Here is a 56260-nt window from a genome sequence, read left to right as displayed (position 1 = left end):
CTGGCGCGACCGGCGCGCGGCGGCGGCATGAGCGGCACCCCGGTCGGCAACGACATCCGCCGGCTGCGCTTCGAGCGCGGCGAGATGACCCAGCAGGCACTGGCGGACGCCTGCGGCGTGACCCGGCAGACCATCATCGCGCTGGAGGCCGGCAAGTACGCGCCGTCGCTGGAGCTGGCGTTCCGGATCGCGCACGCGCTGGGCGTGCGCATCGAGGACGTGTTCCACTGGAGCAGGCCGCAATGAAGGTCCTGAAATGGTTGTCGGTTTCCGCCGTGGTGCTGGCGTGTGCGCTCGGCGCATGCATGTGGTGGGTGGTGGCGAGTTTCGATACGCGGACCCTGCCGGCGAACCATGGCGAGGTCGTGGCGGAGCTTTACGCCGGCGACGACGCGCGCGGCGCGGCCCGGCGCCCGCTGCTGGTCGGCCTGGGCGGCGCCGAAGGCGGCAATGCCTGGGCCGGCCCGGCATGGAAGCGGCAGCGCGACCGTTTCCTCGAACAGGGTTACGCGGTGCTGGCGCTGGGTTACTTCGGCCTGCCGGGCACGCCGGAAAAGCTGGACCGCATTTCGCTGGACGGCCTCCACGCTGCGATCGTCGAGGCCGCCCGCGATCCGCGTGTGGACGGCCGCTGCGTGGCGCTCATCGGTGGTTCGCGCGGCGCCGAGGCGGCGTTGCTGCTGGCCAGCCACTTCCCCGGCATCGACGCGGTGGCGGCGCTGGTGCCCGGCAGCGCGGTGTTCGCCAGCGGCACCAACGCGATGGTGACTCCGGCCTTCTCGCTGCACGAGGCGCCGCTGCCGTTCGTGCCGGTGCCGTGGAGCACGACCTGGGACCTGCTCACCGGCAACCTGCGCGGCGCGTTCGAAACGATGATGCGCGACGCCGGTGCGATGCAGCGCGCTGCGATCCCGGTGGAGCGCATGCGCGGGCCGGTGCTGTTTGTCTCGGCTACCCGCGACGAAGTATGGCCGTCGGCGGAGATGGCGCAGGCGATGCTGCAGCGCTTGCAAGCGCATGGTTTCCCTCACGTCGCCGAGCATGTCGCGGTGGACGGCGGCCACGCCGAGCCGCTGGACGAGTTCCCGCGGATCGAGGCCTTCCTCGCGCGCCACTTCGCGCGGGCCTGCCGATGAGCCGCTGGCTGCGCCGTGCCCCGTGGCTGGCGGCCGCGCTGGCGCTCGCCGCGGCTCTTGTCGGCGGCGCGGCCCGGGAGGGCTATTCGCAGCTGCAGCATCCGCTCGCGCTGCTGGGCGCGCGCGGTGCTCCCGGCGGCGACTGGTTCAACGCGCTGGGCTTCGTCCTGCCGGGGCTGCTGCTGGCGGCCGCCGGCAGCGCATGGCGCGCGCGCATGCAGGCGGCGGGCTGGCGGGTGCGGATCGGCGCGACTCTGGCGGTGTTCTCGGCGCTGGCATTCGCTGCGCAGGGCGTGTTTCCGCTCGATCCGGAGCACCTCGCCGCGGGCAGCAGCCGTTACCACGTCGCGGCGTGGACGCTGTGGTGGGTGGCGTTCGCGCCCGGGGCGGCGCTGCTGGCGGGCGGCACGCGCCCGCGCTGGCGGCACGCGGTCGCAGCGACCGCCGTACCGTGGTGCGCGCTGGTGCCGCCGGCGCTGGTGGGCGATGCGCTGGCGCTGCGGCTGGGGTTCGCGGTGTGGTTCGGCTGGTGGCTGTTCGCGTTGCGCTGGCCGCGCTGAGCCGCGGGGCGGCGGGCACGGGCCTCAGGCGTCGGCCGGTTCCGCCAGCAACGTCGCGATCTCCGCGCCCAGGCGCAGGTCGTCGAGCAAGCCGAAGTGCTGCCGCCGCAGGTTGCCGCGGCGGTCGATCAGGCACAGCGTCGGCGTGCCCTGCATCGCGTAGGCCTGCATCGTCAGCGGCAGCGGATGCGCGGCCGGGTCGTCGTCGCGGTAGGCGTCCACGCCGACCGGGTAGCCGATCCGGTTCTCGTGCAGGTACACCGCCAGCGAATCCGGCCCCATCGCGTGGTGGTGCTCGAACACGGTATGCAGGCCGACGATCGCCAGGTCGGTCTGCGCGAACGCCGCCGCCACCTTCTGGCTCTGCGGCAGCGCGTGCTGCACGCAGCCCGGGCACAGCATCTGGAAGGCGTGCAGCAGTACCGGGCGGCCGCGCAGCGATTCCAGGGTCAAGGCGTCGGCGTTGAACCAGTGCGACACCGACCAGGCGGGAGCGGGGCGTGCGTTCATCGGCTCATCCGTGTTTCAGCTTGAGTCCGAGGATCGTCGCCGCCAGCGCGAAGGTGACGATGTTGGACAGGATCATCGGCCAGGAGCCCAGCGCCACGCCGTAGCCGAACCAGCAGGCGATGCCGGCGGTGAACACCGCGTACATCGCCAGCGACAGGCCGCGGGTGTCGCGGCTGCGGATGGTCTTCAGCGCCTGCGGCACGAACGCGACCGTGGTCAGCACCGCGGCGAGATAGCCCAACCATTCCATGCCTGCACCCATCGGGAGTCGGCGCCGATGATAGCCGTCGCCGCCGGCCGCAGCCGCGCCGCGCCCCATGGCAGTGGCCCCGTCGGCGGTGCCGGCGGCCCGCCGCCCCCGGGGCTTGCGGCAGCGGCCGGAGGCGGCGGCTGCGCGGCGGGGGCGCGCGGGCCGTGCCGGAAGGCGGGCAGGCCCGTGGATATGAGGCCTGTGGACCTCTGAGGCGCTGCCGGCACGCAGGTGGGCAACGCAGCCCGCGCCGCGTTGGCGGCTTTTTGTGCACTGCGGTAGGCTTCCCGGTCTTTCCCCGTAGCCGCGCGCCGTGTCCACCGATCCCGCCAGTTCCGCCGCCAGCCCCGATCCCGCCGCGTACCGGCCCGCTGCCGTGGAGTCCGCCGCGCAGCAGTTCTGGACCCGGACCCGCGCCTTCGAGGTGACCGAGGATCCCGCGCGCCCGAAGTTCTACTGCCTGTCGATGCTGCCCTATCCCTCCGGCGCGCTGCACGTGGGCCACCTGCGCAACTACACCATCGGCGACGTCATCAGCCGCTACCGGCGCATGTGCGGCGACAACGTGCTGCAGCCGATGGGCTGGGACGCCTTCGGCCTGCCGGCCGAAAACGCCGCGATCAAGCGCAACACGTCGCCGGCGAAATGGACCTACGCCAACATCGAGCACATGCGCGCGCAGCTGAAGTCGCTGGGCTATGCGATCGACTGGACCCGCGAGTTCGCCACCTGCCGGCCGGAGTACTACGTCCACGAGCAGCGCATGTTCGTGCGGCTGTTGAAGCAGGGGCTCGCGTACCGGAAGAACTCGGTGGTCAACTGGGATCCGGTCGACCGCACCGTGCTCGCCAACGAGCAGGTGATCGACGGCCGCGGCTGGCGCTCCGGCGCGGTGGTGGAGAAGCGCGAAATCCCGCAGTGGTTCCTCAAGATCACCGACTACGCGCAGGAGCTGCTGGACGGCCTGGACACGCTGGAGGGCTGGCCGGAGTCGGTCAAGACCATGCAGCGCAACTGGATCGGGCGCAGCGAGGGCCTGGAGTTCGCCTTCGACCTGGACGGCGGCGACGCGCAGCTGCGGGTGTTCACCACGCGTCCGGACACGCTGGCGGGCGTGACCTTCCTCAGCATCGCCGCCGAGCATCCGCTGGCGCAGCAGGCGGCACAGTCGGATCCGGCGCTGGCGGACTTCATCGCCGGGCTCAAGCGCGGCGGCGTCTCCGAGGCCGAGCTGGAGACCCAGGAAAAGCGCGGCATGGATACCGGCCTGCGCGCGCTGCACCCGCTGACCGGCGAGAAGCTGCCCGTATACGTCGCCAACTTCGTGCTGATGGGCTACGGCACCGGCGCGGTGATGGCGGTGCCGGGGCACGACCAGCGCGACTGGGAATTCGCGCGGCAGTACCAGTTGCCGGTGAAGCTGGTGGTGGTGCCGGCGCCGGTGCGCGACGCGCTGCAGGAAATCGCCCGTGACCTGGCCGGCGGCCACAGCGACCCGATGCAGGCCGCGCTGGCCGGCGACCTGGGCGCGGTGGACGTGTACGCCACCGGCGCGGCGGTGCAGGTGGTGGAGGCGTTCCGGCAGCGGGTCGCCACCGAAGGCGCCTGGACCGAACGCGGCTGGCTGGTGAATTCCGGCGACCTCGACGGCATGGACTACCGGCAGGCGTTCGACGCGCTGGCCGCGCGCTTCCAGGCCGAGGGCCGCGGCGTGCGCCGGGTCAACTACCGCCTGCGCGACTGGGGCGTGAGCCGGCAACGCTACTGGGGCTGCCCGATCCCGGTGATCTACTGCGACGCCTGCGGCGCGGTGCCGGTGCCCGAGGAGCAACTGCCGGTGGTGCTGCCCGAGGATGTCGCCTTCAGCGGCGTGCTGTCGCCGATCAAGGCCGACCCGGAATGGCGCAAGACCACCTGTCCGCAGTGCTCTGGTCCGGCCGAGCGCGAGACCGACACCTTCGACACCTTCATGGAGTCGAGCTGGTACTACGCGCGCTACACCTCGCCCGGCGCGGCCGAACAGATCGACGCGCGCGCGAACTACTGGCTGCCGGTGGACCAGTACATCGGCGGCATCGAGCACGCGATCCTGCACCTGCTGTATTTCCGCTTCTACCACAAGCTGCTGCGCGACCAGGGCCTGGTGGCCAGCGACGAGCCGGCGACGCGGCTGCTGACCCAGGGCATGGTGATCGCCGACACTTATTACCGCGAGACCGGCGGCCACCGCGAATGGATCAACCCGGCCGATGTCGAGGTGCAGCGCGACGAGCGCGGCCACGTCGTCGGCGCGGTGCTGAAGGCCGACGGCCAGCCGGTGCGGATCGGCGGCACCGAGAAGATGTCCAAGTCCAAGAACAACGGCGTCGATCCGCAGGCGATGGTCGACAAGTACGGCGCCGACACCGTGCGCCTGTTCTCGATGTTCGCCGCGCCGCCGGAGCAGTCGCTGGAATGGAGCGAGGCCGGGGTCGAGGGCATGGCGCGGTTCCTGCGCCGGTTCTGGCGCGAGGTCGTCGCGCATGCCGCGCAGCCCGATCACCCGGCCATCGTTCCGGCCGCGGGCCGCACCGATTCCCTTCCCCCCGCGCAGCGGGGAGAAGGTGCCCGAAGGGCGGATGAGGGGCAGCCGGCGTCGTCGCAGGTCGACCTTGCCCGGTTGACCGCCGCGCAGAAGACCCTGCGCCGGCAGCTGCACGAGACCATCCTGAAGGTCGGCGACGACTACGGTCGCCGCCACAGCTTCAACACCGCGATCGCCGCGCTGATGGAGCTGCTCAACCACGTCGCGAAGTTCGACGACGCGAGCGACCAGGGCCGCGCCGTGCGCCACGAGGCGCTGGAAGCGATGGTGCTGCTGCTCAACCCGGTGACCCCGCACATCTGCCATGCGCTGTGGCAGACGCTCGGCCACCCGGAGACGCTGCTGGAGGACGTGCCGTTCCCGCGCGCCGACCCCACGGCGCTGGCGCGCGAGGCGCTGACCCTGGCGGTGCAGGTCAACGGCAAGCTGCGCGGCACCATCGAGGTCGCGCCGGACGCCCCGCGCGAGGCGATCGAGGCCGCGGCGCTGGCCGCGCCGGCGGTCGCCCGCTTCCTCGAGGGGCAGGCGGTGCGCAAGGTGATCGTGGTCCCGGGCAAGATCGTCAACATCGTCGCGGCCGGCTGAATGCCCGCGCCGCGCGACGTCCGCCGTCTTGCCGGCATGGCCGCCCTCGTCCAGACTGCACCGATGATCCGACCCGCCCTGAGCGCACTGCTGACCACGTTGCTGGCGCTGAGCCTGTCCGCCTGCGGCTTCCACCTGCGCGACGCGCTGTTGCTGCCGCCGGACCTGGGGCCGCTGCGGGTCGCCGCGCGCAACCCGGACAGCATGCTGGTGCTGGCGCTGGAACAGTCGCTGGCGCGCGCCGGGGCGACCCTGGCAACGGACGACGCGGCCGCCACCCTCAACGTGGTCGGCGAGCGCTGGGGCAATACTCCGATCAGCGTCGACCAGTTCGGCCGCTCGCAGGAGTTCACCCTGCGCTACGCGGTGATCTTCAACCTGCGCCGCGCCGACGGCAGCGACCTGGTGCCGCAGCAGGCGATCGAGCTGTCGCGCGACTACATTTCGGTGCCGACCAGCTCGGCCGGCACCGAGGGCGAGCGCGAGATCCTGGCGCGCGAGCTGCGGCGCGAGATGGTGGCCTCGATCCTGCGCCGGATCGATGCGGTCGCGCGCCTGGCACAGGCCCCGGTGGCGACCCCGGCGCAGACCCCGGTCGCGGCGCCCTGACGGCGCCCCGCGGCGCATGGACACCAGCCCGGAACAGTTCGCCGCGCGCGTGGCCCGCACGCCGTTGGCGCCCGCCTACCTGATCGCCGGCCAGGAACCGCTGCGCGTGCTCGAGGCCGCCGACGCGGTCCGCGCCGCGGCGCGCGCGCAGGGCATCGCCGAGCGCGAAGTGTTCATGGCCGAAGGCCAGCAGCGCGAGCCGGACTGGGACGCGCTGGTCGCCAGCTTCCGCGCGCCCAGCCTGTTCGCCAGCCACCGCCTGCTCGAGTTGCGCCTGCCCACCGGCAAGCCAGGCACCGAAGGCGCCAAGGCCATCGTCGAGTTCTGCAGCGACCCGCCGGCCGATGTCTGCCTGCTGGTCACCTGCCAGGAGTGGAGCAACAAGCACGGCGGCAAGTGGAGCGAGGCGCTCGGCCGCATCGGCGTCGCCGTGGTGGCGTGGCCGGTCAAGCCGCACGAGCTGCCGGACTGGATCGACCGCCGCTTGCGCGCGCGCGGGCTGCAGGCCGACCGCGCCGCCGTGCAGCGGCTGGCCGAACGGGTCGAGGGCAACCTGCTGGCAGCCGCGCAGGAGATCGACAAGCTGGCGCTGCTGGCCGACGGTCAGCCGCTGGACGTGGAGCGCATGGACGCACTGGTGGCCGACTCGGCGCGCTTCGACGTGTTCCGGCTGGTGGACGCCGCGTTGAACGGCAACGGCGCCCAGGTCGCGCGCGTGCTCCGCGGCCTGCGCGCCGAGGGCGAGGCGGTGCCGGCGCTGCTGGGCATGGTGGTGATGGAATTGCAGCGCGGCGCGGCGCTGGCGCGGGTGCGGGCGCGTGGCGGCAACCTCGGCGCCGAGTTCAAGGCGCAGCGGATCTGGGATTCCAAGCAGGCGACCTACCAGCGGGCGCTGGCACGCCATCCCGCGTCGCGCTGGGAGCGGTTCGTGGCCGAGGCCGGTCGCGTGGACCGGATCGCCAAGGGCCGGGGCCGGCCCGGGCTCGATCCCGGCGATGCCTGGCTGCAACTGGAGCGCCTGCTGCTGGCGGTCGCCGCGCCCGGGGCCGCGACGCTGCTGGCCGACTGAGCCGATGCCCGGCTTGCGCGTCCTCTACGGCGGCACTTTCGATCCGGTGCACAACGGCCACCTGGCGATCGCGCGCGCGGCACGCACCGCGCTGCAGGCCGAGATCCACCTGATGCCGGCCGCCGACCCGCCGCATCGTCCGCCGCCCGGCGCCGCCGCCGGCGACCGCGCGGCGATGCTGCAGCTGGCGCTGGCCGGCGAGCCCGGCCTGCGCCTGGATCTGCGCGAGCTGCAGCGCGGCGGCCGCTCCTACAGCGTCGACACCCTGCGCGGGCTGCGCGGGGAACTGGGCGCGCAGGCCCCGATCGCGCTGCTGCTGGGGGCCGACAGCTTCCTCGGCCTGCCAGCCTGGAAAGCCTGGCGCGAGCTGTTCGGACTTGCCCATTTCGTCGTCGCCAGCCGTGCCGGCGCCCCGCTGGACGCCGAGCTGCCGCCCGCGCTCGCTGCCATGCTGCAGGACCGCGTGGTCGCGGCTGCGGACGCGCTGCGCGCGCATCCGGCCGGCCGCGTGCTGTACCTGCGCCAGCCGCTGCACGCGCAATCGGCCAGCGACATCCGTGCGCGCATCGCCGGCGGACGGCCGTGGCGCCATCTGCTGCCGGCGGCGGTGGCCGACTACATCCGCGCCCGCGGCCTGTACGCGCCGGGCGCCGGCGTCAACGGGCCGTGACCGGGCCCCGGGTATAATCGCCGCCCGTTTCCCGACCGCAGACGCCCTTGACCAGCCAAGCCCAGGTCATCAAGACCCAGTTGCCGAACCCGCCGCCGCCGATCGATGCGCTGCTGCAGACCGTGCACGCCGCCGCCGCGGAGCTCAAGGCCAGGGACGTCGTGCAGATCGACGTGCGCGGCAAGAGCAGCGTCACCGACTACATGATCGTCGCCTCGGGCACCTCGACCCGGCACGTCAAGTCGATCGCCGAGGAAATCGTGCGTTTCGCCAAGCGCCTGGACGTGCAGCCGCTGGGCGTGGAAGGCGAGGGCGAAGCCGAGTGGGTGCTGGTGGACCTGGGCGACGTCGTGGTCCACGTGATGCTGCCGCGGGTGCGCGAGTTCTATGCGCTGGAGCGGCTGTGGACGGTCGGCGACCAACCGCCGGAAGGCATCGACGAATACGGCGACACCGGCGGGATCGCGGCCGCGGACCGCGCCTGAACGCCTGGCGGGCGCCCGGCCGATGAAGGCACGCCTGATCGCCGTCGGCGAACGCGCGCCCGCATGGGTGGCGGCCGGGTTCGCCGAATACCGCAAGCGCCTCTCGCATTGGCTGCCGCTGGAACTGGTGGAAATCGAACCGGGCCTGCGCGGCAAGGGCCGCGATGCGGCGCGCGCGACCGCCGACGAGGGCGCGCGGGTGCTGGCGGCGCTGCCCAAGTCCGCGCAGGTGGTGGCGCTGGACGGTCGCGGCAAAGCATGGACCTCCGAACAGCTGGCGCAGCGCCTGCAGCATTGGCGCGGCGGCGGCCGCGACCTGGTGCTGCTGATCGGCGGTCCGGAAGGCCACGCGCCGCAGGTGCTGGCGGCGGCGGACGAGACCTGGTCGCTGGGCCCGCTGACCCTGCCGCACATGCTGGTGCGGTTGCTGGTGGCCGAGCAGCTGTATCGCGCCGCGGCGCTGCTTGCCCATCACCCGTACCACCGCGGGGCCTGAGCGGGCACGCGAGGCACGGCGGGTTGCCCTTGGCGTCAAAGCCTTCCTCCGCCATGGCGCGGGCGCGCGGCCCGCACGTCCGTGTGCGGGTCGCGTGCCGGGCGCGTGCCTGAGCCGCTCAGCGGCGGTCGAGGCGGAAGTGGATCGGCACCAGACCGAGCGCCTGCACCGGATGGCCGTCGCGCAGCGCCGGGCGGAAACGCCAGCGCGCCAGCACCTGGTCGCGCGCCGCGGCATCCAGGCGGCGGTCGCCGCTGCTGCGGTGGATGTCGACCTGCAGCGGTCGGCCGTCGACGTCGACCAGCACCTGCAGCAGCACGGTGCCTTCCACCCCCATGCGTTGCGCCGCGCGCGGGTAGGCCGGTGCCGGTGCCTGCGCGTATTCCAGACGCAGGCCCGACGGCGCGGCGGGCGGCTCGAGCGTGGGCGCGCCGGCGGGTTCCGGCGCCGGCGCCGAATCCGGCGCCGGTGCGCTGCCGTGCTCGACCAGGACCGGGATTGCTGCGGTCGGCGGCTGGCGCGGTGCCAGCGTGGCCGGGGCCGGGACCGGCGACGGCGGTTGCGGCCGGGCAATCGGGACCGTCGGCGGCGGCACCGGGGGCTTGGGCGGCGGCAGGTACCAGGAGATGGTCGGCAGTTGCAGGCCCGGCACGGTCGGCGCCGGGGGCGTCCGCATCGGCACCAGCAGCAGCATCAGCAACAGCGCATTGGCGGCGATCGCGGCGGACTGGCCGGCGATGCGGCCGGCGTCCGGATGCAGACGCGACACGGGACGTGGCAGGACATGCGACATGGCTCACCTCCGGGCTGACGGGCGTGTGGCTGGGAACGCGTCGACGGCGGCGATGGGGTTGCGTGGCTCCCCCGCGCCGCCGCAAGCCGAATGTGCTCCGTACCAGTCCGTATGGAGTGTGAAGGCGCGCACGGAATCCCCGCGCGATGGCGCTGTGCGCGGCATGGGGCCGGACGGGATCCGCCCGGCTTGCTCCGATCCGGCGCCGCCGCGGGTGTGCCGACTTCCGTACCCGCGCGTCAGCGGCCCAGCTCGAACACCACGTCGAGGTGGGCCGTCAGCGTGGTTTCCCCGGGGGCGATGGCGGTGTCGGCCTCGGTCTTGGCGCGCGCCATGGCCAGCATCGGCAGCGGCGGCTGGAACCCGGCGCCTTCGCTGATGCTGACGATCCGCCGCACCCGCAGGCCCAGCGCCGCCGCGTACATCGCCGCGCGCGCCTGCGCCTTGTCCAGCGCGCTGCGGCGGGCCTCGTCGTAGGCCGCGTCGGGCTGGTCGATCTCGAAGCCGGGACCGTTGACCTGGTTGGCGCCGCTGGCGACCAGCGCGTCCAGCACCTGGCCGAGCCGGGCGAGATCGCGGACCTTGAGGTTGACGGTGTTGCTGGCCTGGTAGCCGGTGATCGCCGGCGCCTGGTTGTCGGCGTAGCGATACTGCGGGTTGAGGGCGACGCCGCTGGTCTGGATGTCGCGCTCGGCGATGCCGGCGGCGCGGATCGCCGCCAGCACCTTGTCCATCCGGGTGGCGTTGGCGCGCATCGCCGCATTGGCGTCCGCGGCCTGGGTGACGACACCGGCGGAAATGGTGGCCACGTCCGGCACGCGACGGGCCTGCGCCTGCGCCGAGACCGACAGCAAGGTGCCGTCGCCGGCGAGGGCGGCGGGCGTCTGCGCGGACGCGGCGGCGGCGACGCCAGCGGCCATCAGGGCCAGGACGGCGGCGAACCGCCAAGGCAGGCGGGCCCGGCGCGGAAGGGACGCGGACGGGTGCGGGCGGCGGTGGGGCAGGGCCATGCGGGTCTCCGGTGAATGCGGAAAAGAGTGGGTGCGCCGGAGTGAACGGGCGGTGAGCCGCGACGGGGTTGCGTGCCGCGGTCGGCGGCGGGGCGTCGCGGGTGCGGGTTATTCTTCCGCCGATGCTGTATCTCGCCTCGCAATCCCCCCGCCGCCGCGAGCTGCTGGCCCGTCTCGGGCTGGCGTTCGCGCCGCTGGACATCGACGTGCCGGAGCAGCGCCAGCCCGGCGAGCCGCCCGAGGACTACGTGCGCCGCGTGGCGCGCGAGAAGGCCGGAGCCGGGCTGCTGCAGGTGATGGCGGTGGCCGGGGCGCACGTGCTCGGCGCCGACACCGAGGTCGTGCTCGACGACGAGGTCTTCGGCAAGCCGCGCGACGCCGCGGACGCCGCCGCGATGCTGCGGCGCCTGTCCGGACGCACGCACCGGGTGATCTCGGCGGTGTCGCTGGTGTCGGCCGCGCGCGAGGCGCAGGCGGTGTCGATTTCGGAAGTGAGCTTCGCGGTGCTGGACGCCGCCGCGATCGCCGCCTACGTCGCCACCGGCGAATGGGACGGCAAGGCTGGCGCCTACGCGATCCAGGGCGCGGCGCAGGCGTTCGTCGCGCACCTGTCGGGCAGCCATTCCGGGGTGATGGGCCTGCCGCTGTACGAAACCGCACGCTTGCTGCGCGCTGCCGGGCTGCTGAAATGAACGTTGCGAGCGGCGTCGGCAGACGGCCCCGGTCCCATCCTGTCCGGCCTTCGCGCATGGCGCTCCGGCGTTCGTCGGGATGCGAGCAGATGGCTCGCAGACATCCCTCCTCCCCCGCAAGCGGGAGAAGGGGAGCTTGTGTCCTGCGGGAGTTGTTTCCGCGGCCATCCACCGGACTTGGGGCGCTGCCGTGACCGAGGAGATTCTCGTTAATGTCACCCCGCGCGAGACCCGGGTCGCCGTCGTCGAGAACGGCATGTTGCAGGAGCTGCACATCGAGCGCGGCTGGTCGCGCGGCGTGGTCGGCAACATCTACAAGGGCCGGGTGCAGCGGGTGATGCCCGGCATGCAGGCGGCGTTCGTCGAGATCGGGCTGGACCGCGCCGCCTTCCTGCACGCCAACGACATCCAGCGCGCGCAACCGGTGCGCGACGACGGCGCCGCCGAGGCGATCCCGGTGCCGGCGCCGGTGCCGCCGATCGCCGAACTGCTGCGCGAAGGCCAGGATCTCGTGGTGCAGGTGGTCAAGGACCCGATCGGCAGCAAGGGCGCGCGCCTGACCACCCAGATCAGCATTCCCTCGCGCTACCTGGTGCTGCTGCCGCAGTCGAAGGTCGTCGGCGTGTCGGCGCGGATCGAGGACGAGGCCGAGCGCGCGCGGCTCAAGGCGCTGGTGACCGAACTGGCCGCGCCGCACGGCGGCTTCGGCTACATCGTGCGCACCAACGCCGAAGGCCAGCCGGCCGAGGCGCTGGCCGAGGACATCGCCTACCTGATCCGCGTCTGGGAACTGGTCGAGCAGCAGGTGCGCGAGGCGGCCGTCGGCAGTTGCGTGTACGAGGACCTGAGCCTGCCGATGCGCGCGGTGCGCGACCTGATGCGGCGCGACGTGGAGAAGGTCAAGGTCGACTCGCGCGAGACCTGCGAGCGCCTGCGCGCATTCGCCGCGCAGTACATGCCGCCGCTGGTGCCGGCCGACGATACCGGGCTGCCCGCGCGGATCGAGCACTATTCCGGCGCACGCCCGATCTTCGACCTGTACGGGGTCGAGGACGAGATCCAGCGCGCGCTGGAGAAGGAAGTGCCGCTCAAGTCCGGCGGCTACCTGGTGATCGACCAGACCGAGGCGATGACCACGGTCGACGTCAACACCGGCTCGTTCCTGGGCCAGCGCAACCTGGAGGAAACCGTCTACCGCACCAACCTGGAAGCGGCGCAGGCGGTGGCGCGGCAGCTGCGGCTGCGCAACCTCGGCGGCATCATCATCATCGACTTCATCGACATGCACGACGCCGAGCACCGGCGCCAGGTGCTGCGCACGCTGGAGAAGTCGCTGGCGCGCGACCACGCCCGCACCACCGTGTACGACTTCTCGCCGCTGGGCCTTGTGGAGATGACCCGCAAGCGCACGGTCGAGTCGCTGGAGCGGCAGCTGTGTGAGCCGTGCCACGAGTGCGGCGGTCGCGGCATGCTCAAGACCAGCGAGACCGTGACCTACCAGATCTTCCGCGAGATCACCCGCGCGGTGCGCCAGTTCGAGGCCGCGCGGCTGCTGGTGATCGCCTCGCCCAAGGTGGTCGCGCGGATCACCGACGAGGAGTCGGCCGCGGTCGCGGAGCTGGAGGAATTCCTCGGCAAGTCGATCCGCTTCCAGGCCGACGCGCAGTACCTGCAGGAGCAGTTCGATGTCGTGCTGCTCTGAGCGCGGCGGACCGCGGCGGTGACCGCATCGTGGCACCGGCGGCTGCGGCTGGCGCGACGCGGGCTGTGGTATGCCGCGGCGATCGCGCTGGTGGCGATGGCGCTGATCGCCGGCGTGGCCAGCCAGCTGTTGCCGCTGGCCGAGCGCCACCCCGAGCGCATCGCCGCCTGGCTGAGCGAGCGCGCCGGGCGCCCGGTGGCCTTCGACAGGGTCGAGACGCAATGGACCCGGCGCGGGCCGCTGCTGCGGCTGGACGGTCTGCGCGTGGGCGCGGGCGCCACGGCGTTCAGCATCGGCGACGCCGAAATGCTGGTGTCGCAATATGCCGGGCTGCTGCCGGGGCGCTCGTTCACCGAGCTGCGGCTGCGCGGCCTGGACCTGACCCTGGAGCGCGGCGACGACGGCCGCTGGCAGGTGCGCGGCCTGCCGGGACAGCAGCAGGCCGGCGGCGATCCGTTCGCGGCGCTGGAAGGCCTGGGCGAATTGCAGGTGGTCGGCGGCAAGCTGGCGGTGATCGCGCCGGCGCTGGGGATCGATGCGCGGCTGCCGCGGGTCGACGTACGCCTGCGCGTGGACGGCGACCGGGTGCGCGCCGGCGCGCGCGCCTGGATGCAACCAGGCCGCTCGCCGCTGCAGGCGGTGTTCGATTTCGATCGCGTGCGCGGCGACGGTCGCGCCCATGCCGCGGCCCGGCAGGCCGAGCTGGCGGTATGGGCGCCGCTGCTGCATCTGGCTGGCGTCGCGGTCGAGGGCGGTCGCGGTCGCGGCGAAGTGTGGGCGCAGCTGCGCAACCACCGCGTCGCCGCGCTGACGGTGGATGCCGCGCTGGACGCGGTCGCGCTGCGCGGCGCACCGCTGGCCACCGGCGAGGTGCCGCGCGCCCGCTTCCAGCGCCTGCAGCTGCGTGCGCGCTGGCGTGCCCTTGCCGATGGCTGGCGCCTGGATGCGCCGCACCTGCGGATCGGCGCCGGCGCCGCGGCGCAGACGCTGGACGGGCTGCTGCTGGCCGGCGGCGAGCGCCGCGCGCTGCTGGCGCAACGCATCGATGTCGGCCCGTTGCTGGCGGTGGCGGCACTGAGCGACCGCATGGCGCCGGGGCTGCGGCAATGGATCGTCGCCGCCAAACCGCAAGCCCGGGCCAGCGAGCTGGTGTTCGCGGCCGCGCGCGACGGCCGCCTGCGCGCCAGCGGCCGCATCGACGGGCTGGGCTTCGCCCCGGTCGGCGATGCGCCCGGGCTCGCCGGCCTCGGCGGGACCCTGCAGGGCGACGACGACGGTTTCGCCTTCCAGCTCGATCCCGCGGCGCCGTTCCGCTTCGACTGGCCGCGCGGTTTCGGCACGGTCCATCCCGCGCGCCTCGCCGGCACCCTGGTCGGCTGGCGCGAGGGCGCCGGCTGGCGCCTGGCCACGCCGGGGCTGCGTGTGCGCGGCAGCGATTTCGGTGCCGACGTGCGCGGGGGCTTGTGGTTCCAGGGCGACGGCACGCGGCCGTGGATCGATCTGGCCGCGCAACTGCAGCCCACCGCCGTGACCGCGGCCAAGGGGTTCTGGATCCACCACCTGATGCCGCCGGCGGTGGTGCAGTGGCTGGACGCGGCGCTGGTCGGCGGGCGGCTCGAGGACGGGCGCGCGCTGGTGTCCGGCGACCTCGACGACTGGCCGTTCCGCGACCGTAACGGCCGCTTCGAGGCCCGCGCGCGGCTGCGCGAGGCCACGCTGAAATTCCAGCCCGACTGGCCGGCCGCCGAGCATGTCGATGCCGACCTGGCCTTCATCGCCGATGGCTTCAGTGTCGGCGGCCAGGGCGTGCTGGCCGGCGTGGGCATCCGCCGCTTCGATGCCGGCATCGAACGTTTCGGCGCGGCCGCGCTGACGGTGCGGGCGCAGGGCGGCGGCGATGCCGCGAAACTGCTCGGCCTGCTGCGCCGCAGCCCGCTGCAGCAGGATTACGGGTCCACGCTCGACAACCTCAGCGCCAGCGGCCTGGCCGCGGTCACCTTCGACCTGGACCTGCCGCTGCACGACGCCAGCCGCAAGATCCGGCTGGGCGGCACGGTCGCGCTGGCCGGGGCGAAGCTGGCGGAGAAGCGCTGGAAGCTGGCGTTCGAGGACGTCCGCGGCCGCGCCACCTACGGGCGCGGTGGGTTTGTCGCCGAGCGCCTGGCGGTGCGCCACGACGGCCAGCCCGGACGGCTGTCGCTGCGTGCCGGCGACGGCACCCGCGACCGCCGCCAGGCGTTCGAGGCCGAACTGGACGCCAGCCTGCCGGCGCAGCGACTGCTGCAGCGGGTGCCGGAACTGGTCTGGCTGCAACCGTACGTCGCTGGCCGCTCGGCCTGGACCGCCGCGGTTGCGATCCCGCGCGCGGCGTCGTCGACGGCACCGGCGCCGGCGCGGCTGCAGTTGCGCTCCAGCCTGATCGGCACGGCGTTGTCGCTGCCGGCGCCCTTGCGCAAGCCCGCGGGCGAAGCCCTGGCGGCCAGCATCGAGACCGCGTTGCCGGTGGGCAGCGGCGAGGTGCGGGTGACGCTGGGCAAGCGCATGGCGCTGCGCGCCCGCAGCGCCGCGCAGACCGGCGTGCGCGTGGCGCTCGGCGAGGACACGGTCGCCGAGGCGCCGCCCGCGTCCGGCCTGGTCGTCGGCGGGCGCGCGGGCGAGCTGGACGCGCTGGAGTGGATCGCGGTGGCCAAGGGCGGCGCCGCCGGTCGAGGCGACGGCCAGGGCCTGGCGTTGCGGCGCATCGATGTCCGCGCCGACCGCCTGGCGCTGCTGGGCGCGAGCTTCCCCGACACCCGCCTGCAATTGGCGCCGGCACCCGGGGGGTTGTCGGTGCAGGTGCAGGGCGCGGCGCTGGAGGGCAGCCTGCGGGTTCCCGACGCCAGCGACGCCACCGTGGCCGGGCGCTTCGCCCGCGTGCACTGGCGCGGCGCCTCGCTGCCGGGCGCGGCCGCCGCCGGTGGCGCCTTGCCCGCGTCCGCGCCGCCGGCCGGCACCGACGCGATCGATCCGGCGCGGGTGCCGCCGCTGGCGTTCGACATCGCCGACCTGCGCGTCGGCGAGGCCGCGCTGGGCAGCGCCACGCTGCGCACCCAGCCGCTGGCGCTGGGCATGCGCATCGCGCAGTTGCAGACGCGCGCGCGGCGGCAGCGGATCGACATCCAGGGCACCTGGCTCGGCCGCGGGGCGGCGGCGCGCACGCAACTGAACCTGGCCATCGACAGCGACGACTTCGGCGCCCTGCTCGGCGGCTTCGGCTACGGCGGCCAGCTCACCGGCGGCGACGGGCGGGCGTCGCTGGACGCGGCCTGGCCCGGCAGCCCGGCGGCGTTCGCCCTGGCCACGCTCGACGGCACGCTCACGCTGGATGCGCGCAACGGCCAACTGACCGAGGTCGAGCCCGGCGCCGGGCGCGTGCTCGGCCTGCTCAGCATCGCCCAGTTGCCGCGGCGGCTGACGCTGGATTTCCGCGATTTCTTCGCCCGCGGGTTCGCCTTCGACAAGCTCGCCGGCACCCTGCGCATCGACGCCGGCAAGGCGCACAGCGACGATCTGCTGATCGACGGGCCGGCCGCGCAGATCCGCATCCGCGGCAGTGCCGACCTGCGCGCGCAGACCTTCGACCAGACCATCGACGTGCTGCCGCGCGCCGGCAACCTGCTGACCGCGGTCGGCGCCATCGCCGGCGGACCGGTCGGCGCGGCGATCGGCGCCGCCGCCAACGCGGTGCTGCGCAAGCCGCTGGGACAGCTGGCGGCGAAGACCTACCGCGTCACCGGGCCGTGGAAGGAGCCCCGGGTCGAGGTCGTCGACGGCGCGCAGTCGCGGGTCACGGCGGTGCACGCGCCGCCGCCGGCGGGTTGATTCGCGCGCCGCCCGCCCGCAACTCCTGTTCATCCCTTCGGGTTCATCCCTCCGCTTCCGGACCGCCGCATGACGCTTCCCCTGCAGCTCGCCGAATCCCGCCTGTTGCTGCCTTCCGGACTCGACAGCGGCGGCCTGGAGCGCGCCTTCGGCACCCTGCTGGGCCCGGGCATCGATTTCGGCGACCTGTATTTCCAGCACGCGCGCCGCGAGAGCTGGACGGTGGAGGACGGCATCGTCAAGGACGGCGCGCATTCGATCGAGCAGGGCGTGGGCGTGCGCGCGATCTCCGGCGAGAAGACCGGTTTCGCGTATTCCGACGACATCAACGCGCAGGCGCTGCTGGAGGCCGCGCGATCCGCGCGCGCCATCGCCCGCGACGGCGCCGCGCACGGCGCGCGCGCGCTGGTGGCGGGCGAGGGCCGCGCGCTGTATCCGGCGCTCGATCCGATCGACGGCCTCGGCAACGAGGACAAGGTCGAGGCGCTGCGCGCGCTGGACCGCATGCTGCGCGCGGCCGACCCGCGCGTGCGCCAGGTGGTCGCCAGCCTGTCCGGCGGCGTCGACACGGTGCTGGTGGCGCGCAGCGACGGCGTGCTCGCCGCCGACGTGCGCCCGCTGGTGCGGATCAACGTGCAGGTGATCGTCGAACAGGGCGGGCGCCGCGAGAGCGGCTATGCCGGCGGCGGCGGCCGCTACGGCTATGCGCAACTGTTCGCCGACGGCAAGCCGGAGAAGTTCGCGCGCGAGGCCTTGCGGCAGGCCCTGGTGAACCTGGAAGCGGTCGATGCGCCGGCCGGGACGATGCCGGTGGTGCTGGGCCCGGGCTGGCCCGGGGTGCTGCTGCACGAGGCGGTCGGCCACGGCCTGGAAGGCGACTTCAACCGCAAGGGCACCTCGACCTATGCCGGGCGCCTGGGCCAGCGCGTGGCGTCGCCCGGCGTCACTATCGTCGACGACGGCACCCTGGCCGGCCGCCGCGGTTCGCTCAACGTCGACGACGAGGGCACGCCGAGCCGGTGCACCACGCTGATCGAGGACGGCGTGCTGGTCGGCTACATGCAGGACACGCTCAACGCGCGGCTGATGGGCATGGCGCCGACCGGCAACGGCCGCCGCGAATCCTTCGCCCACCTGCCGATGCCGCGCATGACCAACACCTACATGCGCGCCGGCACGCACGACCCGGAAGAGATGATCCGCTCGGTCAAGCGCGGCCTGTACGCGGTCAACTTCGGCGGCGGCCAGGTCGACATCACCAGCGGCAAGTACGTGTTCTCGGCGACCGAGGCCTACCTGATCGAGGACGGCAAGGTCACCGCGCCGGTGAAGGGCGCGACCCTGATCGGCAACGGCCCGGAAACCATGCAGCGGGTGAAGATGGTCGGCCACGACCTGGCGCTGGACGAGGGTGTGGGCGTATGCGGCAAGGACGGGCAGAGCGTGCCGGTCGGCGTCGGCCAGCCGTCGCTGCTGATCGAACAGATCACCGTCGGCGGCACCCGGGCGTGAAGCCGGTGGCCGTCATCCCGGGCGCCGCGCAGGATCGTCTGTCGACGGCAGGCGCGACAGGCGGGGCCTGCGCGGCGCCCGGCCCGACAGCAGGGTCAGTCGTCGTCGGATGCCGCGCCCGCATTGGCACCCGCATCCCTGCCGGATGCGGCGGCGTCTTGCGCCAGCAACTCGCGCAGTTCCCGGAACAGTTCGCGGAAGGCGTGCGGCGGCTTGTTGCGGTTGCGTTCCTCGGCCACGTTGCGCACGAGCTGCCGCAGGCGCTGGCGGTCGGCGCCGGGATGCGCGACGAGCAGTTCCGCCAGCGCCGCGTCGCCGTCGGCGAGCAGGCGCTCGCGCCAGGCTTCCGCCCGGTGCAGGGCGGCGGTGTCGCGCCGCGCGGTCTCGCCGCCGGCGTCCAGCGCGTCGCGGATCGCGTCCAGCGTGGCGGCGTCCTCGCGCCGCATCTGCTTGGCCAGGAACGCCAGCTGCCGCTTGCGCGCGACGTGCGCGGTGATGCGCTGGGCATCGCGGATGTGCGGCAGCAGCGCGTCGGGGATCGGCAGCCTGGCCAGTTGCGTCGCGCTCAGCGCCGCCAGCTTCTCGCCCAGCGCCAGCACGTCCAGCGCCGCGCGCCGTTGCTCGCTGCGGCTGGGGGCGAGGAATTGCCCGGTTTCGTCGTCGCGGCCTCGCGTCATCGTCGGCCCCCGGCCATGGCGTGCCGGGCTCTCGTACATGGGATTGCAGGAAGGATAAGCCATTGAACGCAGTCGCCCCCGTCGCCGCCGACGACAGCCCGTCGCGCCTGGATCATCTCGCCGAGATCGCCCGACAGTTGCTGCAGCGCTGCCGCGCGCGCGGCGCCAGCCAGGCCGAGGTCCAGTGCAGCGAGGAGCGCGGGCTGAGCGTGGACGTGCGCATGGGCGCGGTGGAGACGGTGGAATCCACCCGCGACCGCGGCATCGCCGTCACCGTCTATTTCGGCCGGCGCAAGGGCAGTGCCAGCACCGCCGACCTGCGCGTCGACAGCCTCGACGCCACCGTCGATCAGGCCTGTGCGATCGCGCGCCACACCCAGGACGATCCGGCCGCGGGCCTGGCCGACGCCGCGCTGATGGCGCAGCCGCCGGCCGGCGGCTTTCCGGAATTCGATGCCTGGCATCCGTGGGCGCTCGAGCCCGACCGCGCGATTGACCTGGCATTGACCTGCGAGGCGGCGGGCCGCGAGCACCCGCGGATCGCCAATTCCGACGGCGCCTCGGTCGGCAGCAGCGCCTCGCTGGGCGTGTACGCCAACTCGCACGGCTTCCTCGGGCGCGAGCGCAGCACCCAGCACACCATCGGCTGCGCGTTGATCGCCGGCCACGGCGAGGCGATGCAGCGCGACGGCTGGTACACGACGGCGCTGGCGGCCGACGACCTGGAGGCGGCGGTCGCGGTCGGACGCCGCGCCGCCGAGCGCACCGCCGCGCGCCTGCAGCCGCGCTCGCTCGCCACCGGGCAAATGCCGGTGCTGTTCGCGGCCGAGGTCGCGCGCTCGCTCATCGGGCACCTGGTCGGCGCGGTCTCGGGCGGGGCGCTGTACCGCAAGGCCAGCTTCCTGGTCGATGCCGCGGGCACGCGGCTGTTCCCGGACTGGTTCGCGATCGACGAACTGCCGTTCCTGATGCGCGGTTTCCGCTCCGCCGCGTTCGATGCCGAGGGCGTGGCCACGCGGCAGGCGCCGCTGGTGCGCGACGGCGTGCTGCAGCGCTACGTGCTGGGCAGCTACTCGGCGCGCAAGCTCGGCCTGGCGACGACCGCCAACGCCGGCGGCGTGCACAACCTGCAGGTGGCCGCCAACGCCGGCCCGTTGGCGGATCTGCTGCGCGGCATGGGCCGCGGCCTGCTGGTGACCGAACTGATGGGGCAGGGCGTGAATGCGGTCACCGGCGATTATTCGCGCGGTGCGGCCGGATTCATGGTCGAGGACGGGCAACTCGCGTATCCCGTCGACGGTATCACCGTGGCCGGCAACCTCAAGGCGATGTTCGGCGCGATCGAGGCGGTCGGCAGCGACGTCGACCCGCGCTCCCACATCCGCACCGGCTCGATCCTGGTCGGCGCGATGACGGTGGCCGGCGCGGACTGAGGGCCCGGCTCCGGCCGGCTTGACTGCGCGGCCACGGCCCCCGACAGTTGGCCACTGGCGCCGAGGGGGCGCCGGACAAGAGGGGACAAGACCTGATGAACGACATCAACCCGGCGCCGACGGGCGCCGAGAGCGGTATCCCTGCCGAGGAGCGGCAGTGGGCCATGTTCGCGCACCTGTCCGCGCTGGCGGGCGGCCTGCTGACGTCGGCCGTCGGCGGCTGGGGTTTCTTCATCGGCCCGCTGGTGATCTGGCTGATGAAGAAGGAGACCATGCCCTTCGTCGCCGACCAGGCCAAGGAGGCGCTGAACTTCAACATCATGGTCACTGCGATCTTCGTGATCCTGCTGATCCTGACCATTCTCAGCCTGGGCATCGGCGCGCTGCTGACGGTGCCGGTCATGCTGATCGTGGGCATCGGCGCGCTGGTGTTCGTGATCATCGCCGCGATCAAGGCCAACCAGGGCATCGCCTACCGCTATCCGGTCAACGTGCGCCTGATCAAGTAAGCCCGCCCTCGACCGGCGCGACGCCGTCGGTCGGGTTGCACCGCGCCGGCCTGCCCCCATCATCGGGGGCAGGCCGGAACGTTTCCGGCGGGAGGCGACGATGAATGCGACCGCGCAACCCCTGTCCACCGTTTCCCCGAGCGCCAGCGAGCGGCACTGGGCCGCGGGCGCGCACCTGGCGGCGCTGCTGCTGGCGCTGTGCACCAGCTGGATCGCCGGCGTGGCCGGCATGCTCGGCGCCGGCAGCGTCTGGCTGCTCAAGCGTGAGGCATCGCCGTTCGTGGCCGAGCACGCGCGCGAGGCTTTCAACTTCAACCTCAGCATGTTCATCTACGCCTGCGCGGCGGCCGCGATCGCGGTGGCCCTGGTCGGCGTCACCGTGCTGACCCTGGGCCTGGGGATCCTGCTGACCGCGCCGGCCGGGTTGCTGCTGGCGCTGGCGCTGGCCGCGATCGCCGTGCTGTGGCTGGTGTGCAGCATCCTCGCCGCGGTCAAGGCCTGGAACGGCGAGCGCTACCGCTATCCGCTGACGCTGCGCCCGCTGGGCTGAGCCCGGCGCCGGCCGTGCGGCCGCGTCCCGGGCCGCGCGCCGCGGGCGTGGGTCAGTCGCGCCGGGTGTAGCGCTGCAGGCCGGCCAGGCCGCGGCGGTCGCAGCGGTCGAGGCGGTCGTCCAGTCCCGGGTGGGTCTTGTACAGCTGCGCCAGGCTGGCCGACTGCGTGCCCAGCGCGGCCATCTTCTGCAGCACCGCGTACAGCGCCAGCGGGTTGCCGCCCGCGCGTGCCAGGTAGATTTCCGCCGCCTCGTCGGCGCGGAACTCGGCCTCGCGGTCGAGCCGGGTCAGCATCACCGTGGCGCCGTGGCGGCGCACGTAGTCCTTGGCCATGTTGGCGGCCAGACTCCCGCCGACGTCGACGTGGCCGGCGACGATATTGCCGCCGGTCTCGGTGACCGCCTGCTTGCGGATCACGTTGTAGTGGTCGCGCTGCACCACGTGGCCGATCTCGTGGCCGAGTACGGCGGCCACCTCGGCATCGTCGGCGAGCAGTTCGTACAGGCCGCGGGTGACCAGCACGTAGCCGCCGGGGGCGGCGAAGGCGTTGACCTCGGCCGAGTCGATCACGCCGAAGCTCCACGGCAGCTCCGGGCGGGTGGTCTGCGAGGCCAGCCAGCGTCCGATCAGGTTGACCCGGCGCTGCGCGTCGGCGTCCTCCAGCAGCGGCGCGGCGCCGAGGATGCGGCCGGCGATCTCCGGCCCCAGCGCCAGTTCCTCGGCCGAGAGTTCCTCCTCGGACTTGCCGGCGGCGGCGTCGGCGACCTCCAGCGCTTCGTTCGCGTGTCCGCCGAACGCGCCGCCGCCGATCTGCGACAGCAGCCCGCGTGCCGCCGAGATGCCGCCGCGCTTGCGTGCCTGGGTGCTGCCGCCGCGTGCGCCCGGGCGCGCCTCGGCGGGGAAGGCGACGCTGGTCGCGGTCCAGCCGTGGTCGCGCGCGTAGTCCGCGGCGGCGTCCGTGCCGGCGCGATAGGACTGCAGCAGCGCCATCTGCGCGCCGTCGTAGCCGGCCGCCTGCAGCGTGCTCTCGTCCAGGCCGCGCACGCCCGCGGTTTCGGTGACGCGGCCCTTGCCGGCCTTGCCGGTGAACAGGGCGCGCACGTCGGCCGCGGCGCCTTCGGTGCCGGCCGGCGCCATGCGCACATCGTTGACGCGCACATAGCCGGACTGGCCCGCGGGCAGGGCGATCCGGAACCACATCCCCTGCTGCCCGGCGACCGTCACGCTCGCCCCGCGCGCGAGCGTGGCCACCGTCGGCGCCTTGAAATCGGGCGCGCCGTGCACCTGCACCGCGGCCTTGTGCACCACCGCCGAGGTGGCGCCGGCCCACGCCGGAGCGGCGAGCGCGAGTCCCAACATCAACACGATGGCGAGGCGGGCGGCGAGGGCAGGCATCGGGAGCTCCATCCGGGCGTGTGGTCAACGGGCAGGCGGTGGGCGCCTTGTTACGGCGGCCGCCAGAACGATTCCAACGCAATTGCGTCGGTCGCGAGGCCACATGCGGTGGATTCAACCTGCCCCCGCCGGCACTTGCAAGCTGCGCCGCAGCGGTCCGCCGGCTTTCAGTCGGAGGGCGATGGCGCCGCCGGGGTGGCGTCGGTGCTGCCGTCCGCGCGCTCGTCGGCGGCGAAGGCATCGTGCGCCGACAACGCCCGCTCGTCGCTGCTGGCGAGCAGCCGCCCGAGCACCGAGCACACCCGCGCGCGAGTCTGCGCGATCGGCTCGTCCTGCGCGACCGCCACGCTGATCAGGCTGGCCACGCGCACGCTGCCGTCGTCCGGCAGCACTTCATCGTGCCCGGCCAGGTGCTCGCGCAGTGCCCGCAGTTCGCGCTGCGCGGTGGCGGCGACGGTGGCGCGGTCGGGCCCGCCCCACATCAGCACGGTGACGTCGACCAGCGATTCCCACAGCCAGCTCTTGTATTCGACCACGCCCTCCAGCGCCGTGGCCTCGGTGCCGCGGTACAGCCAACCGCGCAGGCGGCGCCGGTATTCGCGGATGCGGCGGCCGAGCGCGCGCGGATCCAGGCCCGGGTCCGGGACGAAGCGCAGCCGCGCCAGCGCCAGCCAGCGGTCGCGGTCGGGATCGAACTGCGGCCGGTAGTCGTCGTTGCCGACCGCGCGCCCGCGCTGGGTGGCGGCATACACCCGGCACAGTCCGAAGCACAGGCTGACGAAGCCGAGCGCGGCGAAGATGTCGAAGAACACGCCGAACGCGGTCAGGCCGACGAAGGCGACCGCCACCAGCGTCAGGTTGCCGGCGACGAACACCTGGTCGATCTCCCAGGCTGGTTCGCCGCGCCAGAAGGTCAGGCCGCTGACCAGCACCAGCAACGCCGCAAGCAGGTACTTGAAGCCGGCCGGCGGCATCCAGATCGCGTTGTGCGCGAGCAGCGCCTCGACCGCCTCGGCGTGGATCTCCACGCCGGGCATCAGCGGGTCCACCGGCGTGGGCTTGGCGTCGTTGAGGCCGGAAGCGTTGTAGCCGACCAGCACCACGCGGTCGGCGAGCGCAGGCACAGGCTCGGCGGCGGCGCGGCAGATGCGCCGGCCCTCGATCAGGTCGGCCGCGCTGATGCCCGGCAGGCGCGTGTGCGCGCGCCAGTTCGCCCGCACCACTGGCGGGTACGCCGCCAGCGGTCGGCCTTCGGCGTGCGCGGCCAGGCGCAGCGCCAGCGACGGCAACGCCCAGTCGCCGACGGGTTTGCGCAGCGGGATGTCGCGCAACACGCCGTCGGTATCGCGGGCCACGTCCAGCAGCGCGCTGTTGCGCGCCATCGCCTCGCCGTAGGGCAGCAGCAGCGCGATCCGCGGCCCGGGGCGTGCCGCCGGCGCCGTCGTCGCGAATGCGCCCGGCGCCTGCGCCACCGGAATCGCGCCGGGGGCGGCGTCGAAGTCCGCATGCACGCGCGAGGCGCCGAACAGGAAGCGGCCTTGCCCGCCGGCGGCCATCGCCTCCAGCGTGGCATCGCCGATCGGGTCCCGGGCGGAAGGCTCCACGAACAGAATGTCGAAACCGACCGCGCGCGCGCCGGCGCGGTCCAGCGCGTCCAGCAGGTCGGCGTGGCGTTGCCGGCTCCAGGGCCAGCCGCCTTCGCCGCGCCTGCGGTAGTACTCGATCGAGCAGTCGTCGATTTCCACCACGACCACGCGCCCGGACGGTTCGGGTTCCCACGGCCGCAGCTTGATCGCCTGGTCGAAGATCGCGTTCTCGGCCGCCGCCAGGTTGCGCTCGTGATGCCAGTCCCACGCCAGCCAGCCCAGCGCCACCAGCACCAGCAGCGGATAGAACGCGAAGCGCAGCCGCAGCGCCGCGCGCGCGAACGGCCGCCGGTAGCCGCGCTCGAACGCGCCCCAGCGGTTGACGAAGGTGTAGCCGAGCCAGGCGAACCCGGCTTCCAGCCGCGACGCCAGGCGCTCGCGCCACTGCTTGCCCTTGCCCATTGCATGCATCCCCGTGCAGGTGCGGGCCGCGGGCACCCGCGGCGAGCATCATTCCCGTCGCGCACGGGTGTCAAGCGTCGCCCCGCGCGGGCCCGCGTCAACGGTCGCGGTCGATCGCCTTGCGGCCCAGCGCCGCCAGCACCTCGGTGCGCTCGCCCAGCGGCGTCAGCGCCTGCTCCATGGCTGCGCGCAAGGCCTGCAACCGTGCGCGCGAGGCGTCGATGCCGAGCAGCGCCGGGAAGGTGGCCTTGACCTGGGCGGCGTCCTTGCCGGCGGTCTTGCCCAGGGTGGCGCTGTCGCCCTCGATGTCGAGCAGGTCGTCGCGGATCTGGAACGCGAGCCCGAGCGCGTCGGCGAAGCGGTCGAGTCGCTCGCGCGTGGACGCGTCCGCACCCGCGGCGAGTGCGCCCAGCCGCACCGCCGCGCGCAGCAGCGCGCCGGTCTTGAGCGCGTGCAGACGTTCGAGGGCGGAAGCGGGGTCGGAGTGGATTTCGCCCCGATGATTCGCCATCGTCGCCACCGGCAAAACTTCGCTCCGATCCCGTTGCCACTGTCCGGTGGCGTCGATGTCCAGCGCCTGGCCGCCGCACATGCCGCGGGCGCCGGCGGCCACGGCCAGTTCCTGCAGCATCGCCACGCGCGCCGGCGCCGGCAGCGGCGCCTGCGCCAGCAGTTCGAAAGCCAGCGCCTGCAGCGCGTCGCCGGCGAGGATCGCGGTGGCCTCGCCGAAAGCGACGTGCACGGTCGGCTTGCCGCGGCGCAGGGCATCGTCGTCCATCGCCGGCAGGTCGTCGTGCACCAGCGAGTAGGCGTGGATCAGTTCGACCGCGGCGGCGGCGTGGTCCAGCGCCGCGGCATCGCAGCCGAAGGCGCTGCCGGTGGCGTAGACCAGCAGCGGGCGCATGCGTTTGCCGCCGTCCAGCGCGGCATGGCGCATCGCCGCGTGCAGGCGCTGCGGCGACGTGTCGGCGGCGGGCAGGGCGGCGGCCAGGGTGGCTTCGACCCGCGCGCGCCACTGCGCCAGGCGCGCGTCGGGCGGCGCCGGCTCAGGCATCCGCGGACGGCGGCGCGCCGGGGAACGGTTCGGCGCCGGCCGGGTCTTCCGGGTCGCTGAGCAGGCGCACGCGCAGTTCGGCCTGCTCCAGCGCGCTCTGGCAGCGGCGATAGAGGCCGACGCCGCGCTCGTAGGCGGCCAGCGATTCCTCCAGGCTCATCTCGCCGTGTTCCATCTTCTCGACCAGTTGCTCGAGCGCGTCGAGCGAGGCCTCGAAATCGGCGACCGGAGAGGGTTCGGAAACGGGCTTGCGGACCATGGCCGCAGTGTGCGGCCGCGCCTGTCGACGGTCAATGCGCCGCGGCTAGCGGCGCCAGTGCAGGCGGGCGCCGCGGTCGTGCAGCCAGCGCGCGAAGTCGGCGGACAGGATGCGGTCGCCGGCCGCCAGCAGCGTGCCGTCGGCGCTCGACAGCAGCGGCAGTCGTTCGCGCCGCCAAGGCGGCATCCCGGCCTGCTGCAGCACGTGCTTGAGCGCGTGGTGGTGCCGGCGGCCGGGCAGCACGATGCGTTCGCCGCCGCGGCGGGCGTGCGCCGTCAACGGCGCATCGAAGCCGTGGCTGCCTTCCAGTTGCAGTGTGCCGCCGCCCGGCAGCGCCAGCGGCGCGCGGCCGTCCCAGCGGCAGTGCCAGCCGGCGGGCAACGGCGTCTGCCGCCTGCCTGCATGCAGCAGGCCGCGCCAGCGGCGGACGCAGGCATTGGACCAGGCGAACGCGGCTTCAGCATCCGGCGCCGCCTGCAGCAGGTCCGCCTCGATCCGGGCAATGCCGCTCGCCGGCAGCGGCGGCAAACTGCAGGCCTCGATCCAGCGCCGCAGCACCCGCGCGCGGCGCGCAACCGGCAGCGCCAGCAGCGCGGCGACGGCGAGGGTGTGCGGATCGTCGGTGGCGGCCGCGGCCAGCGCCCGCGCGTCCTCCGCCTGGAGCAGGTCGGTGGCGGCGGCGCTCAGTGCGGCGCTGCGGGCGAAGGCGGCGCCGGCCTGGGGCCAGCGCCGCTGCAGCAACGGCAGCACCTGGTGGCGCAGGAAGTTGCGGTCCTGCGCGGGGTCGGCGTTGGCCGGGTCCTCGATCCAGCGCAGGCCCTGGCGTTGCGCATGCGCGAGCAGCTCGCTGCGTGGCAGGTCGAGCAGCGGCCGCCACAGCCAGCCACGGCCATGGCGGCGCCACGGCCGCATCGCGGCCAGGCCGTCGGGGCCGGAGGCGCGCAGTGCGCGCAGCAGGAAGGTTTCGGCCTGGTCGTCGCGATGGTGGGCGAGGGCGAGGATTTCGCCCTCGTGCAGCTCCGCGGCGAAGGCGGCGTGGCGCGCCGCCCGCGCAGCCGCTTCGAGCCCGCCGCCATGCTCGCGCGCGACGGCGACGTGGACGACCTGCAGCGGCACTCCCAACTCCGCGCAGACTCCCCGGCAATGCGCGGCCCAGGCGTCGGCGTCGGCCTGCAGGCCGTGGTGGACATGCAGTGCGCGCAGGCCATGCGTGCGTACCTGCGGCGCGGCGGCCAACAGGTGCAGCAGCACCGTCGAATCCAGCCCGCCGCTGAAGCCGACCAGGATGCCGCTCGCCGCGGGGTCGATCCCGGCGGGCGGCCGCAGGTCGGGGAGCAGGGCGTCGCGCATGCCGCCATGGTGGCACGTCCCGGCCCCGGGCCTGGCCGCCGGATGCCTTGCCCGATTTCGATCCGCCGCGCGATTCCGGCTGCGGCCAGGCCCGCTTCAGGCCGCCTCGTAGGCGCCGTAGCCGCGCAGGCGCCGGTAACGGCGTTGCAGCAGCTCGTCCAGCGGCTGCTGCTGCAGCGCGTCGAGCTCGTTCAGCAGCACGGCCTTCAGGCGCCTGGCCATCTGCATCGGGTTGCGGTGGGCGCCGCCGATCGGCTCGCGTACGACCTTGTCGACCAGGCCCAGTTCCTTCAGCCGTCTGGCGGTCAGGCCCAGTTGCTCGGCCGCGTCGCGGGCCTTGTCCGCGGTCTTCCACAGGATCGAGGCGCAGCCTTCCGGGGTGATCACCGAGTAGGTGCTGTATTCGAGCATCAGGGTGCGGTCGCCGACGCCGATCGCCAGCGCGCCGCCGGAACCGCCCTCGCCGATCACGGTGCAGATGATCGGGGTGCGCAGTTCGGCCATTTCCAGCAGGTTGCGCGCGATCGCTTCGGACTGGCCGCGTTCCTCGGCGCCGATGCCCGGATACGCGCCCATGGTGTCGATGAAGGTCAGCAGCGGCAGCCCGAAGCGCTCGGCCAGCTTCATCAGCCGCAGCGCCTTGCGGTAGCCCTCCGGCCGCGGCATGCCGAAGTTGCGCTTGAGCTTGGCCTTGGTGTCGCGGCCCTTTTCGTGGCCGATCACCACCACGCTGCGGCCGTCGATGCGGGCCAGGCCGCCGACGATGGCGGCGTCGTCGGCGTAGGCGCGGTCGCCGGCCAGCTCCTGGAACTCGTCGCAGATCACCCGCAGGTAGTCCAGGGTGTAAGGCCGGGCCGGATGCCGCGAGAGCTGCGAGACCTGCCACGGGGTCAGGTCGCGGAAGATGTGCGCGGTGCGCTGGCGCAGCTTGTTCTCCAGCGCGTGCACCTCGGCATCGATGTCGACCGCGGGCGCGTGGCTGGCATGGCGCAGTTCCTGGATCTTGGCTTCCAGATCGGCGATCGGCTGCTCGAAATCGAGGTAGTTGGGGTTCATGCGCGGGCGAGTGGCGGAAAGGCCACAGTTTAGCCCAGCGCCGGCCGGGCCCCACGGAGCGGGGCAGGTGGTGGTGGTTGCGCGGCAAAGCGGTCCCCCGCATCCGCCCTGCGGGCACCCTCTCCCCGCTTGCGGGGAGAGGGACGGCTTCGCGCAGCGAAGCGGGGTGAGGGGTGCCGCTTTGCCGGCTAGGCCCAGGGCTTGGCGATCGCCAGCCGCACCGTGCGCACGCCGGGCAGGCGGCGCAGCAGCCCGGGCAGGGCGGCGTCCACGCGCACACCCCGGCCGCCGTTGATGCTCAGCCGCCCGACCGCGGTGCCGGTGATCGCCTCGATCAGCAGCGGGGTGCTGCCCGCATGCGCCTGCAGGGCGCGCGCGAATTGCCCCAATGCCTGGCCTTCGCGCAGGTCCAGCTTCACCGCCAGCCGCTGCGCGTGCTGGCTGCAGACCTGGGCGTAGTCCCAGCAGCGGCGCGCGCGCAGCGAAAACCCGCCGCTGAACTCGTCCTCGCGCAGGCCGCCTTCGACCAGCAGGATGCGGTCGCGGGTGAGCAGCGGCGCGTACTCGTGCCAGGCCTCGGAGAAGAACGCGCACTCGACCCGGCCGTGGCCGTCCTCCAGTTGCACGAACGCCTGCGAGTCGCCACGCCGACGCAGGCCCACGACCTGGCCGGCGACCACCACCGTGGCTTCCTGGCGCCAGCCGCGGCGCTCGTCCTCGGGGCGTTCGCTCCACAACCGGTCGAGATCGCCCAGGTGGTGGCCGAGCAGCGCGTGCAGCTCGGCGCGGTAGGGATCCAGCGGATGCCCGCTGAGGTAATGGCCGAGGGTGTCGCGCTCGCCCTGCAGGCGTTGCAGCAGCGGCCATTCGTCGGCCTCGGGCAGCTCGAGCCGCAGCTCCGGCGCCGCCGCGGGGCCGCCGAACAACGACACCTGGCCGGCTTCGCGCTCGCGCGCCAGCTGCTCGGTGGCCTTCAGCACTTCCGGCAGCTGCAGCATCAGCGAGGCGCGGTTGCGGCCCAGCGCATCCAGCGCGCCGGCGTTGACCAGCGCCTCGAGCGCGCGCTTGTTGAGCTTGGTGGAATCCACCCGCCGGCAGAAGTCGAGCAGGTCGACGAAAGTGCCGCCGTGGTCGCGCTCGGCGGCGATCGCCTCGCAGGCGCCGCGGCCGACGCCTTTCACCGCACCCAGGCCGTAGCGGATCACCCCGGTGCAGGCAGGCGCCGGTTGCGCCGCCTCGCCGGCGGTCGCGGTCGCAACGGGCGCGGATCCGGGCCGCGCCGGTAAGGCCCGGTCCGCCTCCGGGGCCGGCGGGCCGGACACGGACGCAGGCATCGCCTCGAACATGTAGTCCGAAGCGTTGACGTCCGGCGGCAGCACCGCCAGCCCCATCGCCCGCGCCTCGTCGAGGAAGCCGACCACCTTGTCGGTGTTGTCCATGTCGCTGGACAGCACCGCGGCCATGAACTCGGCCGGGTGGTGCGCCTTCAGCCACGCGGTCTGGTAGGACACCAGCGCGTAGGCCGCGGCGTGCGACTTGTTGAAGCCGTAGCCGGCGAACTTTTCCAGCAGGTCGAAGATCGGGCCGGACTCGCGCGCCGGAATGCCGTGGTGCTCGAGCGCGCCGGCCTCGAACTTGGCGCGCTCCTTGGCCATTTCCTCGACCTTCTTCTTGCCCATCGCCCGGCGCAGCAGGTCGGCACCACCGAGCGAATAGCCGGCCAGGATCTGCGCGGTCTGCATCACCTGTTCCTGGTACACGACCACGCCGTAGGTCGGCGCCAGCACCGGTTCCAGCAGCGGATGCGGGTACTTCACCTCGGCGCGACCGTGCTTGCGCTCGATGAAGTCCGGGATCAGGGCCATCGGCCCGGGGCGGAACAGCGACACCAGCGCGATCAGGTCCTCGAAGCGGTCCGGCTGCGCGCGCTTGAGCAGCTCGCGCATGCCGCGCGATTCGAACTGGAACACGGCGACGGTGTCGCCGCGGGCGAACAGTTCGTAGGTGGCCGTGTCGTCCAGCGGGATTGCCGAGATGTCGAGTAGGGCGTCTTCAGGAGCGCCCCTCATCTGCCCTTCGGGCATCTTCTCCCCGCGGGGCGGGGAGAAGGGAGTCGGTGCGGGCTGCGCCCGCTTCTGGTTGATCGCCTTGACCGCCCAGTCGATGATCGTCAGCGTGCGCAGGCCGAGGAAGTCGAACTTGACCAGGCCGACCGCCTCCACGTCGTCCTTGTCGAACTGGGTCACCGGGTTGCGGCCGCCGCCGTGGCCGTCGTGCTCGGCGAACAGCGGGCAGAACTCCGACAGCGGCGTCGGCGCGATCACCACGCCGCCGGCGTGCTTGCCGGCGTTGCGGGTCAGGTCCTCCAGCTGCAGCGCCAGGTCGATCAGGTCGCGGACGTCGTCTTCGGCGGCGTAGCGCGCGATCAGCTCGTCGGAGCGCCAGTCCTCGTCGTTGCGCGACTTCTCGGTGCGGCCGAGCGCGTCTTCCAGGCTGATGCCCAGGGTCATCGGCACCAGCTTGGCGATGCCGTCGACGAAGCCGTAAGGGAAGCCGAGCACGCGCCCGGTGTCGCGCACCACCGCCTTGGCGGCCATGGTGCCGTAGGTGATGATCTGGCTGACGCGGTCGCGGCCGTACTTGCCGGCGACGTAGTCGATCACCTCGTCGCGGCGGTCCATGCAGAAGTCGATGTCGAAGTCCGGCATCGACACGCGCTCGGGGTTGAGGAAGCGCTCGAACAGCAGGTCGTAGGGCAGGGGGTCGAGGTCGGTGATGCCCAGCGCCCAGGCCACCAGCGAACCGGCGCCGGAACCGCGGCCGGGGCCGACCGGGATGTCGTGGTCCTTGGCCCAGTTGATGAAGTCGGCGACGATCAGGAAGTAGCCGGGGAAGCCCATCTTGACGATGACCTCCAGCTCCGCGGCCAGGCGCGCATCGTAGTCGGCGCGGGTCTTGCCGGCGGCCAGCGGATGGCGCTGCAGCCGGCGCTGCAGGCCTTCGCGGGCGCGGCCGTGGATCCAGCTGTCCAGGGTCTCGTCGTCCGGCACCGGGAACGCGGGCAGATAGTAGGTGCCCAGCGCCAGCTCCAGGTTGCAGCGCGTCGCCAGCGCCAGCGCGTTGTCGAGCGCGTCGGGCACGTCGGCGAACAGCGCGGCCATCGCCTCGGCGGGCTTGAGGAACTGTTCGGCGCTGTAGTCGTGCGGGCGTTTGGGGTCGTCGAGCACGCGTCCGCTGGAGATGCACACGCGCGCTTCGTGGGCGTGGAAGCCGGCGGCATCGAGAAAACGCACGTCGTTGCTGGCGACCACCGGGATGCCGCGCGCGGAGGCGGCCGCCAGGGCGAAGGCGTTGAAGGCTTCCTCGCCCTCGCGCCCGGTCCGGGTCAGCTCCAGGTGCAGGCGCTCGCCGGTATGGCGCTGCCAGTCGGCCAGCCACTGCTCGGCCAGCTCGTGCTTGCCGGCCGCGGCCAGCCGGCCGGCCTCGCTGTGACGGCCGGCCAGCGCGAACAGCCCGGCGTTGTGCTCGCGCAGCCAGTCCGGCCGCAGCACCACGCCGTCGTGGCGCTGGCCCTCCATCCAGGCGCGGGTGAGCAGCCGCGACAGCGTCAGGTAACCGTCGCGGTCGCGGCACAGCAGGGTCAGGCGCGTGGCCGGCTCGTCGCCCTCGGCCAGCAGCACGTCGGCGCCGGCGACCGGCTTGACGCCTTTCGCCTCGGCGGCCTTGTAGAACTTGACCAGCGCGAACAGGTTGTTGTGGTCGGTGACCGCGACCGCCGGTTGCCCCAGCGCCACGCAGCGCTCGACGAGTTCCGGGATGCGGATCGTCGAGTCGAGCAGCGAGTATTCGCTGTGCAGGTGCAGGTGGACGAAGCGGGCGGACATGCCTTCCCGGGAGGGCGACGAAGGACTGCAGTGAGTGCCAGCAGCCTAGCTTCGCCCCCGCGGGCGAACAAGGCTTGACACCCCGGACGGCCGCGCGCCGCGGCGCGGCGGCACGCTCAGAAGATGTGGAACAGCGCGCGCGGGCGGGCGTTGTCGCCAGCGTAACGGCTCTGGTTCACGTGCAGGTGGTGGCGCCACAACGCGACCTCGGCCAGGCGATCGCGGATCCAGGCGCGGCGCCGCGCCGGGCCGTCGCCCGGCGGCCGCGCCTCGTCGCGGTAGGCGCAGAAGTCGCGGTACTCGTCGGCTTCGGCGGCGAACGCCGGCCACGCCAGTTCGATCAGCAGCACGTCGTCGAGCTTGCCGATCAGGGGCTCGTGGTCCGGGATCAGGTCGTCGTCCTGGTCGATGTAGGCCAGCAGGCGGTGCAGCCGCGCGCGCAGCGCGGCGTCGGCGTCCCAGTCGGCGTCCGCCAGCAGCGTGCGCAGCGCCTCCAGCCGGCGCAGGCGATGATCGAGTACGTCCTGCGCGGCCGCGGGCGGCAGCGAGGCCAGCCACAGGCACAGGTCGTGCACGCGCCGGGCGTCCACGTGCGGCGCGGCGGGATGGATGTCGTGCAGCAGGCGGTCGAACCGGGCGACCGCCTGCGGGCGCAGCGACAGGCCCGGAGGCAGCGGCGCCTGCGCGTCGGGCGCGGGGAAACCGGCGAACGGCAGCGGTTCTTCGGTGACGGTGGGGATGGCAGCGCGCATGGCACACCTCGCTGGTCCGGCCGGTGGCGGCGAAGCGGTGCGCGTCGGCCGGCGTGCGCGACCGCGATCCGGGGCCTCGGCGAGGCCCGCGGGCCAGCAGGGCCCGCGCGCGGAGCGGGCAGCGAACCCGTTCCGGCGGTGCGGATCCGCGTGCGGCGGGTCCGCCGGCGACCGCCCCAGGGCGGGCGCGGTCGATCTATCGATACGCGCCGAGCATGCGCCGTTGCGGCGGGTTTGTCGTGCGGCAAAAGTCGGGGTGACCCTCGGCCGGGATTCAGGCCGGCAGGCCGTGCGGCGGGCATTCAGCGAACAGATCCGGACCCTGCAGGCACGCGCGCACCGGGGCAAAGCTGCGGCGGTGCGCCGGACATGGCCCGAATCGTGCGAGCGCGTCCAGGTGCGCCGGCGTGGCATAGCCCTTGTGCTCGTCGAAGCCGTAGTCCGGCCAGCGCGTGTGCAGCGCGCGCATGTGGCGGTCGCGCGCGACCTTGGCCAGGATCGAGGCGGCCATGATCGCGCGGTCGCTGGCGTCGCCGCCGACGATGGCCTCGGCGGCGCACGGCAGCCCGGGCGGCACCACGTTGCCGTCGATCCGCGCCAGCAGCGGCCCGGGGGCCTCGAGCGCGGACAGCAGCCCGTCCAGCGCGCGACGCATGCCCAGCAGCGTGGCCTGGAAGATGTTGACGCGGTCGATCTCCTCGACCTCCACGAACACGATTCGCCAGGCCAGCGCACGCGCCACGATGCGCGGGTACAGCGCTTCGCGACGCTCGGCGCTGAGCTGCTTGGAATCGTCCAGGCCGTTGACCGGGGTACGCCCCGGCGCGAACGCCACCGCCGCGACCACCACCGGCCCGGCCAGCGGTCCGCGTCCGGCCTCGTCGACCCCGGCGATCAGCGGACGGACAGCGTCAGGCGGGGAGGGCGGCTCGGCGTGCATGGCGCGAGTGTGGCCGCGGAGCGGGACGCAGCGCAATCGCCCGCCGCGCTACGGCAAGGCGGCCGTGCCGGACTGCCGCGTCCCGGCGTCGCCCGGCAGCTCCAGCACCGCCGCGGCTGCGTGCGCGGACGCGTCCCGGCGCAGGCTCTCGTGGAGGGCGCGGAACCGCGGCCGCAGCGCTGCCACCGCCTCGGGCTGGGCAAACCATTGCAGCACCGCGGCGGCGAGATTCTGCGGGGTGCAGGCGTCCTGCAGCAGTTCCGGCACCAGTTCCTCGCCGGCGAGCACGTTCGGCAGGCCGACGAAGCGCGACTTCAGCAGCCCCAGCGTCTTGACGATGCGGTAGCTCGCCGGCGCGATGCGGTGGCCGATCACCATCGGCCGCTTGCACAGCATCGCCTCCAGCGCGGCGGTGCCCGAGGCCAGCAGCACCACGTCGGCGGCAATCATCGCCGCCTGCGCCTGCCCGTCGAGGATGCGTACGCGCGCGGGTGGGTACGCGGCCGCGGACACCTGCGACTGGATCGCCGCGCGACAGGCGGCGTTGGCGGCAGGCAGCAGGAGTTGCAGCTCGGGGATCTCGCGCGCGATCAGCGCCGCGGCTTGCAGGAACAGCGGCAGCATGCGCTCGATTTCCCCGAGCCGGCTGCCCGGCAGCAGCGCCAGCACCGGGTCGTGGAAGGCGACGCCGAGCGCGGTGCGCACGCCGGCGCGGTCGGGTTCCAGCGCGATCGCGTCGGCCAGCGGATGGCCGACGAAGCGCGCGTCCACGCCATGCCGTGCGTAGATCGCCGGCTCCATCGGGAACAGGCACAAGACGCGGTCGGCGCTGCGGCCGATCCTTTCGGCGCGCGATTCCCGCCAGGCCCACACCGAGGGACTGACGTAGTGCACGGTGCGCACGCCGCGGCGCTTGAGCCAGCGCTCCACGCCGAGGTTGAAGTCGGGGGCGTCGATGCCGACGAACACGTCCGGCCGCCACGCCAGCGTCCGCTCGCGCAGTTCGCGGCGCAGGCGCAGCAGGCGCGGCAGATGGCGCAGCACTTCCGCCAGTCCCATCACCGCCAGTTCGCCGGCGTCGTGCCAGGTGTCGACCCCGGCCGCGCGCATCGCGTCGCCGCCGATGCCGGCGAATTGCGCCCCGGGACAGCGCGCGCGCAGCGCCGCGACCAGGCCGGCGCCGAGCTGGTCGCCGGAAGCCTCGCCGGCGCACAGCGCGATGCGCACCGGACCGGGCCTCACCGCAGCAACGGCCGCTCGCCGCGCTCGATGAACTCGAGCAGCGCGCGCACGTCGTCGCTGTCGCGCGCCAAGGCGGCGAGTTGTTGCTTGGCCTCGTCCAGCTTCACCCCGGACACGTACAGCGCGCGGTAGGCGCGCTTGATCGCGGCGATGCGCTCGCCGTCGAAGCCGCGGCGCTTCAGGCCTTCGGCATTGACCCCGCGCGGGCGGCCGTAGCCTTCCTGCGCGACCAGCACGTACGGCGGCACGTCGCCGTTGACGAACGCGCCCATGCCGACGAAGGCATGGGCGCCGATGCGGCAGAACTGGTGCACGCCGACGAAGCCGCTGAGGATCACGTGGTCGCCGATCTCCACGTGCCCGGCGAGGGTCGCGTTGTTGGAGAACACGCAGTGGCTGCCGACCCGGCAGTCGTGGGCGATGTGGACGTAGGCCAGCAGCCAGTTGTCGTCGCCGATGCGGGTGACGCCGCCGCCGTTGCCGGTGCCGCGGCTGATGGTGGCGAATTCGCGGATCACGTTGCGGTCGCCGATCAGCAGCTCGGTGCGCTCGCCGCCGAACTTCTTGTCCTGCGGGTCGCCGCCGATGGCGGCGTGGCCGTGGATGCGGTTGTCGCGGCCGATCCGGGTCGGGCCGTGGATGCTGCAGTGGGCGCCGACGACGGTGCCGTCGCCGATTTCCACTTCGGGGCCGATGACGCTGAACGCGCCGACCGCGACGCCGGCGCCGAGCCGCGCCGACGGGTCGATCACGGCGCTGGCGTGGATGCCGGGCGCGCTGCCGGCCATGTCAGCCCGCCACTTCCGCGCACAGCACCTCGGCGCAGGCGACCTGTTCGCCGTCGACCCGGGCGCTGCCGTGGTACAGGGCCATGTTGCGGATGTTGCGCTTGAGCTCGACCACGAGCTCCAGGCGATCGCCGGGCACCACCATCCGGGTGAACTTGGCGTTGTCGATCTTGACCAGGTAGAACAGCTTGCCGTCGGCGTCGGTGCCCTGCGAAAGCTGGGTCAGCAGGCCGCCGGCCTGCGCCAGCGCCTCGATCACCAGCACCCCCGGCATCACCGGATGCCCGGGGAAATGGCCCGGGAAGAACGGCTCGTTGACGCTCACGTTCTTGATGCCGACGATGCGCTTGTAGGCTTCGAACTCGACCACCCGGTCCACCAGCAGGAACGGATAGCGGTGCGGCAGCAGTCTCTGGATGGCGATGACGTCGATTGGCAATTGCACGTTGGGCATGTCCATGAGGGGGCGCTTGTCCATGAGGGGCGCGACCGCCGCCGCGGAGGGGTTCGGTGCCGGGTAACGACCGGCGCCGCCAGCGTTCAATTATCGCGCAAAGCGCCGAGCCGGCGGGCGAGGGCGTCCAGCTGCTTGAAGCGCGCGGCGCTCCTGCGCCAGCGGCGGTTGTCCATCAGCGGGGTGCCGGAGGAATATTCCCCGGGTTCGCGGATCGAGTGCGTCACCAGGCTCATCGCGGTGACCACGACGCGGTCGCACAGCTCCAGGTGCCCGAGCACGCCGGCGCCGCCGCCGATCAGGCAGTAGCGGCCGATCGTGGCGCTGCCGGCGACCGCCGCGCAGCCGGCCATCGCGGTATGCGCGCCGATGCGGACGTTGTGGCCGATCTGGATCTGGTTGTCCAGGCGCACGTCCTCCTCCAGCACGGTGTCCTCGATCGCGCCGCGATCGATGGTGGTGTTGGCGCCGATCTCGCAGTCGTCGCCGACGACGACGCCGCCGAGCTGCGGCACCTTCAGCCAGCGGCCGGCGTCCATCGCCAGGCCGAAACCGTCGGCGCCGAGCACCGCGCCGGGATGGATCAGCACCCGCCGGCCCAGGCGCACGCGTCGCACCAGGGTGACGCGGGCGACCAGCTCGCACTGCGCGCCGACCACGCAGTCCTCGCCGATCGCGCAGCCGGGGCCGAGCACCGCGCCGGCCCCGACCACGCTGCGCGCGCCGATGCTGACGAAGGCGCCGACCTGCGCGTCCGGGTGCACCCTGGCGCTGGCGTCGACCACGGCGCTGGGGTGCAGGCCCGGCGCCGGCGCCGGGCGCGTCTCGAACAGCGCCGCGGCCCGGGCGAAAGCCACGTAGGGATCGGCGGCGATCAGCGCGGTGCCGGGATAGCCCTCGGCGTCGGCGGCGCGCAGCACCACGATCCCGGCGCGCGTATGCGCGAGCTGGCCGCGGTAGCGCGGGTTGGCGAGGAAGCCGAGCGAGGCCGGCGTCGCCTGCGCCAGGGTCGCGACCCCGGACACGGTCGTGGCGGGATCGCCATGCAGGCCCAGGTCCAGGCGTCGGGCGAGTTCCTCGGCGCTGAACGGCATGACGCGCCCGCGGCTAGAACTGGCCGCCGAAGGAGAACTGCAGGCGCTCGGTCTCGTCGAACGGCTCGGTCCGCAGCGGGATCGCGTAGCTGATCGAGATCGGGCCCATCGGCGAGCGCCACAGCAGCGCGACGCCGGTGGAGGCGCGCAGCAGGCCGGCGTCGAAGTCGGCCCAGTCCCGGTACACGTTGCCGAAGTCCAGGAATGCGGAGATGCGCGCCGCCTTGGTGTCGAACAGGCGCGGGAAGAACAGCTCCAGCGAGCCGACCGTCTTGACCGAGCCGCCGACCGGGCGGCTGAAGCCGAAGGCGCTGGCGGCGCGCGGGCCGAGGGTGTTGTCGACGAAGCCGCGCACGCGGCCGCCGGAACTGATGCCGCCGGCGTAGAAGTTCTCGAAGAACGGCAGGCCGTCCGCGGTCACGGTCTTGACGTAGTCGGGCGAGGTGCCGGCGATGCACGGGTCGCTGGGCGGCGGCGGTGGCGGCGGATTCGGGTTGCCGGTGGTGGGCGGGGTCGGCGGCGTGTAGCACAGGTCGCGGGTCACCGCGTCGCCGTAGCTGTCGCCGTAGCCCAGGTTGACGCCGGTGCGCAGGATCAGCGCCGGGCTCAGCGGCCAGTACCTCGAGTATTCGTATTCGAGCTTGTAGTACTCGGCGGTCGAGCCGGGCAGCGCCACTTCCGCGGAGATCCGCTGGTAGCTGCCCACGCTGGGCATGAAGTAGTCGTTGCGGGTATCGCGCGCCCAGGCCAGCTGCCCGCGCCAGGTGTGGAAGGTGCGGTTGCCGATGGCGTCGATGTAATCCACGATCTCGTCGGGCGAGGAACCTCTGAAAGCGAGGATCTCGTTGCTGTCGATGCCGAACAGCGCCGAGACGGAATCCCACTCGGTGATCGGCAGGCCCATCACCAGTTGTGCGGCGCCGCTGTTGGTCGAGTACTGGGCGACGTTGAAGTTCGAATAGTCGAACTCGCGCCACCACAGGTTGTAGCCCAGCGACATGCCCTCGTCGGTGAAGTACGGGTTGATGAAGGAGAAGTCGTAGCGCTTCTGGTAGTAGCTGCGCTGGGCAGCGACCGACATCCGGTTGCCGGTGCCCAGGAAGTTGTTCTCCGACAGCTGCACCGAGGTGGTGACGCCGCTGAGCTGGGAATAGCCGACGCCGAACATGAAGCTGCCGGACGTGGTCTCCTTGACCGTGTAGACGACATCGACCTGATCGTTGCTGCCGGGCACCGGGACGTTCTCCACGTCCACCGTCTCGAAGTAGCCCAGCCGCTGCAGCCGGACCTTGGAGCGGTCGATCGCGGCCTGCGCGTACCAGCTGCCCTCGAACTGGCGCATCTCGCGGCGCAGGACCTCGTCGGAGGTACGGGTGTTGCCCTTGAATTCCACCCGGCGGATGGTGACGCGCGGTCCGGGAATCACGTTGAGGGTGATGCCGACGGTGCGCTCGGCGCGGTCGACCTCGGGGAGGACGTCGACCTTGGCGAAGGCATAGCCGATGTTGGACAGGGTGAGGCTGATCGCGTCGGAGGTGAGGTCGAGCAGGCGCCGCGAGAACACCTGCCCGGGCTTGACGATCACCCGCTTCTCGACTTCTGCCTTCGGCAGCACCGTGTCGCCGGTGAGTTCGACCTTCGACAGCTTGTACTGCTCGCCTTCGCTGAGGCCGGCGCTGATGAACATGTCGCGCTTGTCGGGGCTGATCTCGACCTGGGTGCTGTCGAGGCTGAAATCGACGTAGCCGCGGTCCAGGTAGAACGCGTTCAGTTTTTCCAGGTCGCCGGAGAGCTTCTCGCGCGAATACTGGTCGTCGCGCCGGTACCAGCTCATCCAGTTGCTTTCCCTGGACTCCCAGTTGTCGGTGATGAGCTCCTGGTCGAACTTCTCGTTGCCGATCAGGTTGATGTGGCGGATGTTGGCCGCCTTGCCTTCCTTGACGTCGATGGTGACGTCCACGCGGTTGCGGTCCAGGCGCGCCACGGCCGGCGTGATCACGACGTTGTACTTGCCGCGGTTGTTGTACTGGCGGATCAGCTCCTGGGTGACGCGATCCAGGTTCATGCGGTCGAAGGTCTCGCCCTCGGCCAGGCCGATGTCGGCCAGGCCCTTGAGCAGGTCGTCGGTCTTGATGTCCTTGTTGCCGACCAGGGTGAGCTTGTTGATCGCCGGGCGCTCGACCACGGTCACCACGAGGATGTCGCCCTGGCGGTCCAGGCGCACGTCCTCGAAGAAGCCGGTCTTGTACAGCGCGCGGATCGCCTCGGCGGCGCGGGCGCGGTCGAGGCGGTCGCCGCGCTCCACCGGCAGGTAGGTGAACACGGTGCCGGCGGAGATGCGCTGCAGGCCGTCGACGCGGATGTCGCTGACGGTGAACGTGCCGGGCAGGATGGGAGCGGTGGCGGCCGGGGCCGGGAGCGCGAACGGACTGGCGGTCTGCGCCGGCGCCGGAAATGCGGTCGCGGACAATGCCGGGACCAGGGCGAGGGCGAGCAGGCGGCGAGGGGGGAGTCGCGTCATCGTCACTTCCGGTTGGAGATCGAGACCACCGCGGCTGCGGTGGCGGTGTCGTCGCTGCGCGGCCGCCGGAGCGTCAGCGCAGCAGTTGCAGGATGTCGTTGTAGAACGCCAGACCCATCAGCCCGGCCAGCAGCGCCAGTCCGATGTATTGCCCGGCGACCATCGCGCGTTCGCTCAGCGGGCTGCCCTTGACCAGCTCGATAAGGTAATACAGCAGGTGGCCGCCGTCCAAGACGGGGATGGGCAGCAGGTTGATGATCGCCAGACTGAGCGACAACAGGGCCAGAAAGTTCAGGAACCAGGCCGGTCCGAGCTGCGCCGAGGCGTTGGCGTAGCGGGCGATGGTGATCGGTCCGGAGACGTTCTCCACCGAGGCGCGGCCGGTGACCAGGCGGCCGATCATTCCCAGCGAGTCGCGGGTGAGCTTTCCGGTCTCCTGCAGCGCCGCGGGCACCGCCGCCAGCGGCCCGTGGTGCAAGGTGGCGTCGTAAGCCGGCAACGGCGCCATCGCCGGGCCGATGCCCAGCGCCCAGTAGCTGCCGCGCTGCGGGTCGACGCGGCGGCGCGGGGTGATTTCCAGCGCCAGCCGCTCGCCGTCCCGGCGCACCTCGACCATGGCCGCGCGCGCGCCGATCGCCTGCACCCGCGGGCCGATGTCGTCGAAGTTCGCGACCGCGACGCCGTCGATCGCGGTCACCCGGTCGCCTTCGGCCAGGACGCCCCAGGCGGCGCTGCCGGGTTCGATCCGCCCGATCACCGGCGGCAGCAGCTGGTGGCGCGGGGTCAGGCCGATGCGCGCGATCGCCTGCGGCTGGTCGACGTCGGCCGGCAGCTGCGACAGGCGCAGGCGGCGGCTGACGGTGGCGCCGGCGGCCGTGCGTACCTGCAGCGGGGTGTCGTGGCGGTCCAGCGCCGCGGTCGCCAGCGCCAGCGCCGCCTCGCTCCAGGTCGGCGTCTGTCGCTCGCCGACCGCCAGCAGGGTGTCGCCACGCTGCAGGCCGGCGGCGGCGGCGATGCCTTCGGCGTGGCCCACGACCGGAGCGAAATCCGGGCGCCCGATCACGAACATGGCCCACAGCAATGCCACGCACAGCAGCAGGTTGGCGAGCGGGCCGGCGGCGACGATCGCGATCCGGCGCCCGACCGACTGGCGGTTGAAGGCCTGCGGCGCGTCGGCGGCGGCGACCTCGCCCTCGCGCTCGTCGAGCATGCGGACATAGCCGCCCAGCGGCAGCGCGGCGATCGCGAATTCGGTGCCGTCGCGGCCACGGCGCGACCACAGCGCCTTGCCGAAACCCACCGAGAAGCGCAGCACCCGCACCCCGCAGCGGCGCGCGACCCAGTAGTGGCCGAATTCGTGGAAGGTCACCAGCACGCCGAGGCTGACGATCATCCACCACACCGAACCCAGGAACGTGCTCATGGCTGCGCGCTCATGCGCGGGCCCGCATGTCCGGCAGCGATCCAGGCCTCGGCGTGGCGGCGCGCGTGCGCGTCGGCGGCCAGCAGCGTGTCCAGCGAATCGGCGGCGGCGGCGGGCAGCGCGGCGAGGGTGTCTTCCACCAGCGCGGGAATCGACAGGAAACCGATCCGGCCCTGCAGGAACGCCGACACCGCGACCTCGTTGGCGGCGTTGAGCAGCGCCGGCGCGGTGCCGCCGGCCGCGAGTGCGGCAAACGCCAGACGCAGGCAGGGGAAGGCCTCCAGATCCGGCGGCTCGAACTCCAGCCGGCCGTGGGCCAGCAGGTCCAGGCCCGCGACCCCGGATTCGATCCGTTCCGGCCAGCCCAGGCCGACCGCGAGTGCGGTGCGCATGTCCGGCAGGCCCAGTTGCGCCAGGGTCGAACCGTCGACGAACTCGACCAGCGAATGCACCAGGCTCTGCGGATGCACCAGCACGCCGATGTCCGCGCCGGGCAGGCCGAACAGGTGGTGGGCCTCGATCACCTCCAGGCCCTTGTTCATCAGCGTGGCCGAGTCGACCGAGATCTTCGGGCCCATCGACCACTTCGGGTGCGCCACCGCCTGCGCCGGGGTGACCTCGCGCAGTTGTTCGCGGCTGCGGCCGCGGAACGGGCCGCCGGAGGCGGTCAGGAAGATCCGGCGCAGGCCGGCCCGGGCGCGGGCGCCGTCAGGGTTGCCGGCGTCGGCGCGCGCCGTCGCCAGGCACTGGAAGATCGCGTTGTGCTCGCTGTCGATCGGCACGATCCGGGCCCCGCCGCTGCGGGCCGCGGCGGTGAGCAGTTCGCCGGCCAGCACCAGCGATTCCTTGTTGGCCAGCAGCAGGCGCTTGCCGGCGCGCGCGGCCGCCAGGGTCGAGGCCAGGCCGGCGGCGCCGACGATCGCCGCGATCACGGTGTCGCAGGCGTCGCCGGCCACCAGCGCGTCCAGCGCGGCCTCGCCGCAGTGCGCCTGCGTGTCCAGGCCGGCGTCCTGCAGGCCTGCGCGCAGCGCGGGGAACGCGGAGGCCTCGGCGATCACCGCATGCCGCGGCCGGTGCGTGTGGCACAGCGCCAGCAGCGCCTCGACGTTGCGGCCGGCGGCCAGCACGCTGGCGCGCAGGCGTGCGGGGTGGCGCGCGATCACGTCGAGCGCCGAAGCGCCGATCGAACCGGTGGCGCCGAGCACGGCGACCTCGCGGGTGGTGGCCGACGGCATCATCTCAGAACCCGAGCCAGGCCTTGCCGAGCGCGAACACGGGCAACGCGGCGATCACGCCGTCGATGCGGTCGAGGATGCCGCCGTGGCCGGGGATCAGGTCGCCCGAATCCTTGGCGCCGACGTGACGCTTGAGCAGGCTCTCGAACAGGTCGCCGATCACCGAGAACCCGACCGCGACCAGCGCCACCAGCGCCACCGCCGGCAGCTGCGCCGCCGTGGCCCCGGCCAGCGGCGCGAACGCCAGCGCTACCGCGAGCCCGGCGACCAGGCCCCCGAACAGTCCCTCGACGGTCTTGTTGGGGCTGATCCGCGGGCTCAGCTTGCGGCGGCCATAGTGGCGGCCGACGAAATAGGCGCCGGAATCGGCGGCCCAGACGATCGCCAGCGCCACGAACAGCCAGCGGTGGCCGTTGGGCTGGCTGGCGTGCAGCACCCCCAGCGCGCACCAGGCCGGGACGATCGCCAGGGTGCCGGCAGCGAGCTTGAACACCCGCCCGTGGGTGGCGTGGTCGGAAGCGAAGCCGAAATGCTTCAGCCACAGCGCCGCCAGCAGCCACCAGATCACGCCCAGCACCACCATGATCTGCAGCAGCACGTAGCTGAAACCTTCGCTGGTGCGCGAGGCCCAGACGATGGCGACCATCAGCGCCAGGTTGGCCACCAGCAGCACGGTCCGCGCCAGGGTGTCGTCGATGTCGGCGAGCCGGAACCATTCCCACAGCCCGGCGAGGAAGACCACGGCGGCCAGCGCCACCAGCCACGGCGTCGGCAGCAGCAGGATCGCGGCGATCGCCAGCGGGGTCAGCACCAGCGCTGCGAGCACGCGGGTCTTGGTCATGCGGAAGTCTCGTCCTGGGAACCTGCGACCTGGGCGCCGGTGAGGCCGAAGCGGCGTTCGCGGCTGGCGTAATCGTCGAGGGCGCGTCGCAGTGTGGCCGCATCCAGCTCCGGCCACAACGTTTCGGTGAACCACAGTTCGGTGTAGGCCAGCTGCCAGAGCAGGAAATTGCTGATCCGGAAGTCGCCGCCGGTGCGGATGAACAGATCCGGCGGAGGCAGGTCGGCCAGCGCCACGCGGCTGGCGAACAGGGCCTCGTCGATGGCCTGCGGCTGCAACCGGCCGGCGGCGACGTCGGCGGCCAGGCTGCGCGCGGCGGCGGCGATGTCCTGGCGGCCGCCGTAACTGGCGGCGATGGCCAGCTGCAGGCGGGTGTTGCCGACGGTCAGCGCCTCGGCCTGGTCCATGCGCGCGCGGATCGCGTCGGAGAAGCGCATGCGCTCGCCGATGAAGCGGACGCGCACGCCGCGGCGGTGCAGTTCGGCGACCTCGCGCTCCAGGGCGTTCATGAACAGCTTCATCAGCGCGCCGACCTCTTCCTGCGGCCGCCCCCAGTTCTCGCTGGAAAAGGCGAACAGGGTCAGCGCCTGGATCCCGGCGTCGAGGCAGAAGTCGATGCACAGGTTGACCGCGCGCGCGCCGGCGCGGTGGCCGACCGCGCGCGGGCGGTGGCGCTGCTGCGCCCAGCGGCCGTTACCGTCCATGATCACGGCCAGGTGGCGCGGGATCCGCGATGCGGGTGCGTCAACCATGGATGGGGGCCTGGCCTTGCGCCGGCGCAGCCGGGACGGCGCGCGCCCGTCGACCGGCCGCCGCTGGCAACGAATTCCGATTCCCCATTCCGGTGTCCGGCGGCACGTCAGACCGCCATCAGCTCCTGTTCCTTGGCCTTGACCACGTCGTCGACGTCCTTGATCGCCTTGTCGGTGAGCTTCTGGATCTCGGCCTCGCTGCGGTTGCACTCGTCCTCGCTCGCCTGCTTGTCCTTGAGCAGCTCCTTGACCCGCTGGTTGGCGTCGCGGCGGATGTTGCGGATCGCGACCTTGGCGGCCTCGCCCTCGCCGTGCACGTGCTTGGACAGCTCGCGCCGGCGCTCCTCGGTCAGCGCCGGCAGGTTGATGCGAATCACGGTGCCGGCGGTGTTCGGTGTCAGGCCCAGATCGGAGGCGAGGATCGCCTTTTCCACCGGGCCGACCATCTGCTTTTCCCACGGCGTGATGGCCAGCGAGCGCGCGTCGACGACGGCGATGCTGGCGACCTGGGGCAGCGGCATGTCGGTGCCGTAGTAGTTGACCTTGAGGTGGTCGACCAGCGCCGTGGAGGCGCGTCCGGTGCGGACCTTGGTGAGGTCGTGGCGCAGGGCCTCGACGCTCTTGGCCATGCGCGCCTGGGCGTCTTTCTGGATGTCGCTGATCATCGCTGGCTCCGGACCGGAATCGTCGGCCGCCAAGTATAGCGGGGCCGTGCGCGCCGCTCCGCGGCGCCGGCTCCGGCCGGGCTCGCGGGTTCAGTGGGCGTGCGGCGCGCGGTCGTGGCGGTCGTGCTCGCAGGCGCTGCCGTGCTCGATCTGCAGGGTGGGGTGGTTGATGCCGAAACGGCGGTCCAGCTCGTCGCTGATGCGGTCGATGAAGGCGTCGTGGTCGGCGCCGGCCGGCCGCACCAGATGCACGGTCATCGCCACCTCGCCGGCGCCCAGCGACCAGATATGCAGGTGGTGCACCGCGCTGACGCCGTCCTGCGCGGCGAGCCAGTCGCGGACCCGGGCCTGGTCGATCGCGGCCGGTACCGCGTCCATCGCCGCATTGAAGGCCTCGCGCAGCAGGCCGAAGGCGCTGAGTGCGACCACCGTGCCGACCAGCAGTCCGGTGGCCGGGTCCAGCCAGCGCCAGCCCAGCTGCAGCATGCCGAAACCGGCCAGCACCGCCGCCAGCGACACCGCGGCGTCGGCCAGCAGGTGCAGGTAGGCGCCGCGGCGGTTGAGGTCCTGGCCGTGGCCCTCGCGCAGCAGCCACGCGGTGCCGAGGTTGACGGCGATGCCGAGCGCGGCGACCACGATCACCGGCAGTGCCGGCACCTGCGGCGGTGCGCCGAGCCGGCGCACGGCCTCCCACGACAGCGCGCCGGCGAAGCCGACCAGCAGCAGGGCGTTGGCCAGCGGCGAGAGCAGGGTGGCGCGGCGCCAGCCGTAGGTGTGGTGCTCGGTCGGCAGGCGCCTGGCCATCACCGCCGCGCCCCAGGCCAGGCCCAGGCCGAGCACGTCGCCGAGGTTGTGCAGCGCGTCCGAGAGCAGCGCCAGCGAATCGGTGGCGAAGCCGTAGCCGGCCTCGACCGCGGTGTAGGCGAGGTTGACCAGGGTGACGATGGCGAAGGCGCGGGTGGCCGAGCCGTGGAAGTGGCCGTGGTCGGGCATGCGGTTATGGTGGCAGCGTGGCCGCGGCGGACACTATTGCGGCTGCCGGGACCGTCGGGCGGCGGGCCGGGGCGCTCAGGGCGCGCCGTTGCGGCCCTGTACCAGGGTGCCGATGTCCTCGCCGCGCAGGATCCGCAGCAAGGTACCCGGCTGGGACATGTCGAACACCCGCAGCGGCAGGTCGCTGTCGCGCGCCAGCGCGAACGCGGCGGTGTCCATCACCTGCAGGTCGCGCGCGAGCACCTCGTCGTAGCTGAGCTTCGAATAGCGCTTCGCGTCCGGATGCTTTTTCGGGTCCTTGTCGTACACGCCGTCGACCTTGGTCGCCTTCAGCAGCAGGTCGGCGCCGATCTCGATCGCGCGCAGCGCGGCGCCCGAATCGGTGGTGAAGAACGGGTTGCCGGTGCCGGCGGCGAAGATCACCAGCCGGCCCTTCTCGAGGTGGCGGATCGCGCGGCGGCGGATGTAGTCCTCGCACACGTCGTTGATCTTGATCGCGCTCATCACCCGCGCCTTGGCGCCGAGCTTCTCCAGCGCGTCCTGCATCGCCAGGGCGTTGATCACGGTGGCCAGCATGCCCATCTGGTCGCCGGTGACCCGGTCCATGCCGCCGGCCGCCAGCCCGGCGCCGCGGAAGATGTTGCCGCCGCCGATCACCAGCGCGACCTCGGCCCCGGCCTGCTGCGCCTCGACCACCTCGCGCGCCAGCCGCCCGATCACCTTGGGGTCGATGCCGTAGTCCTCCTCGCCCATCAACGCCTCGCCGGACAGCTTGAGCAGGACACGGCGATAGGCAAGCTGCGACATGGGCGGGCTCCGGGCGGGGATTGCCGGAAATTGTAACGGAGCCGGCCTCGAAGCCGGCTTGCAAGATCACGCGAGGCGTCGGGTGCGCTTGCCCCGGGGTGCGAATGTCCCCCGGCGCCGGCCTTTGGCCGCCTCCTCCTCCTTTACTTCGCACCCCGGGGCAAGCGCACCCGGCTTTCCGGAAAAGTTCGCGATCGGCCAGGCGCGGTGGGGGCCGGGGGCCTTTGGGGCGAAGTAAGGGAGGAGGCAGCCGCCGCAGGCGGATGCCGGGGGACATTCGCCCCAAAGGCCTCCGGTTCCCACCTCGCATCCGGATCCATCAAAGAAAAGCCCCGCCGGAGCGGGGCTTTTCCATCGACACCGGTTGTCGGCGCGGAGTGGACCGCGACGTTCCTACGCCAGTCCGGCCTGCTTCATGACTTCCGAAGCGAAGTCGTCGGCCTGCTTCTCGATGCCCTCGCCGACCGCCAGGCGGGCGAACGCCACCACCTGTGCGCCGCCGGCGGCCTTGAGTGCGGCCTCGACCGTCTGGTTGGTGTCCAGCACGTAGGGCTGGCCGGTGAGGCTGATCTCGTTGAGGGTCTTGGCGATCTTGCCGGAGATCATCTTTTCCAGGATCTCGGCCGGCTTGCCGGAATCCTTGACCTGGGCCAGCGCGATTTCCTTTTCGCGGGCGACGAAGTCGGCCGGCACGTGCGCCGGCGAGATGTACGGGGGGTTCATCGCCGCGATGTGCATCGCCAGCCCGCGCGCCAGCTCGGCGTTGCCGCCCTTGACCTCGACCAGCACGCCGATGCGGCCGCCGTGGACGTAGGCGCCGATGGTGTCGGCGCTGTCGATGCGCGCCATGCGCCGCACCTGCACGTTCTCGCCGACCTTGGCGATCAGTGCCGAACGCGCTTCCTCGACGCTCTCGCCGGACGGCAGCTTCGCCGCCTTCAGCGCGTCGATGTCGGCGGCGCCGAGCGCGATCCGGGCCACGGCCTCGGTGAAGGCGAGGAAGTTGGCGTCCTTGGCGACGAAGTCGGTCTCGGAATTGATCTCCACCAGCACCGCCTTGCCGGCGTCCTGGGCCATCGCGATGCGGCCCTCGGCGGCGACGCGGCTGGCCTTCTTGTCGGCCTTGGCCAGGCCGGTCTTGCGCAGCCAGTCGGCCGCGGCCTGGATGTCGCCGGCGTTCTCGGTGAGCGCCTTCTTGCATTCCATCATGCCGGCGCCGGTGCGCTCGCGCAGTTCCTTGACCAGGGATGCGGTGATTTCTGCCATGGGGGTTACCTCGTGATGTTTGGAATCGTCGTCCCTGCGCAAGCGGGGATCCGGTGTCCGGCTGCGACGGGACAAGTCGCCGGGTGGCTGGCCGCGTCCGTCCCTTCGGATCGGGTCTGCGGCCGTCCCGCCCCCTGCGCGCTTGTTCCGCCTGCGCAGGAATGACGGGCAAAAAACAGGAAACGCGGCCGCGTCACGCGCGGCCGCACGTGGGCCGCGCTTACTCGGCGGCCGGGGTCTCTGCGGCTGTCGGAGCGGCGTCGGCGGCCGGCGCGGCCTCGTCGGCCTTGGGCGCGGCGGCCTTCTTCGCCGGCGCCTTCTTCGCGGCGCGGCCGCGCGGCGCCTTGGCCGGGTTGCCGTCGGCGTCGAGCTCGACGAACTCGTCCTCGCGCACGGTCGCGGCCTGCGGCGCGGCGGCCTTGCCCTCGAGCACCGCGTCGGCGGCGGCGCGCGCGTACAGCTGCACCGCGCGGATGGCGTCGTCGTTGCCCGGGATCGGGTAGTCGACCAGCGCCGGGTCGTAGTTGGTGTCGACCACCGCGATCACCGGGATGCCGAGCTTGCGGGCTTCCTTGACCGCGATGTCCTCGTGGCCGATGTCGATCACGAACAGCGCGTCGGGCAGGCGGTTCATGTCCTTGATGCCGCCCAGCGAGGCCAGCAGCTTGTCGCGCTCGCGGCGCAGGCCCAGCACTTCGTGCTTGACCAGCTTCTCGAAGGTGCCGTCGGTCTCGGCGGCTTCCAGCTCCTTGAGGCGGCCGACCGACTTCTTGACCGTGGCGAAGTTGGTCAGGGTGCCGCCCAGCCAGCGCTGGGTCATGTACGGCATGCCGCAGCGCTCGGCCTCTTCCTTGACGGCGTCGCGCGCGGAGCGCTTGGTGCCGACGAACAGGATCATGCCGCGCTTCTGCGCGATGCCGGAGATGAAGTTCATCGCGTCGCCGAACAGCGGCACGGTCTTCTCGAGGTTGATGATGTGGATCTTGCCGCGGGCGCCGAAGATGTACGGCGCCATCTTCGGGTTCCAGTAGCGGGTCTGGTGGCCGAAATGGACGCCGGCTTCCAGCATCTGGCGCATGGTGATCTGGGGCATGGTGCGACTCCGATGGGGAACCCGCCGCCCGGAAGGGTGGGGACGGTGCGCCGGCCGCTGGGGCGGGCGCCGGGTTCCGGGGTTGGGCTTCCCTGCAGCTTCCGTGACCGAACCCCCGGGTCCGCGAGGACTCCGGAAGCACCCCGGCACGGGCTGTGGCGGCAGGTGTGTATTCGACGGTGGCGCCCGTCGGCGGCGGCCAGTCCGGGCCAAACCGGCCGGGACAGCCGCGGGATGATAAACGGAACCGTCGCCTGCGGGCAAGCCGCCGCCGGACCGGGCCGCGAATGGGCGATAATGCCCGCATGCAGATCGCCCTCAAAACCCCGGAAGAACTCCAGAAGATGCGCATCGCCGGCCGTCTGGCCGCCGAGGTGCTGCAAGTGGTCGCCCCGCACGTCAGGCCGGGCGTCAGCACGCAGGAGCTGGATCGCATCTGCCACGACCACATCGTCAACGTGCAGCAGGCGATCCCGGCGAACGTCGGCTACCGCGGCTTCCCGGCCACGGTCTGCACCTCGGTCAACAACGTCATCTGCCACGGCATCCCCAGCCCCGGCAAGGTGCTCAAGGACGGCGACATCCTCAACATCGACGTCACCGTGATCAAGGACGGCTGGCACGGCGACACCAGCCGCATGTACCTGGTCGGCGCCCCATCGGTGATGGCCAGGCGGCTGGTCGAGGTGACCCGCGAGGCCATGTTCCACGGCATCCGCGCGGTCCGCCCCGGGGCGACCCTGGGCGACATCGGCCACGCCATCCAGCGGCATGCCGAGAGCCACCGCTTCAGCGTGGTGCGCGAGTACTGCGGTCACGGCATCGGCACGGTCTACCACGACGAGCCGCAGGTGCTGCATTACGGCCGGCCCGGCGAGGGCCTGGTGCTGCGCGAAGGCATGACCTTCACCATCGAGCCGATGATCAACGAGGGCGCGCGCCACACCCGGGTGCTGCCCGACGGCTGGACCGTGGTCACCAAGGACCGCAAGCTGTCCGCGCAGTGGGAGCACACCGTCGCCGTGACCGCGGACGGGGTGGAGATCCTGACCCGGCTGCCGGGCGACGACAACGACCTGTGAGCACGCCGGCCGCCGCGGACGAACCCTCTGCGCGGCTCCCGGAATGGCAGCCCGCCGGCGCCGATGCCGGCTGGGCGGCGGCGGCGCGGGCTGCGCTGGCCGCCACCGACGCCGCGCTGGCGGCGCGCTTCGACCGCAATGACGACATCGATGCGCTGATCGCCGAGCGGACCCGCGCGGTGGATGCGTGGGTGCGTGCGGCCTGGTCGCGCTGCATCCCGGCGGACGCGCCGCTGGCGCTGTTCGCGGTCGGCGGCTACGGCCGCGGCGAACTGTTCCCGCATTCCGACCTCGACCTGCTGGTGCTGGCCGAGGCCGACGCCCAGGCCGCCTGCCACGAGGCCATCGCGCGCCTGTTCGCGCTGCTGTGGGACGCCGGCCTGGCGGCCGGGCACGCGGTGCGTTCGCCGGCGCAGTGCACCCAGGCCGCGCGCGAGGACATCACCGTGCTGACCGCGCTGTCGGAGGCGCGGCCGCTGCAGGCCGACGCCGCCGCGGATGCGCGCCTGCGGGCGGCGATCGCGCCGACGCTGGCATGGCCGCCGCGCGAGTACTTCCTGGCCAAGCGCGAGGAACAGCGCGCGCGGCATGCGCGCTTCGACGACACCAGCGACAACCTCGAGCCCAACCTCAAGGAAGGCCCCGGCGGCCTGCGCGACGTGCAGACCCTGCGCTGGATGGCGCTGCGCGTGCTCGGCGCGCGCGGACTGCAGCCGCTGGTCGCGCTCGGCCAGCTGGGCGCCGACGAATACGCCACGCTGGAGCGCGAGCGGCGCCTGCTGTCGCGCCTGCGCTACGGCCTGCACCTGGTCGCCGGCAAGCGCGAGGAGCGGTTGCGCTTCGATTACCAGAAGGCGCTGGCCGCGCGCCTGGGGCACGTGGACGCCGCCGGCAGCCTCGCGGTCGAGCAGATGATGCAGGGCTTCTACCGCAGTGCCGCGCTGGTGCTGCGGATCAACGAACGCCTGCTGCAGCGTTTCGAGGAACAGCTCGAGGGCGAGGCGGTGCCGGAACCGCTGGCGGCGGGCTACGACGCCCGCCGCGGCTACCTGCACGCCACCGATCCGGGCTGGCCGCGCGGGGTCGAGGACGTGTTCGCGCTGCTCGCGGTCTGGGCGGCGCACCCGCAGTTGCGCGGGCTGCATTCGCAGACCGCGCGCGCGCTGGCCGAGGCGCTGCCGCGCCTGCCCGACTATCCGCGCGCCGACGCCACGGTCCGCGCCCGCTTCATGGCGCTGCTGCGCGGGCCGCAGCCGGTGGAGACGCTGGCGCGGATGGCGCGGCTGGGGGTGCTCGGGCGCTGGATCCCCGCGTTCTCCCGCGTTTCCGGCCGCATGCAGTTCGACCTGTTCCACGTCTATACCGTCGATCAGCACACGCTCGCGGTGCTGCGCAACATCGCCGGTTTCGCCGGTGGCGTGGCCGATCCGCGCTTCGCGATCGCGCACGAAATTTGGCCGCGGCTGCGCAAGCCGGAGCTGCTGCTGCTGGCCGGCCTGTTCCACGACATCGCCAAGGGCCGCGGCGGCGACCATTCCGAGCTGGGCGCGGTCGACGCGCGCGACTTCTGCGCGGCGCACGGCCTCTCGGAAGGCGACACCGCGCTGGTGCAGTGGCTGGTGCGGCAGCACCTGCTGATGTCGGTCACCGCGCAGAAGCAGGACATCGGCGACTCCGACGTGATCCATCGCTTCGCCACGCGCGTGGCCGACCGCGAGCGCCTGGACCTGCTGTACCTGCTGACCTGCGCCGACATCGCCGGCACCTCGCCGAAGCTGTGGAACGCGTGGAAGGACCGCCTGCTCGCCGACCTGTACACCGCCACGCGGCTGGCGCTGCGGCGCGGCCTGGAGCATCCGCCCGCGGCCGCCGAGCGGGTCGCCGAAACCCGCGCGGCGGTACGCGCGCAGCTGCTGGCGCAGGGGCTGGAAGCGGCGGAAATCGAGCGCCTGTTCGCGCGCATTCCGGAAACGGGTTTCCTGCGCGGGCGGGTCGACAGCCTCGCCTGGCAGGCGGCGGCGCTGCGCGGCATCGAGGCCGGCGCCAGCACCGTGCGCGCGCGGCCGCTGGTGCAGCATGCCGGCGCGCTGGAGGTGTTCGTGTCCGCACCCGACCGCGACGGTCTGTTCGCCGCGATCGTCGCCACCCTCGACCGGCTCGGCCTGGCGATCCAGCAGGCGCGCTTGCTGGATGGTCCCGGCGGCCAGGTGTTCGACAGCTTCGAGGTGGTGCCGGCCGACGGCCAGCGCATCGTCGCCGCGGACGAGGTCGAGCGCCGCCTGTCCGCGGCGCTGGCCATCGCCGATCTCGACGGCATCCGCCCGGCGCGGCGCACCCAGCCGCGGCACCTGCGGCATTTCCGGCTGGTGCCGCAGATCGGTTTCGGCCTCAGCGCGGACGGCCGCCGCACCGTGCTCAGCCTGGTCTCGACCGACCGCCCCGGCCTGCTCGCCGACGTCACCCGCGTGCTGCGCCGGCAGCGGCTGCGGGTGCACGACGCGCGCATCGCCACCTTCGGCGAGCGCGCCGAGGACGTGTTCCAGATCACCGACGAGCGCGATCGGCCGCTCGCGGATCCGCAACAGCAGCAGGCGCTGCGCGATGCGCTGCTCGCCTGCCTCGAAGGAGAACAGCGGCCATGAGCCAGGACAAGAAGCCGGCAAGGAAGAAGCCCACGCAGAAGGTCGCCCGGAAGAAGGCCGTGCCCAAGGGGCCGGGCCTGGACGAGCTGAAGTTCATGATCGACAGCGCCTGGGAACGGCGCACGATGCTGACCATCGACGAGATCGAAGGCTCCACCCGGCCGACCGTGGAGCGCGTGATCGAAGGCCTGGAGAAAGGCGAGTTCCGCGTCGCCGAGCCCGACGGCAAGGGCGGCTGGCAGGTCAACGAATGGCTGAAGAAGGCGGTGCTGCTGTATTTCCGCACCCAGGAGATGGAGCTGATCGAGGCCGAGCCGGCGCCGTTCTGGGACAAGGTGCCGGCGCGCTTCGCCGGATTCGACGAGATCGCGTTCCGCAAGCTCGGCGCGCGCGTGGTGCCGGGCGCGGTCGTGCGCCGCGGCGCGCACATCGGCAAGGACGTGGTGCTGATGCCGAGCTTCGTCAACATCGGCGCCTACGTCGGCGCCGGCACCATGGTCGACACCTGGGCCACGGTCGGCAGTTGCGCCCAGGTCGGCAGGCACTGCCACCTGTCCGGCGGCGCCGGCATCGGCGGGGTGCTGGAGCCGCTGCAGGCCACGCCGACGATCATCGAGGACCACTGCTTCATCGGCGCGCGCTCGGAAGTGGTCGAAGGCGTGGTCGTCGGCCACCACAGCGTGATCGGGATGGGGGTGTTCCTCGGCCAGTCGACGCGGATCTACAACCGCATGACCGGCGAGATCGGCTACGGCGTGGTGCCGCCGGGCAGCGTGGTAGTGTCGGGGCAGCTGCCGGCGCAGGACGGTTCGCATTCGCTGTACTGCGCGGTGATCGTCAAGCACGTGGATGCGAAGACGCGCGCCAAGACCAGCGTCAACGAACTGCTGCGCGGGCTGGCCGATTGACATCGGGCTTGCCTTCCCGTCCGCGGGAGGTGCAGGGCGGACCAGGCGGCTTTACTGCCAGACACGGACACCGGACCACAATCCCGACCATGACCACCACTCTCTACGGCCTCTCCAATTGCGACACCTGCAAGAAGGCGCGCAAGTGGCTCGACCGCTTCGGCATCCCCCATGCTTTCGTCGACTACCGCGAGCAGCCGCAGTCGCCGGAAACCCTGCTGGCCTGGCGCGATGCGCTCGGCGGCTGGGACGCGATGGTCAACAAGTCCTCGACCACCTGGCGCAACCTGGCGCCGCAGCGCAAGACACCGAGGTCGGATGCGGAGTGGAAGTTGCTGCTGCGCGAATATCCGCAACTGATCCGTCGCCCTGTCGTCGTCACCGGCGACGACACCGTGTCGCAGGGCTTCAGCGACAACGGTTTCAAGGCGTGCTTCGGCAAATGATCTTCCTCTCGTTCTGCACCCAGTTGCCGTTGCCCCGGGCGCGGCGCGGGGTCTGTCGTTGCGGATCGAATACGGAAGTCATCTCGAGTGCGTTCGGCATGACGGCGTTTCGGGTCGCGAGCCTCGGCAGGGATCGGCCGTGAGCGAAGTGCTGAACCTCGCCAAGGAGCTGATCCTGCGCGCATCGGTCACGCCCGACGACGCCGGCTGCCAGGCCCTGCTCGCGCAGCGCCTGCAGCGCGCCGGCTTCGCCTGCCAATCGCTGCGTTACGGCGCGGTCGACAACCTCTGGGCGACCCACGGCAGCGACGGCCCGGTGCTGGTGCTGCTCGGCCATACCGACGTGGTGCCGCCGGGGCCGCGCGCGGCCTGGGCCAGCGATCCGTTCGTGCCGGAGGTGCGCGACGGCGTGCTGTACGGCCGCGGCGCCGCCGACATGAAGGGCAGTGTCGCCGCGTTCGTGGTCGCGCTGGAACGCTTCGTCGCCGCGCATCCGCGGCATCCGGGTACGGTCGCCCTGCTGCTGACCTCGGACGAGGAGGGCGACGCGATCGACGGCGTGCGCCGCGTCGCCGAGACCCTGCGCGAACGCGGCCAGCGCATCGACTGGTGCATCACCGGCGAGCCATCGTCGAAGCGGAAACTGGGCGACCTGTTGCGCGTCGGACGTCGCGGCACCCTGTCGGCGACGCTGACGGTGCACGGTGTGCAGGGCCACGTCGCCTATCCCGAAAAGGCGCGCAACCCGATCCATCTCGCCCTGCCGGCGCTGGCGGAACTCGCCGCGCGGCGCTGGGACGACGGGTACGAGAGCTTCCCGCCGACCAGCCTGCAGCTCAGCAACGTGCACGCCGGCACCGGCGCCAACAACGTGATCCCGGGCGAACTGCAGGCGTTGTTCAACCTGCGCTACAACCCGCACTGGACCGCGGCGCGGCTGGAATCCGAATGCGAAGCGGTCCTGCGCGCGCACGGCCTCGACTACAGCATCGCCTGGCATCGCGGCGGCGAGCCGTTCCACACGCCGGAAGGCCCGCTGCGCGCCGCGGCGCGCGAGGTGCTGGCCCGCTTTGCCGGCGCGGCGCCGGAGGAAAGTACCGGCGGCGGCACCTCCGACGCGCGCTTCCTCGCTCCGCTGGGTGCGCAGTGCGTCGAGATTGGCCCGGTCAACGCCAGCATCCACAAGGTCGACGAGCACGTCGCGGTCGCCGACCTGGAAGCGCTGCCCGACCTTTATCTGGCCTTGCTCGAACGCCTGCTGGCGTAGCGCTTCGAAAAAAGGCCTTCTCCCATCCCCGGGGATGGGCTTCTTGTGTTCCGGCCGAATCGGCTTCGGAGAGAGTCGCCGCTCGGCGGGCCGGTGCTGCGCCCTCCTGACGTCGTCCTGTCTTCAAGTCGGGTCGCAGGCCATTCCCGGGGCCCCTGGCCTGACCTCGGGAGATCGGTTTCGGGAGATCGGCTTCGGAGGGAGTCGCCACCCGGCGGGCTGGGGGTGCTGCGCCCTCCTGACGACCTCCTGTCTTTAAGTCGGGTCGTGGACCATCCATGGTCCACTCTCCGCACCCCCAGCCCGCCG

Annotated in this window: 50 protein-coding genes (1 of these 50 cut by a window edge); 22 read left to right on the top strand and 28 right to left on the bottom strand. The window is 72.6% G+C overall.

The window, feature by feature from the left end:
* The 4 genes in view from D0Y53_RS00250 to D0Y53_RS00235 are tightly spaced (each overlapping or abutting the next) and all read left to right on the top strand, a layout consistent with a single transcriptional unit that may run on beyond the window.
* Positions 1-31 carry the 3' end of a hypothetical protein gene (locus D0Y53_RS00250; RefSeq protein WP_117201116.1) on the top strand. 620 nt of this gene lie to the left of the window's left edge, so only the last 31 of its 651 coding nucleotides appear in the window; its start codon lies beyond the left edge, outside the window; the stop codon is at positions 29-31.
* Positions 28-246, top strand: coding sequence for a helix-turn-helix transcriptional regulator (locus D0Y53_RS00245; RefSeq protein WP_117201115.1), 219 nt, complete (start codon positions 28-30; stop codon positions 244-246). Before D0Y53_RS00250 ends, D0Y53_RS00245 begins: the two co-directional genes overlap by 4 nt.
* Entirely contained in the window at positions 243-1136 is an 894-nt protein-coding gene (locus tag D0Y53_RS00240; protein WP_117201114.1) for an acyl-CoA thioester hydrolase/BAAT C-terminal domain-containing protein, read from the top strand. The genes D0Y53_RS00245 and D0Y53_RS00240 overlap by 4 nt, the downstream gene beginning before the upstream one ends.
* Positions 1133-1696, top strand: a complete 564-nt coding sequence (locus D0Y53_RS00235; protein ID WP_117201113.1) for a DUF998 domain-containing protein — start codon at positions 1133-1135, stop codon at positions 1694-1696. The genes D0Y53_RS00240 and D0Y53_RS00235 overlap by 4 nt, the downstream gene beginning before the upstream one ends.
* 24 nt (positions 1697-1720) lie before the next feature.
* Here the strand turns inward: D0Y53_RS00235 and D0Y53_RS00230 are convergent, their stop codons facing one another.
* Positions 1721-2206 carry a thioredoxin domain-containing protein gene (locus D0Y53_RS00230; protein WP_117201112.1) on the bottom strand — a complete coding sequence of 162 codons (486 nt, stop codon included), beginning with the start codon at positions 2204-2206 and terminating at the stop codon, positions 1721-1723.
* 4 nt (positions 2207-2210) lie between these two features.
* Positions 2211-2468, bottom strand: coding sequence for a SemiSWEET transporter (locus tag D0Y53_RS00225; RefSeq protein WP_233511569.1), 258 nt, complete (start codon positions 2466-2468; stop codon positions 2211-2213).
* Between the two features lie 301 nt (positions 2469-2769).
* Here D0Y53_RS00225 and leuS point away from each other — a divergent pair, with 301 nt between their 5' ends.
* The 6 genes from leuS (at position 2770) to rlmH (ending at position 8954) form a co-directional block, all read left to right on the top strand.
* Complete coding sequence (gene leuS, locus D0Y53_RS00220; protein ID WP_117201110.1) at positions 2770-5625, top strand: leucine--tRNA ligase; 2856 nt, start codon at positions 2770-2772, stop codon at positions 5623-5625.
* Between the two features lie 63 nt (positions 5626-5688).
* Positions 5689-6234, top strand: a complete 546-nt coding sequence (locus tag D0Y53_RS00215) for an LPS-assembly lipoprotein LptE (protein WP_117201377.1) — start codon at positions 5689-5691, stop codon at positions 6232-6234.
* 16 nt (positions 6235-6250) lie between these two features.
* Complete coding sequence (gene holA / locus D0Y53_RS00210; protein ID WP_117201109.1) at positions 6251-7303, top strand: DNA polymerase III subunit delta; 1053 nt, start codon at positions 6251-6253, stop codon at positions 7301-7303.
* Positions 7304-7307: 4 nt separating this feature from the next.
* Positions 7308-7973, top strand: a complete 666-nt coding sequence (gene nadD, locus D0Y53_RS00205) for a nicotinate-nucleotide adenylyltransferase (RefSeq protein WP_117201108.1) — start codon at positions 7308-7310, stop codon at positions 7971-7973.
* Positions 7974-8020: 47 nt separating this feature from the next.
* Positions 8021-8458: a ribosome silencing factor gene (rsfS, locus tag D0Y53_RS00200; RefSeq protein ID WP_117201107.1), complete on the top strand. Its 438-nt coding sequence runs from the start codon at positions 8021-8023 to the stop codon at positions 8456-8458.
* A gap of 22 nt (positions 8459-8480) precedes the next feature.
* Positions 8481-8954: a 23S rRNA (pseudouridine(1915)-N(3))-methyltransferase RlmH gene (rlmH, locus tag D0Y53_RS00195; protein WP_117201106.1), complete on the top strand. Its 474-nt coding sequence runs from the start codon at positions 8481-8483 to the stop codon at positions 8952-8954.
* A gap of 118 nt (positions 8955-9072) precedes the next feature.
* Here the strand turns inward: rlmH and D0Y53_RS00190 are convergent, their stop codons facing one another.
* Both D0Y53_RS00190 and D0Y53_RS00185 read right to left on the bottom strand, forming a co-directional pair.
* Entirely contained in the window at positions 9073-9747 is a 675-nt protein-coding gene (locus D0Y53_RS00190; RefSeq protein ID WP_117201105.1) for an energy transducer TonB, read from the bottom strand.
* 239 nt (positions 9748-9986) lie between these two features.
* Positions 9987-10667 carry an SIMPL domain-containing protein gene (locus tag D0Y53_RS00185; RefSeq protein ID WP_117201376.1) on the bottom strand — a complete coding sequence of 227 codons (681 nt, stop codon included), beginning with the start codon at positions 10665-10667 and terminating at the stop codon, positions 9987-9989.
* Between the two features lie 212 nt (positions 10668-10879).
* Here D0Y53_RS00185 and D0Y53_RS00180 point away from each other — a divergent pair, with 212 nt between their 5' ends.
* The 4 genes from D0Y53_RS00180 (at position 10880) to tldD (ending at position 18524) form a co-directional block, all read left to right on the top strand.
* Entirely contained in the window at positions 10880-11449 is a 570-nt protein-coding gene (locus D0Y53_RS00180; protein WP_117201104.1) for a Maf family protein, read from the top strand.
* Positions 11450-11639: 190 nt separating this feature from the next.
* The gene (rng, locus tag D0Y53_RS00175) at positions 11640-13151 is read left to right on the top strand and encodes a ribonuclease G (RefSeq protein WP_117201103.1); all 1512 of its coding nucleotides are present in this window, start codon (positions 11640-11642) and stop codon (positions 13149-13151) included.
* An 18-nt stretch (positions 13152-13169) separates the two neighbouring features.
* Positions 13170-17012, top strand: a complete 3843-nt coding sequence (locus D0Y53_RS00170; protein ID WP_233511568.1) for a YhdP family protein — start codon at positions 13170-13172, stop codon at positions 17010-17012.
* A gap of 69 nt (positions 17013-17081) precedes the next feature.
* Positions 17082-18524 carry a metalloprotease TldD gene (gene tldD / locus D0Y53_RS00165; protein WP_117201102.1) on the top strand — a complete coding sequence of 481 codons (1443 nt, stop codon included), beginning with the start codon at positions 17082-17084 and terminating at the stop codon, positions 18522-18524.
* 95 nt (positions 18525-18619) lie between these two features.
* On the opposite strand, the gene yjgA is transcribed toward tldD, so the two are convergent.
* Complete coding sequence (gene yjgA / locus D0Y53_RS00160; protein WP_117201101.1) at positions 18620-19201, bottom strand: ribosome biogenesis factor YjgA; 582 nt, start codon at positions 19199-19201, stop codon at positions 18620-18622.
* Positions 19202-19263: 62 nt separating this feature from the next.
* On the opposite strand from yjgA, the gene pmbA reads away from it, so the two are divergent.
* From pmbA to D0Y53_RS00145, 3 genes are all read left to right on the top strand, one after another.
* A complete protein-coding gene (gene pmbA / locus D0Y53_RS00155) occupies positions 19264-20634 on the top strand; it encodes a metalloprotease PmbA (protein WP_117201100.1) in 1371 nt (456 codons plus the stop codon).
* A 164-nt stretch (positions 20635-20798) separates the two neighbouring features.
* Positions 20799-21143: a DUF4870 domain-containing protein gene (locus tag D0Y53_RS00150; protein WP_199491984.1), complete on the top strand. Its 345-nt coding sequence runs from the start codon at positions 20799-20801 to the stop codon at positions 21141-21143.
* 100 nt (positions 21144-21243) lie between these two features.
* Positions 21244-21693, top strand: coding sequence for a DUF4870 domain-containing protein (locus D0Y53_RS00145; protein ID WP_117201098.1), 450 nt, complete (start codon positions 21244-21246; stop codon positions 21691-21693).
* Positions 21694-21745: 52 nt separating this feature from the next.
* Here the strand turns inward: D0Y53_RS00145 and D0Y53_RS00140 are convergent, their stop codons facing one another.
* From D0Y53_RS00140 to rpsB, 23 genes are all read right to left on the bottom strand, one after another.
* Positions 21746-23089 (bottom strand): M48 family metalloprotease, encoded by a 1344-nt coding sequence (locus D0Y53_RS00140; RefSeq protein ID WP_158550539.1) that lies wholly within the window; start codon positions 23087-23089, stop codon positions 21746-21748.
* Between the two features lie 167 nt (positions 23090-23256).
* Positions 23257-25137, bottom strand: coding sequence for a CHASE2 domain-containing protein (locus tag D0Y53_RS00135; RefSeq protein ID WP_158550538.1), 1881 nt, complete (start codon positions 25135-25137; stop codon positions 23257-23259).
* A gap of 97 nt (positions 25138-25234) precedes the next feature.
* Positions 25235-26191 (bottom strand): polyprenyl synthetase family protein, encoded by a 957-nt coding sequence (locus D0Y53_RS00130; protein ID WP_117201095.1) that lies wholly within the window; start codon positions 26189-26191, stop codon positions 25235-25237.
* Positions 26184-26450 carry an exodeoxyribonuclease VII small subunit gene (locus tag D0Y53_RS00125; protein WP_117201094.1) on the bottom strand — a complete coding sequence of 89 codons (267 nt, stop codon included), beginning with the start codon at positions 26448-26450 and terminating at the stop codon, positions 26184-26186. Before D0Y53_RS00125 ends, D0Y53_RS00130 begins: the two co-directional genes overlap by 8 nt.
* Positions 26451-26495: 45 nt before the next feature.
* Positions 26496-27800, bottom strand: a complete 1305-nt coding sequence (gene tilS, locus D0Y53_RS00120; protein ID WP_117201093.1) for a tRNA lysidine(34) synthetase TilS — start codon at positions 27798-27800, stop codon at positions 26496-26498.
* A gap of 96 nt (positions 27801-27896) precedes the next feature.
* On the bottom strand, positions 27897-28856 hold the full coding sequence (locus tag D0Y53_RS00115; protein WP_117201092.1) for an acetyl-CoA carboxylase carboxyltransferase subunit alpha: 960 nt from the start codon (positions 28854-28856) through the stop codon (positions 27897-27899).
* 188 nt (positions 28857-29044) lie between these two features.
* A complete protein-coding gene (gene dnaE / locus D0Y53_RS00110; protein ID WP_117201091.1) occupies positions 29045-32740 on the bottom strand; it encodes a DNA polymerase III subunit alpha in 3696 nt (1231 codons plus the stop codon).
* 116 nt (positions 32741-32856) lie between these two features.
* Entirely contained in the window at positions 32857-33492 is a 636-nt protein-coding gene (locus D0Y53_RS00105) for a hypothetical protein (RefSeq protein ID WP_117201090.1), read from the bottom strand.
* Positions 33493-33766: 274 nt separating this feature from the next.
* The gene (locus tag D0Y53_RS00100; RefSeq protein WP_117201089.1) at positions 33767-34432 is read right to left on the bottom strand and encodes a ribonuclease HII; all 666 of its coding nucleotides are present in this window, start codon (positions 34430-34432) and stop codon (positions 33767-33769) included.
* Between the two features lie 48 nt (positions 34433-34480).
* A complete protein-coding gene (gene lpxB, locus D0Y53_RS00095) occupies positions 34481-35674 on the bottom strand; it encodes a lipid-A-disaccharide synthase (RefSeq protein WP_117201088.1) in 1194 nt (397 codons plus the stop codon).
* On the bottom strand, positions 35671-36462 hold the full coding sequence (lpxA, locus tag D0Y53_RS00090; protein WP_117201087.1) for an acyl-ACP--UDP-N-acetylglucosamine O-acyltransferase: 792 nt from the start codon (positions 36460-36462) through the stop codon (positions 35671-35673). Before lpxA ends, lpxB begins: the two co-directional genes overlap by 4 nt.
* Before the next feature lies 1 nt (position 36463).
* Positions 36464-36940, bottom strand: a complete 477-nt coding sequence (gene fabZ / locus D0Y53_RS00085; protein WP_386724348.1) for a 3-hydroxyacyl-ACP dehydratase FabZ — start codon at positions 36938-36940, stop codon at positions 36464-36466.
* Positions 36941-37002: 62 nt separating this feature from the next.
* The gene (gene lpxD / locus D0Y53_RS00080; protein WP_117201086.1) at positions 37003-38010 is read right to left on the bottom strand and encodes a UDP-3-O-(3-hydroxymyristoyl)glucosamine N-acyltransferase; all 1008 of its coding nucleotides are present in this window, start codon (positions 38008-38010) and stop codon (positions 37003-37005) included.
* A gap of 13 nt (positions 38011-38023) precedes the next feature.
* Positions 38024-40531 carry an outer membrane protein assembly factor BamA gene (gene bamA, locus D0Y53_RS00075; RefSeq protein ID WP_117201085.1) on the bottom strand — a complete coding sequence of 836 codons (2508 nt, stop codon included), beginning with the start codon at positions 40529-40531 and terminating at the stop codon, positions 38024-38026.
* Positions 40532-40604: 73 nt separating this feature from the next.
* Positions 40605-41954, bottom strand: a complete 1350-nt coding sequence (gene rseP / locus D0Y53_RS00070) for an RIP metalloprotease RseP (protein WP_117201084.1) — start codon at positions 41952-41954, stop codon at positions 40605-40607.
* The gene (locus D0Y53_RS00065) at positions 41951-43189 is read right to left on the bottom strand and encodes a 1-deoxy-D-xylulose-5-phosphate reductoisomerase (protein ID WP_117201373.1); all 1239 of its coding nucleotides are present in this window, start codon (positions 43187-43189) and stop codon (positions 41951-41953) included. The genes rseP and D0Y53_RS00065 overlap by 4 nt, the downstream gene beginning before the upstream one ends.
* A gap of 4 nt (positions 43190-43193) precedes the next feature.
* On the bottom strand, positions 43194-44030 hold the full coding sequence (locus D0Y53_RS00060) for a phosphatidate cytidylyltransferase (protein ID WP_117201083.1): 837 nt from the start codon (positions 44028-44030) through the stop codon (positions 43194-43196).
* A complete protein-coding gene (gene uppS / locus D0Y53_RS00055; protein ID WP_117201082.1) occupies positions 44027-44782 on the bottom strand; it encodes a polyprenyl diphosphate synthase in 756 nt (251 codons plus the stop codon). Before uppS ends, D0Y53_RS00060 begins: the two co-directional genes overlap by 4 nt.
* 107 nt (positions 44783-44889) lie before the next feature.
* Entirely contained in the window at positions 44890-45447 is a 558-nt protein-coding gene (gene frr / locus D0Y53_RS00050; RefSeq protein WP_117201081.1) for a ribosome recycling factor, read from the bottom strand.
* A 90-nt stretch (positions 45448-45537) separates the two neighbouring features.
* Positions 45538-46440, bottom strand: coding sequence for a cation diffusion facilitator family transporter (locus D0Y53_RS00045; RefSeq protein WP_117201080.1), 903 nt, complete (start codon positions 46438-46440; stop codon positions 45538-45540).
* A 75-nt stretch (positions 46441-46515) separates the two neighbouring features.
* Positions 46516-47247 (bottom strand): UMP kinase, encoded by a 732-nt coding sequence (gene pyrH, locus D0Y53_RS00040; RefSeq protein WP_117201079.1) that lies wholly within the window; start codon positions 47245-47247, stop codon positions 46516-46518.
* Positions 47248-47640: 393 nt separating this feature from the next.
* Positions 47641-48513 carry a translation elongation factor Ts gene (gene tsf / locus D0Y53_RS00035; protein WP_117201078.1) on the bottom strand — a complete coding sequence of 291 codons (873 nt, stop codon included), beginning with the start codon at positions 48511-48513 and terminating at the stop codon, positions 47641-47643.
* 220 nt (positions 48514-48733) lie between these two features.
* Positions 48734-49606, bottom strand: coding sequence for a 30S ribosomal protein S2 (gene rpsB, locus D0Y53_RS00030; protein ID WP_117201077.1), 873 nt, complete (start codon positions 49604-49606; stop codon positions 48734-48736).
* Between the two features lie 305 nt (positions 49607-49911).
* Between rpsB and map the strand changes: the two genes are divergently transcribed.
* The 5 genes from map to dapE all read left to right on the top strand — a co-directional run bounded on the left by map (position 49912) and on the right by dapE (position 55951).
* Positions 49912-50688, top strand: coding sequence for a type I methionyl aminopeptidase (map, locus tag D0Y53_RS00025; RefSeq protein ID WP_117201076.1), 777 nt, complete (start codon positions 49912-49914; stop codon positions 50686-50688).
* Complete coding sequence (gene glnD / locus D0Y53_RS00020; protein ID WP_117201075.1) at positions 50685-53330, top strand: [protein-PII] uridylyltransferase; 2646 nt, start codon at positions 50685-50687, stop codon at positions 53328-53330. The genes map and glnD overlap by 4 nt, the downstream gene beginning before the upstream one ends.
* Positions 53303-54238, top strand: coding sequence for a 2,3,4,5-tetrahydropyridine-2,6-dicarboxylate N-succinyltransferase (gene dapD, locus D0Y53_RS00015; RefSeq protein ID WP_233511592.1), 936 nt, complete (start codon positions 53303-53305; stop codon positions 54236-54238). Before glnD ends, dapD begins: the two co-directional genes overlap by 28 nt.
* Positions 54239-54327: 89 nt before the next feature.
* Positions 54328-54684, top strand: coding sequence for a Spx/MgsR family RNA polymerase-binding regulatory protein (locus tag D0Y53_RS00010; RefSeq protein WP_117201073.1), 357 nt, complete (start codon positions 54328-54330; stop codon positions 54682-54684).
* Positions 54685-54823: 139 nt separating this feature from the next.
* Entirely contained in the window at positions 54824-55951 is a 1128-nt protein-coding gene (gene dapE / locus D0Y53_RS00005; RefSeq protein WP_117201072.1) for a succinyl-diaminopimelate desuccinylase, read from the top strand.
* Positions 55952-56260 lie beyond the last annotated feature (309 nt).

This window comes from Cognatiluteimonas weifangensis (genome assembly GCF_003416885.1).
GTDB lineage: Bacteria > Pseudomonadota > Gammaproteobacteria > Xanthomonadales > Xanthomonadaceae > Cognatiluteimonas > Cognatiluteimonas weifangensis.
The sequence above is the reverse complement of the archived record's forward strand: the minus strand, read 5'-3'. Positions and strand labels throughout refer to the sequence as shown.

Coding starts and splice junctions, on each gene's coding strand:
- D0Y53_RS00245 (WP_117201115.1), top strand. CDS start 28: ATGAGCGGCACCCCGGTCGGCAACGACATCCGCCGGCTGCGCTTCGAG.
- D0Y53_RS00240 (WP_117201114.1), top strand. CDS start 243: ATGAAGGTCCTGAAATGGTTGTCGGTTTCCGCCGTGGTGCTGGCGTGT.
- D0Y53_RS00235 (WP_117201113.1), top strand. CDS start 1,133: ATGAGCCGCTGGCTGCGCCGTGCCCCGTGGCTGGCGGCCGCGCTGGCG.
- D0Y53_RS00230 (WP_117201112.1), bottom strand. CDS start 2,206: ATGAACGCACGCCCCGCTCCCGCCTGGTCGGTGTCGCACTGGTTCAAC.
- D0Y53_RS00225 (WP_233511569.1), bottom strand. CDS start 2,468: ATGGGTGCAGGCATGGAATGGTTGGGCTATCTCGCCGCGGTGCTGACC.
- D0Y53_RS00215 (WP_117201377.1), top strand. CDS start 5,689: ATGATCCGACCCGCCCTGAGCGCACTGCTGACCACGTTGCTGGCGCTG.
- holA (WP_117201109.1), top strand. CDS start 6,251: ATGGACACCAGCCCGGAACAGTTCGCCGCGCGCGTGGCCCGCACGCCG.
- nadD (WP_117201108.1), top strand. CDS start 7,308: ATGCCCGGCTTGCGCGTCCTCTACGGCGGCACTTTCGATCCGGTGCAC.
- rlmH (WP_117201106.1), top strand. CDS start 8,481: ATGAAGGCACGCCTGATCGCCGTCGGCGAACGCGCGCCCGCATGGGTG.
- D0Y53_RS00190 (WP_117201105.1), bottom strand. CDS start 9,747: ATGTCGCATGTCCTGCCACGTCCCGTGTCGCGTCTGCATCCGGACGCC.
- D0Y53_RS00185 (WP_117201376.1), bottom strand. CDS start 10,667: ATGGCCGCTGGCGTCGCCGCCGCCGCGTCCGCGCAGACGCCCGCCGCC.
- D0Y53_RS00180 (WP_117201104.1), top strand. CDS start 10,880: ATGCTGTATCTCGCCTCGCAATCCCCCCGCCGCCGCGAGCTGCTGGCC.
- tldD (WP_117201102.1), top strand. CDS start 17,082: ATGACGCTTCCCCTGCAGCTCGCCGAATCCCGCCTGTTGCTGCCTTCC.
- yjgA (WP_117201101.1), bottom strand. CDS start 19,201: ATGACGCGAGGCCGCGACGACGAAACCGGGCAATTCCTCGCCCCCAGC.
- D0Y53_RS00150 (WP_199491984.1), top strand. CDS start 20,799: ATGTTCGCGCACCTGTCCGCGCTGGCGGGCGGCCTGCTGACGTCGGCC.
- D0Y53_RS00145 (WP_117201098.1), top strand. CDS start 21,244: ATGAATGCGACCGCGCAACCCCTGTCCACCGTTTCCCCGAGCGCCAGC.
- D0Y53_RS00140 (WP_158550539.1), bottom strand. CDS start 23,089: ATGCCTGCCCTCGCCGCCCGCCTCGCCATCGTGTTGATGTTGGGACTC.
- D0Y53_RS00135 (WP_158550538.1), bottom strand. CDS start 25,137: ATGGGCAAGGGCAAGCAGTGGCGCGAGCGCCTGGCGTCGCGGCTGGAA.
- D0Y53_RS00130 (WP_117201095.1), bottom strand. CDS start 26,191: ATGCCTGAGCCGGCGCCGCCCGACGCGCGCCTGGCGCAGTGGCGCGCG.
- D0Y53_RS00125 (WP_117201094.1), bottom strand. CDS start 26,450: ATGGTCCGCAAGCCCGTTTCCGAACCCTCTCCGGTCGCCGATTTCGAG.
- tilS (WP_117201093.1), bottom strand. CDS start 27,800: ATGCGCGACGCCCTGCTCCCCGACCTGCGGCCGCCCGCCGGGATCGAC.
- D0Y53_RS00115 (WP_117201092.1), bottom strand. CDS start 28,856: ATGAACCCCAACTACCTCGATTTCGAGCAGCCGATCGCCGATCTGGAA.
- dnaE (WP_117201091.1), bottom strand. CDS start 32,740: ATGTCCGCCCGCTTCGTCCACCTGCACCTGCACAGCGAATACTCGCTG.
- D0Y53_RS00105 (WP_117201090.1), bottom strand. CDS start 33,492: ATGCGCGCTGCCATCCCCACCGTCACCGAAGAACCGCTGCCGTTCGCC.
- D0Y53_RS00100 (WP_117201089.1), bottom strand. CDS start 34,432: ATGCACGCCGAGCCGCCCTCCCCGCCTGACGCTGTCCGTCCGCTGATC.
- lpxA (WP_117201087.1), bottom strand. CDS start 36,462: ATGGCCGGCAGCGCGCCCGGCATCCACGCCAGCGCCGTGATCGACCCG.
- fabZ (WP_386724348.1), bottom strand. CDS start 36,940: ATGGACAAGCGCCCCCTCATGGACATGCCCAACGTGCAATTGCCAATC.
- lpxD (WP_117201086.1), bottom strand. CDS start 38,010: ATGCCGTTCAGCGCCGAGGAACTCGCCCGACGCCTGGACCTGGGCCTG.
- bamA (WP_117201085.1), bottom strand. CDS start 40,531: ATGACGCGACTCCCCCCTCGCCGCCTGCTCGCCCTCGCCCTGGTCCCG.
- rseP (WP_117201084.1), bottom strand. CDS start 41,954: ATGAGCACGTTCCTGGGTTCGGTGTGGTGGATGATCGTCAGCCTCGGC.
- D0Y53_RS00065 (WP_117201373.1), bottom strand. CDS start 43,189: ATGCCGTCGGCCACCACCCGCGAGGTCGCCGTGCTCGGCGCCACCGGT.
- D0Y53_RS00060 (WP_117201083.1), bottom strand. CDS start 44,030: ATGACCAAGACCCGCGTGCTCGCAGCGCTGGTGCTGACCCCGCTGGCG.
- uppS (WP_117201082.1), bottom strand. CDS start 44,782: ATGGTTGACGCACCCGCATCGCGGATCCCGCGCCACCTGGCCGTGATC.
- frr (WP_117201081.1), bottom strand. CDS start 45,447: ATGATCAGCGACATCCAGAAAGACGCCCAGGCGCGCATGGCCAAGAGC.
- D0Y53_RS00045 (WP_117201080.1), bottom strand. CDS start 46,440: ATGCCCGACCACGGCCACTTCCACGGCTCGGCCACCCGCGCCTTCGCC.
- pyrH (WP_117201079.1), bottom strand. CDS start 47,247: ATGTCGCAGCTTGCCTATCGCCGTGTCCTGCTCAAGCTGTCCGGCGAG.
- tsf (WP_117201078.1), bottom strand. CDS start 48,513: ATGGCAGAAATCACCGCATCCCTGGTCAAGGAACTGCGCGAGCGCACC.
- rpsB (WP_117201077.1), bottom strand. CDS start 49,606: ATGCCCCAGATCACCATGCGCCAGATGCTGGAAGCCGGCGTCCATTTC.
- map (WP_117201076.1), top strand. CDS start 49,912: ATGCAGATCGCCCTCAAAACCCCGGAAGAACTCCAGAAGATGCGCATC.
- D0Y53_RS00010 (WP_117201073.1), top strand. CDS start 54,328: ATGACCACCACTCTCTACGGCCTCTCCAATTGCGACACCTGCAAGAAG.